The sequence below is a fragment of the Heyndrickxia ginsengihumi genome, from assembly GCF_011008565.1.
Lineage (GTDB): Bacteria > Bacillota > Bacilli > Bacillales > Bacillaceae_C > Weizmannia > Weizmannia ginsengihumi.
Window position 1 is genome coordinate 1 of record NZ_JAAIWK010000028.1, and the last position, 48,413, is coordinate 48,413.

42 protein-coding genes and 2 pseudogenes are annotated in these 48,413 nt (G+C 35.7%); 9 read left to right on the forward strand and 35 right to left on the reverse strand.

The genetic code is table 11. The features are described from left to right. Positions 1-469 precede the first annotated feature (469 nt). Complete coding sequence (locus G4D61_RS14685; RefSeq protein WP_035349415.1) at positions 470-568, forward strand: YjcZ family sporulation protein; 99 nt, start codon at positions 470-472, stop codon at positions 566-568. A gap of 567 nt (positions 569-1,135) precedes the next feature. Here the strand turns inward: G4D61_RS14685 and G4D61_RS14690 are convergent. After that, positions 1,136-1,993, reverse strand: a complete 858-nt coding sequence (locus tag G4D61_RS14690) for a LysR family transcriptional regulator (protein WP_163174215.1) — start codon at positions 1,991-1,993, stop codon at positions 1,136-1,138. A gap of 117 nt (positions 1,994-2,110) precedes the next feature. Here G4D61_RS14690 and G4D61_RS14695 point away from each other — a divergent pair, with 117 nt between their 5' ends. After that, on the forward strand, positions 2,111-3,538 hold the full coding sequence (locus G4D61_RS14695; RefSeq protein WP_163174217.1) for an NAD-dependent succinate-semialdehyde dehydrogenase: 1,428 nt from the start codon (positions 2,111-2,113) through the stop codon (positions 3,536-3,538). A gap of 31 nt (positions 3,539-3,569) precedes the next feature. Further along, positions 3,570-4,103 carry an FUSC family protein gene (locus G4D61_RS14700; protein ID WP_163174219.1) on the forward strand — a complete coding sequence of 178 codons (534 nt, stop codon included), beginning with the start codon at positions 3,570-3,572 and terminating at the stop codon, positions 4,101-4,103. Between the two features lie 554 nt (positions 4,104-4,657). Here the strand turns inward: G4D61_RS14700 and G4D61_RS18530 are convergent. The 5 genes and pseudogenes from G4D61_RS18530 to G4D61_RS14725 form a co-directional block, all read right to left on the reverse strand. Further along, positions 4,658-5,068 (reverse strand): annotated as a pseudogene (locus tag G4D61_RS18530) (transposase); the annotation flags it as partial. Positions 5,069-5,507: 439 nt separating this feature from the next. Beyond that, positions 5,508-6,182 (reverse strand): TetR/AcrR family transcriptional regulator, encoded by a 675-nt coding sequence (locus G4D61_RS14710; protein WP_371316547.1) that lies wholly within the window; start codon positions 6,180-6,182, stop codon positions 5,508-5,510. Positions 6,183-6,262: 80 nt separating this feature from the next. Continuing rightward, positions 6,263-6,985 carry an MBL fold metallo-hydrolase gene (locus G4D61_RS14715; RefSeq protein ID WP_163174223.1) on the reverse strand — a complete coding sequence of 241 codons (723 nt, stop codon included), beginning with the start codon at positions 6,983-6,985 and terminating at the stop codon, positions 6,263-6,265. Between the two features lie 100 nt (positions 6,986-7,085). Continuing rightward, on the reverse strand, positions 7,086-8,240 hold the full coding sequence (locus G4D61_RS14720; protein WP_163174225.1) for an FAD-dependent oxidoreductase: 1,155 nt from the start codon (positions 8,238-8,240) through the stop codon (positions 7,086-7,088). Positions 8,241-8,678: 438 nt separating this feature from the next. After that, positions 8,679-8,819: pseudogene (locus tag G4D61_RS14725) on the reverse strand (UV damage repair protein UvrX); the annotation flags it as partial. A 458-nt stretch (positions 8,820-9,277) separates the two neighbouring features. On the opposite strand from G4D61_RS14725, the gene G4D61_RS18665 reads away from it, so the two are divergent. Together G4D61_RS18665 and G4D61_RS14730 are read left to right on the forward strand one after the other, a co-directional pair. Continuing rightward, a complete protein-coding gene (locus tag G4D61_RS18665) occupies positions 9,278-9,511 on the forward strand; it encodes a hypothetical protein (protein WP_496196987.1) in 234 nt (77 codons plus the stop codon). Beyond that, the gene (locus G4D61_RS14730; protein ID WP_163174227.1) at positions 9,474-9,776 is read left to right on the forward strand and encodes a site-specific integrase; all 303 of its coding nucleotides are present in this window, start codon (positions 9,474-9,476) and stop codon (positions 9,774-9,776) included. Before G4D61_RS18665 ends, G4D61_RS14730 begins: the two co-directional genes overlap by 38 nt. On the opposite strand, the gene G4D61_RS18535 is transcribed toward G4D61_RS14730, so the two are convergent. Then, a complete protein-coding gene (locus G4D61_RS18535; protein ID WP_367613782.1) occupies positions 9,741-9,905 on the reverse strand; it encodes a tyrosine-type recombinase/integrase in 165 nt (54 codons plus the stop codon). The genes G4D61_RS14730 and G4D61_RS18535 overlap by 36 nt on opposite strands. 851 nt (positions 9,906-10,756) lie before the next feature. On the opposite strand from G4D61_RS18535, the gene G4D61_RS14735 reads away from it, so the two are divergent. Continuing rightward, positions 10,757-10,957: a cold-shock protein gene (locus tag G4D61_RS14735; protein ID WP_025727819.1), complete on the forward strand. Its 201-nt coding sequence runs from the start codon at positions 10,757-10,759 to the stop codon at positions 10,955-10,957. 773 nt (positions 10,958-11,730) lie between these two features. Then, positions 11,731-12,369: a PAQR family membrane homeostasis protein TrhA gene (gene trhA, locus G4D61_RS14740; RefSeq protein WP_163174229.1), complete on the forward strand. Its 639-nt coding sequence runs from the start codon at positions 11,731-11,733 to the stop codon at positions 12,367-12,369. 534 nt (positions 12,370-12,903) lie between these two features. On the opposite strand, the gene G4D61_RS14745 is transcribed toward trhA, so the two are convergent. Next, on the reverse strand, positions 12,904-13,062 hold the full coding sequence (locus G4D61_RS14745) for a hypothetical protein (RefSeq protein WP_155918417.1): 159 nt from the start codon (positions 13,060-13,062) through the stop codon (positions 12,904-12,906). 301 nt (positions 13,063-13,363) lie between these two features. Here G4D61_RS14745 and G4D61_RS14750 point away from each other — a divergent pair, with 301 nt between their 5' ends. Both G4D61_RS14750 and G4D61_RS14755 read left to right on the forward strand, forming a co-directional pair. Further along, positions 13,364-13,636 (forward strand): hypothetical protein, encoded by a 273-nt coding sequence (locus G4D61_RS14750; protein WP_163174231.1) that lies wholly within the window; start codon positions 13,364-13,366, stop codon positions 13,634-13,636. Beyond that, the gene (locus tag G4D61_RS14755) at positions 13,620-13,850 is read left to right on the forward strand and encodes a tyrosine-type recombinase/integrase (RefSeq protein ID WP_163174233.1); all 231 of its coding nucleotides are present in this window, start codon (positions 13,620-13,622) and stop codon (positions 13,848-13,850) included. The genes G4D61_RS14750 and G4D61_RS14755 overlap by 17 nt, the downstream gene beginning before the upstream one ends. A gap of 75 nt (positions 13,851-13,925) precedes the next feature. On the opposite strand, the gene mutL is transcribed toward G4D61_RS14755, so the two are convergent. The 27 genes from mutL to G4D61_RS14890 form a co-directional block, all read right to left on the reverse strand. Next, positions 13,926-15,830 (reverse strand): DNA mismatch repair endonuclease MutL, encoded by a 1,905-nt coding sequence (mutL, locus tag G4D61_RS14760; RefSeq protein WP_163174235.1) that lies wholly within the window; start codon positions 15,828-15,830, stop codon positions 13,926-13,928. Between the two features lie 13 nt (positions 15,831-15,843). Next, positions 15,844-18,462: a DNA mismatch repair protein MutS gene (gene mutS / locus G4D61_RS14765; protein ID WP_025727823.1), complete on the reverse strand. Its 2,619-nt coding sequence runs from the start codon at positions 18,460-18,462 to the stop codon at positions 15,844-15,846. A 269-nt stretch (positions 18,463-18,731) separates the two neighbouring features. Beyond that, positions 18,732-19,283, reverse strand: coding sequence for an outer spore coat protein CotE (locus G4D61_RS14770; RefSeq protein ID WP_163174237.1), 552 nt, complete (start codon positions 19,281-19,283; stop codon positions 18,732-18,734). Between the two features lie 237 nt (positions 19,284-19,520). After that, positions 19,521-19,910 (reverse strand): YlbF/YmcA family competence regulator, encoded by a 390-nt coding sequence (locus tag G4D61_RS14775; protein WP_025727825.1) that lies wholly within the window; start codon positions 19,908-19,910, stop codon positions 19,521-19,523. Then, complete coding sequence (gene miaB / locus G4D61_RS14780; protein WP_025727826.1) at positions 19,910-21,457, reverse strand: tRNA (N6-isopentenyl adenosine(37)-C2)-methylthiotransferase MiaB; 1,548 nt, start codon at positions 21,455-21,457, stop codon at positions 19,910-19,912. Before miaB ends, G4D61_RS14775 begins: the two co-directional genes overlap by 1 nt. A gap of 238 nt (positions 21,458-21,695) precedes the next feature. Then, positions 21,696-22,919 (reverse strand): peptidase U32 family protein, encoded by a 1,224-nt coding sequence (locus G4D61_RS14785; protein WP_025727827.1) that lies wholly within the window; start codon positions 22,917-22,919, stop codon positions 21,696-21,698. Positions 22,920-22,931: 12 nt separating this feature from the next. Beyond that, positions 22,932-23,840, reverse strand: coding sequence for a peptidase U32 family protein (locus G4D61_RS14790; protein WP_025727828.1), 909 nt, complete (start codon positions 23,838-23,840; stop codon positions 22,932-22,934). 391 nt (positions 23,841-24,231) lie between these two features. Further along, positions 24,232-24,492 (reverse strand): stage V sporulation protein SpoVS, encoded by a 261-nt coding sequence (gene spoVS, locus G4D61_RS14795; RefSeq protein WP_025727829.1) that lies wholly within the window; start codon positions 24,490-24,492, stop codon positions 24,232-24,234. A 272-nt stretch (positions 24,493-24,764) separates the two neighbouring features. Beyond that, entirely contained in the window at positions 24,765-25,565 is an 801-nt protein-coding gene (locus G4D61_RS14800) for a TIGR00282 family metallophosphoesterase (RefSeq protein ID WP_025727830.1), read from the reverse strand. A gap of 152 nt (positions 25,566-25,717) precedes the next feature. Continuing rightward, on the reverse strand, positions 25,718-27,280 hold the full coding sequence (rny, locus tag G4D61_RS14805; RefSeq protein ID WP_025727831.1) for a ribonuclease Y: 1,563 nt from the start codon (positions 27,278-27,280) through the stop codon (positions 25,718-25,720). Positions 27,281-28,028: 748 nt separating this feature from the next. Further along, the gene (gene recA, locus G4D61_RS14810) at positions 28,029-29,075 is read right to left on the reverse strand and encodes a recombinase RecA (RefSeq protein ID WP_025727832.1); all 1,047 of its coding nucleotides are present in this window, start codon (positions 29,073-29,075) and stop codon (positions 28,029-28,031) included. Between the two features lie 239 nt (positions 29,076-29,314). After that, positions 29,315-30,547, reverse strand: coding sequence for a competence/damage-inducible protein A (locus tag G4D61_RS14815; protein ID WP_025727833.1), 1,233 nt, complete (start codon positions 30,545-30,547; stop codon positions 29,315-29,317). An 85-nt stretch (positions 30,548-30,632) separates the two neighbouring features. Continuing rightward, entirely contained in the window at positions 30,633-31,211 is a 579-nt protein-coding gene (gene pgsA, locus G4D61_RS14820) for a CDP-diacylglycerol--glycerol-3-phosphate 3-phosphatidyltransferase (protein ID WP_025727834.1), read from the reverse strand. Positions 31,212-31,297: 86 nt separating this feature from the next. Next, positions 31,298-32,260, reverse strand: a complete 963-nt coding sequence (locus G4D61_RS14825; protein WP_163174239.1) for a helix-turn-helix domain-containing protein — start codon at positions 32,258-32,260, stop codon at positions 31,298-31,300. A 21-nt stretch (positions 32,261-32,281) separates the two neighbouring features. Beyond that, positions 32,282-33,082 carry a DUF3388 domain-containing protein gene (locus tag G4D61_RS14830; protein ID WP_025727836.1) on the reverse strand — a complete coding sequence of 267 codons (801 nt, stop codon included), beginning with the start codon at positions 33,080-33,082 and terminating at the stop codon, positions 32,282-32,284. 378 nt (positions 33,083-33,460) lie between these two features. Then, positions 33,461-33,718 (reverse strand): DUF3243 domain-containing protein, encoded by a 258-nt coding sequence (locus G4D61_RS14835; protein ID WP_025727837.1) that lies wholly within the window; start codon positions 33,716-33,718, stop codon positions 33,461-33,463. Positions 33,719-33,806: 88 nt separating this feature from the next. After that, positions 33,807-34,529 (reverse strand): elongation factor P 5-aminopentanone reductase, encoded by a 723-nt coding sequence (gene ymfI / locus G4D61_RS14840; protein WP_025727838.1) that lies wholly within the window; start codon positions 34,527-34,529, stop codon positions 33,807-33,809. A gap of 45 nt (positions 34,530-34,574) precedes the next feature. Beyond that, a complete protein-coding gene (yfmH, locus tag G4D61_RS14845; protein ID WP_025727839.1) occupies positions 34,575-35,864 on the reverse strand; it encodes an EF-P 5-aminopentanol modification-associated protein YfmH in 1,290 nt (429 codons plus the stop codon). A gap of 3 nt (positions 35,865-35,867) precedes the next feature. Continuing rightward, positions 35,868-37,139, reverse strand: coding sequence for an EF-P 5-aminopentanol modification-associated protein YfmF (yfmF, locus tag G4D61_RS14850; protein WP_035352983.1), 1,272 nt, complete (start codon positions 37,137-37,139; stop codon positions 35,868-35,870). A 330-nt stretch (positions 37,140-37,469) separates the two neighbouring features. Continuing rightward, entirely contained in the window at positions 37,470-38,429 is a 960-nt protein-coding gene (locus G4D61_RS14855; protein ID WP_025727841.1) for an ABC transporter permease, read from the reverse strand. Continuing rightward, positions 38,430-39,473 carry an ABC transporter permease gene (locus G4D61_RS14860; protein ID WP_025727842.1) on the reverse strand — a complete coding sequence of 348 codons (1,044 nt, stop codon included), beginning with the start codon at positions 39,471-39,473 and terminating at the stop codon, positions 38,430-38,432. It lies immediately after the preceding gene. Beyond that, positions 39,466-40,998: an ABC transporter ATP-binding protein gene (locus G4D61_RS14865; protein WP_025727843.1), complete on the reverse strand. Its 1,533-nt coding sequence runs from the start codon at positions 40,996-40,998 to the stop codon at positions 39,466-39,468. Before G4D61_RS14865 ends, G4D61_RS14860 begins: the two co-directional genes overlap by 8 nt. Before the next feature lie 205 nt (positions 40,999-41,203). Then, positions 41,204-42,271 carry a BMP family lipoprotein gene (locus tag G4D61_RS14870; protein WP_025727844.1) on the reverse strand — a complete coding sequence of 356 codons (1,068 nt, stop codon included), beginning with the start codon at positions 42,269-42,271 and terminating at the stop codon, positions 41,204-41,206. A gap of 406 nt (positions 42,272-42,677) precedes the next feature. Continuing rightward, entirely contained in the window at positions 42,678-45,032 is a 2,355-nt protein-coding gene (locus G4D61_RS14875; RefSeq protein WP_163174241.1) for an FtsK/SpoIIIE family DNA translocase, read from the reverse strand. Positions 45,033-45,159: 127 nt separating this feature from the next. Continuing rightward, positions 45,160-45,375: a YlzJ-like family protein gene (locus G4D61_RS14880; RefSeq protein ID WP_025727846.1), complete on the reverse strand. Its 216-nt coding sequence runs from the start codon at positions 45,373-45,375 to the stop codon at positions 45,160-45,162. Beyond that, positions 45,372-46,106, reverse strand: a complete 735-nt coding sequence (locus G4D61_RS14885) for a ClpP family protease (protein WP_025727847.1) — start codon at positions 46,104-46,106, stop codon at positions 45,372-45,374. The genes G4D61_RS14880 and G4D61_RS14885 overlap by 4 nt, the downstream gene beginning before the upstream one ends. A gap of 157 nt (positions 46,107-46,263) precedes the next feature. Continuing rightward, complete coding sequence (locus G4D61_RS14890; RefSeq protein WP_025727848.1) at positions 46,264-47,934, reverse strand: ribonuclease J; 1,671 nt, start codon at positions 47,932-47,934, stop codon at positions 46,264-46,266. Positions 47,935-48,413 lie beyond the last annotated feature (479 nt).

A 48,413-nucleotide genomic window follows, 5' to 3' on the forward strand; every position in this document is an offset into this window, starting at 1 on the left:
AGTTCGACGTTGACGTGGCATAATAGCACGCTCCCTTAGGTTAGTATGTTAAGTGTACTAGCCCTTATAGTATCTGTCCAACTTAGTGTAGCCGATTCAATATTGTCCTGCCTTGCTGTTCATCTCCTTTTCACATCTTTCAATACATTAGCTGCCCATTTGCCTATCATTACACTTTCTTATAGTTCAAATGTTAAATATTAACTACTACTTTAACAGTATATGGACAAAAATAACTCACTGAACCAATTTAAATCTCTTAAACTTAGAAGATGAAACGTTCTAGGAGTGGAAAGCTCTGGTATGGTTAATCAAAATAATCTTAAATGTCCTCGTAACAGACGAAGACTCCCCCTTCTTTGGCCATAGATTAGTTGTTGCACCATTTTCTGAATCTATGTTAATAGCCATTGCAAAAATTCATTTTTAACATAAAATACACTGACCTCACTTAAAGGTGGTGTAATATATGAGTGGATATGGATCAGGATCAGGTTTTGCTTTACTAGTTGTTTTATTTATACTACTAATCATTATTGGCGCTTCATTTGTTGGTGGTGCTTACTAGGCAGTAACCCGCCGCTCTAAAAAAGGATAGAACTGCTTATAGTTCTATCCCTCTTAAAAGTTGATTCTCTTTTTCCTCCGTAAATCTTTGAGTTCCCCCACTCGATCCATCCCCCATATCTCTGATCATTCAAAATCAATCTGAGTTTATAACTATTAACATGACTGCTGATGTATATCTTCATATATCAAAAAAATACGAAGAGGAAAACATCAACAAGCTCCAAGCCTACCTAAATAATTAGGTGGGTAAAATGATATTCGTGTCCCATCTTCGCAACATCATACGCTTAATCTTACAATTATTTTTTCATCACCCAATAAACAGAACATATATTCTCGTTTTTTTATAATTAAATAGTATTTTTGTGGTCATTTATGTGGTCAATCATTTTTTGGTGGTCAAAAATTCATAAATAAGAAATATAGAATAGAAATCCGAATAAGCATTTCATGAATATTAACATTTATGTTCGGTGCATAGTTTCATAATGGCAAGTATGTTTCTAATTAGCATAAGGAAAAAATGGTATTTTTAATAGCTCCTATTGTCAGAGCATTGTTGTTTCTACTGTAAAATAAGCGAATCAATCAATTTGCCTATCTCCGGATTGGGAGCGATCAATGAGATACGGCGTTTCGTTTTAAAATCGGCAATGGGGAGAACCTTTATAATCGAATGATCAATTTGATTCGTAAAAATTTCAGGTAGTATTGAAATGCCTAAATTCGCCGAAATAAACCCAATAATACTTTGACCAAAATCAATTTCAGAGGAGATTAGTAATTCCTTATTCTCCAACTGATAGGCTTGTTCCACTAACATTCGAACATCACAAGCAGGTGGGAGAACAACAAGTGGCTCATCCTCAAAATCTTGAAAATAAATGCAGTTTTCATGTTCCCTGGCAATAGGATGAAGATAATTAACAAATAGATAAAATTTTTCATTAAAAAGCGGTTTAGTCCAGTAAGAGTGCTTTATTAATCTATCATCGAGAAGTGCTGCATCAATCTCACCATTCTCAAGAAGTTGAAAAATATCATCAAACCGATAGGAGATTTTGACATTAACCTCTTTGCGATTCTCCTTCGCTTTTGCAATCTTATATGGGAGATAAAAACTGGCAATACTCGGCCACGTCCCGATTGTTAGATCAGAGGTTTCTTTTATAGAGAGAATCTTTTTCTGAATAGAATTGATTTCTCGTAAAACGGGCTCGATTTCCTTAAACAGGATTTCCCCCGCCTTTGTCAGCTGTACCCCTGTAGCAGATCGGATAAACAATTCGACACCTAAATCCTCTTCTAATTTTTTCATTTGTTTGCTGAGTGCTGGCTGTGTCATATGTAGCTGTTCACTAGCCTTTGTTAGGCTTTTTGTAGTAGCTGTTATAAGGAATGATTCAAGCCATTCTGTTTTCATTATAATCCCCCATAACTTTTGGTTATACCCCTTAGTATATAGAGGAAGTACTCCTTATGCAATAATCGTGATAAGTTAGATATAGATTTTCACATACTTACTAAGGAGGAAAATTCTATGTTTCCAAATAAACTTTATATTAACGGAGAATGGCTTGATACACAAGAAATGATCCAGGTCATAAACCCAGCTACAAAAAATGTAATTGGTAGCACTCCAAATGGCGGAGAAATTGAAGCCAAATTGTCAGTAGATGCTGCTTATACTGCTTTAAAAGAATGGTCAAAAAAAACAGCTGATGAACGGAGCAGACTTTTACTGGCATGGCATCGGTTGATTGAAGAACACCGAGATGAACTGGCAGAAATCATGACAATGGAACAGGGCAAACCTTTTGCAGAAGCAAAAGGAGAAATAGATTATGCAAACAACTATATTGCTTGGTTTGCAGAAGAAGGAAAACGAATTTACGGCGAAACGATACCAGCTTCCTCCCCTACCAAACGCATCATCGTGAAAAGACAGCCTGTCGGTGTGGTGGCAGCGATTACCCCATGGAACTTTCCGGCTGCGATGATTACGAGAAAAGTCGCACCGGCCCTTGCTGCCGGCTGTACAATCGTTTTAAAACCATCTGAAGAGACACCCTTTACTGCATTAAAACTTGCTGAGTTCTCTCAGCAAGCAGGTATTCCAAAAGGTGTGATTAATGTTGTAACAGGAGCTCCTGAACCTATTGCAACTGTATGGCTAAGGGATGACCGAGTTCGGAAGCTGACCTTTACCGGATCCACACGTGTAGGGAAAATTTTAATGCGCGGTGCCGCAGATACGGTAAAAAAGTTATCGCTTGAACTGGGCGGACACGCACCACTGATTGTTACTGCTAATGCAAACATAGACAAAGCTGTGGAAGGTGCTATCTCTTCTAAATTTCGAAATGCCGGACAGACATGTGTTTGTACCAACCGAATTTACGTTGACGAATCGATTGCGGATGAATTCTCAAATAGACTTGCTGAAAGAGTCGCAAATTTAAAGGTAGGGAATGGATTTGAAGAAAATGTTTCCATTGGTCCACTTATTAATGATCGGGCAGTTCAGAAAGTGATGGAGCATATTGAGGACGCTGTAAAAAAAGGCGCAAACCTACTGGCAGGAGGCAATCCATTGGAAAAAGAATCTGGATATTTTATAGAGCCAACGGTTTTAACAAACGTTACAGATGACATGACTTGTATGTATGAAGAAACCTTTGGACCACTTGCCCCAGTATCATCCTTTAAAACAATTGAAGAAGCAATCGAGCGCGCCAATAATACTCCGTACGGCCTGGCTGCATATGTTTTCACAGAGAATATAAATGAGGCAGTTGACATTTCGGAAGCATTGGATTATGGAATCATCGGCTTAAATGATGGTTCTCCCTCCGCTGTTCAAGCACCATTTGGCGGTTTTAAAGAAAGTGGATTGGGACGAGAAGGCGGCCACTTCGGGATTGAGGACTATTTAGAGGTGAAATATATCTCACTTAGATTAAATTAATCAACTTATTTCATAAATTGGAGTTTTATATATGTATACCAGAGGGCTGAAACATCTAAGAGGAATAATAAATCGTTCTGGTATTACTTTACAAACCTTTAAAATATCACTTGCAGCAGGGGTATCGTGGGGACTGGCAGCTTTATTTACCCCTCACTTTTATCCCTACATTGCACCTTTAACGGCTGTTTTAATTGTCAATACCACCTTTGCAAAGTCAGTTACAAAAGCATTGAACCGGCTGTATGGTATTATCGGGGGCGTAGGGTCATGTCTTTTTATCACACATTGGATACAGCCATCAGCAATCGCTGTATTTTTTAGTATTTTTATAGGAATGACGATTGCGACTATTTTTAAGCTTCACCAGGATTCAATATCACAAATAGGGGTTACAGTTGTTATGGTTTTAGCGTTTATGCATTCAGGGGGCTATGAGTGGGGACGTATTTTAGAAACCATTATTGGAGCCTTTGTCGCCATTTTGATTACGGTCCTCCCTTTTTCAAAACTAAATTCTCTATTGAAGCAACACTCTGATTTGAAGAATAATAAGCACATATAAATGAACGTTTTTCTGCCGACAGCAAGTCAGATTAATTTAAGTTCATTATTGAGTAAAAAGTATCTTAATGCATTTCAATGGCATTTTGAAAAGTGTCTTTTTATTCTCACAGAACGCTTTTATTAAATAAATTCTTCAGGTTGCCGGAAAGGCAGCCTATTTATTATCTTTTGTTTTCATTCAAAAAATATAGGTATTCAACGGGAGAAAATATAATAAATTCTCACCGTAGATCCATTATAATTGCACGGAATGGAAAAATAAAAGTATAAAATTTAAAACGTTTCTTATCATTATCAATCATAATAAGATGTAAGGTGCTAGAAAAAATCCGTTACATTAATAACAATATTATTGCAGAAGCTAAGAAGGAAAGCATGTTTTTCTTTTAAATAACTTATAGGAGCGTAATATAAAATGAAAAACTACATCTTTATAATAAGACTAATTCATCGAAACTTAATTCCATTTATAACACTTACAATACATCTAATATTTTAAGCTATTATTACTAAACAATACATTGGAATGTCAACACTAAACTGGACAAAAAATTAAAGGGCTTGCTTTCTACATTCCACAGGTGTCACATACCCAAGTGTTCCATGAATTCGAATGTTGTTCAACCAATGAACATAGTCATCAAGTTCAAGGGAAGAAAAATGAGCCCCGTTAGCGAATTCTGTTTTAAATACCTTAAACATTGCTTCAGCAAAGGTATTGTCATAAGGACAACCCTTCATGCTCAAGGATCTCTGAATCCCAAATGTTTCGAGTGCCTCTGAAATTAGTTTATTATCAAACTCTTTTCCGCGGTCGGTATGAAACATTTTGACATGGTTTCAATTCGCTTGAATACTTGTGATTGCCTGATATACATGGTCTGCGGTCTTATTTGCACCAGCACCATGGCCAATGATTTCACGATTAAAAAGATCGACAAATAAGCATACAATTTGAAATTTCACATGAGTTACTTTTATTTATTATATGCGATTTTTCGACAATAACCACTACCTTGCTAGTAAATTAATACAGTATCGTTGGATCATTTATCCTGAATATTCTTCTATTTCATTAATGATTTTGCTTCTAAAGCATCACATAGATTGAATATCTAATTTACATGTAGAGTGACAATAAAGTCGTTTAAAACTATTTGCTATTCCGTTATCTGGCCCTTAAATCCAAAATGGGTGTAATCCTTCAGGAAAGCGCCCGATTGTGGAAGATCGTTATTAAAGCAAAGCATTCGTCAGTCTAAGTGAAAAGCATCACAATATCCCATGGTATAAAAAAGCGATACCGGTGTACGGCATCACTTTCGAAAATTAAAGAATTTAATACATGTATGATAATCTCTATTGTCTTATGCCTGTATTAAATTGAAGAATAATGATATTATTAGCTATTTTGCATAGTTAGTAATCCTTGTAAGATAACTTCTATCCCCCAAGAGAAACGTTCATCGCCTTCACCAGAGAATAATTCTGATTTCAGCATACCAATCATAGGGTATTTTGAAACGTCAACTTTGTTATATAGTGCAACCATATCATCTAAATCATTATCTTTTTTACTTCTACGTGTTCTTTCAAAAGATAAAGATGAGACGTAAAGTAGTAAAATATCTATTCCCCAAGCAGCACCTCGTTTGCTAATCCCACCTGTTTGCAGGTATTTAAGCAAACATTCATTGATATCCATTGAGTTCATACCATTAGGTGGTGTTGTTAAAGCAAGCTCTGCTAATCCAGGTGTCTCAACTAACACTTTAAAGTACGATTTAAGTATGTTAATAATCGCATCTTTCCAATATACCGTATCATTCTCTACTAACTTTACTTCACGAAGACCATAGTCTAACACGTATGCACTGAGTTTTTGATAATTCTTTACATACACATATAACGATGCAGGTCCTGTATCTAAAGCTTTCGCAATTTTTCGCATACTCATTCCTGATATACCATTTTCACTTAACAATTTATATGCTGTTTTTATAATAATGTCTAGACTTAGTGGTGGTTTTGCTGGTCGTGTCCGTCGATTATTTACATTTTCAAAATTATTCATAATTCACCTTATATCATCGATTTTTTTTCTATATTTTATCATATTTAATAAACCAATTAGGCAAATTATTATATTTCCAACGATTATTTTACCGGACCATTTGCTACAATTTGTGCAATTTCTTCATTTAATGTTTCGGATTCGTACACACCACCGTGATAACAAACTACACGTTTAATATCGAAAGCTGCAAATTTTGTTAACGATTGATATGCTTTGTCCAAATCAGGTGTTTGCATCGGGTTTGGACCTTGTAATTTAGGACCACGAATTATCATGGCATCTGCAGCAATTAATGTTTTTGCTGCAGGATGGTATAAGCTAATATGACCTTCTGTGTGCCCAGGAGTATGAATAACAATTAGCCCACCAGCAATATCTAGTTCTTCTCCATCTGCTAATGTACCTTTTATAAATGGTACTGATGGTGCAGTGTAACCTTCCTCAAATTGATCAGCTAATGGTCCTGGCAAATCTTTAATAAGAGGCTGCTTACCTTCAATATATGGACGATCTAACTCGTGTGAAAATACTTCAATGTTTGGATTGATTTCAAGAAGTCTTGCCAGACTGCCAACATGATCGATATCTTGGTGTGACAAAATAATTTTTGTCAATTGGCCGATAGATAATCCACGTTTTTCTAATTCTGTAGCAATCATACTTTCACTACCTGGCATACCTGTATCTACAAGTACAACATCACTTTCACTTGTAATTAAGGTAGGATTAATTGGCCATAGCCCACCAGGAAAAGCCGGTACTTCGATATTTAAAGTTATTGGTTCAATGATAGTTTTAGTCATATTGATTCCTAAGAGTCGATATTACATTTTGACTCTTAAACTCACCTCCATATTTTTGTTTTATTAATTAAAATTAGTTGCCTATCAAAGGAACTGAAGCTTATTCTACATGATGTGATTTCATCAGGTCACTTAATGTTTTTGCTGCATTATTTTCAAAGAATAAGTCCATGTTTTCTTTTGTTTCTGCGGCTATTTCACCTGCATATTCGAACATTTTTAACTCATAGTTATAGACAGCTTCATCCGTATCATCATGATTGATAATGGATAGTGCAAGTTCAGATGCATCTAACATCGCAAGGTTTACACCAGCACCTGCAAAAGGTGACATTAAGTGTGCTGCATCTCCTAAAAGTGTGATACCCTTTTTATGTTCCCACTTATGTCCAACAGGCAGCATATAAATATGACGCGGGAATATCGGTCCATTTGCATAATGAATATATTTTTTTAGCTCTGGGCTCCAATCTTCGAATAATTTAAGAAGCTCTGGTTTTGCTTCTTCTAGATTATCATAATTAATTCCGTTATTGTGTAACCATTCATATGGTGCTTTAAAACTTAAATAGATACGAATTTTCCCGTCACCATTCATTTGAGCGATCATACCTTTTTGATCATCTAGAGCAAATACACTTCCTAAACCATTCAGTTCTACAATATCAGGAAATTGTTTTTTTGCATCCAAAATATTGATTTCCACCATACTAACACCTGAATATTCTGCTGTTTCATCACTAACAAGTGGACGAAGCTTAGAGAATGCACCATCAGCACCAACTGCTAAATCCACTACCTCAGTAACACCATTTTCAAAATGAAGTGCATGTTGACCATTTTCTAATGGAGTGGCATAAAGAAGTTTATGTCCCCACTGTATAGATTCAGGATTTACAGATTCTAATAACATTTGACGCAACATTGTGCGATCAATTTCAGGCCGATCTCCAGAGTGCTCTTCATCTACATTGGGACCCTCTTCAAACAAAACAGTAGCTGTTTTATCCATTATTTTTGCTGCTTCACCTTCATAACGGCAAACTTTTTTAAATTGTTCAAGCAAACCTGCTACTTTAAGTGCTTTCTGTCCCATATCTTCTGATAAATCAAGTGTGCCCCCTTGTTCTCTTTGTGTTGCAGATATTTCTCCTTCGAAAATCACTGGATTAAATCCAGCTTGTTGTAAAATACGAGCCAATGTTAATCCGCCTGGGCCAGCACCAATAATGGCAATACGTTTATTTTTATTCATAGTGTAATTCCTCCTAATAATAATTCTTAGCGCTCACGAACACCGTTCGTTTGTAGTTAAAAAAAATAAAACGTTTAAAAATAAAAATATAATTTTATTTTATTAACCTAGTAATTTTCCTCAACTTTATACTGTGCATCATTTTACCATCGCTTACACTTTCTTTAACAATTTATAATATCTAATACAAATATGTTATACCATAACGAACACTGTTCGTAAAGAGCGTTGTTAATTTTTTATATTATATTTGGTACTTTAAAAGCCGATCATCTTCAAGCTACTTATGTTGACAATGTAATAACACCTTTTGTTCCATCAACTCAAATGCAGTGAGCATTCCGGTACTCTAGCCATATGGAGGACTATGCGCTTACCTGTGCAAACTGACTGTTAAAAATATCTGCATATACACCTTCTTTTTTCAGTAATTCCTTGCACAACGCTTCCTTTTGGTTGAAGATTGCCTACAACTGTTAAATAACATTCCATTGGATCAAGTCCACGCATTATGGCTGCACAACTTGCGTAAAAACTCTTCATATCAATACATAAAATACTGTGATATGGATTAATCATTACTATGCACCTCGTCTATGCTGTTTCAAAGGCACAATCGATAAAATGTTCTTTCATTTGAAAGTCTTGAACTGGTTTCTTGTGTAGCAATAAGCCTTTAACAACTCACTACTTACATTTAATACTTTTATCACACGCTGTGAAATGTCTCCTTTTGCAGACATATAAATCATTTATAATTGCTCACCAAATTCAGCAGCTCTCTTAACAAACCTTTCATCGATTGAACCTCCTCAACAAGAACATTCGTTCCTGTTATAATGAAAACAAATTTTGTATAAAGGTGATCAACTTACAAGTTTTGACAAGTGAGGAAGATGAAATAATTGCTGATTACATCCTTTTACCATTGGCCCGAAAAATATCTGGAAGATAATTGATGAGAGCAAAGTAAAATTTAAAGAGCCATACATAAGATCAATAAGGCACTTAGGGAATTGTCTCAAGACTTTAATAAGGTGAAACGTGAAATTAGAGAGCAGAAAATGAAATTCGTAAATCAAGCAGATTTAAATTATAAGGTGTTTGTTCGTGGATGGGAGCTTAATAAGACTTATCACCATAATGTTGCTGCTGATTGGGTTAAGAAACGGATCGAGATATATTTTAGTTTGGAGCTGAAAAATACATTATTGCGATTCAAGTGCTATCACGATGATTGTACAAAAAAGGATAGAGACATGGTCCATTGAAGAATCCAATAAATTCCTAAATAGGATGCGACAACAAAAAGACCATATATTTATTCTTTATTTCTTGGCAATTTATACTGGAATGAGACGTGGCGAATTACTAGGATTAAAATGGGGAGACATTGATTTCGATAATAAAAGAATTTACGTCAAGCATTCTCTATATTATGTATCTGGACAAGGTCTAGTTTTGCAATCTTCAAAAACAGCGAGTGGTAAGAGAAATATTTCAATAACAGATGATAGTTGCGTGAGTATGGCGTAAATCATGAAATCTAATTCTTTTTACCCCTGCAAGTTTGATATAGTATAAGAACTGCTTATGAACAGTATTTGGATTGAGTGGTTCACCGCCATAAGGAGAAACAACAAAATGATCTTTCGTAAGTTTCAATCCTACTTTTAAAAGCTGTTCTTGTTTCTTTAATTTATAGACTTGCAGTTCATTAATATCATTATGTTAGAACTAGGTGAAAACTCAAAAATAGTTTTGGAAAGACTCGGACATTCTAATGATTCCATCACATTAGATAAACATGGTCATGTTACCCTTAATATGCAAGATTCGTCTGCTGAACATTTTGCAGAAGCTTTCCGAAATATCAGCTCAAAACAATAAATGTGGGGGAAAATAAAATTTTTAATCCCCTCTTACATCACGCGTTTAAGACTAATTCATTGAAATTCAATTCCATTTATAACACTTTACAATTATTTTTTTATCGCCTTATAATCAGCACTTACATTCGTATGCTTTTATAATTAAATGGGATCATGATTGATTGTGGATTAAGGATATGAAAAATAAAATAGAGAAGCGCCAAAAGCGTGTCTCTTTCTTTTGGTGGATGAAATATATTCACGATTTTTATACCAATCTAAATAGGAGAAACAACTATTTAGTTAACACCCTCGATCAAATTATAAAATAATTGAATATGCTTTATCTAGTTATATCCTCTCACAAAAAAACATATTTTGGTACTTATTTATACTCCTTTATTGTATGAAAATATAACAGCTTCCCTTTTGGTGTCCAAATCTAATTTCACGTTGACCAGAATTGAATTAATTTTAAAAATTTTAAAAAATACTTGTTGCAAACATTTTAATTCTCTGTTACTCTAAAAGAGAATTATTTTTGTTCGGTGTAAAAGAGAGTTTAGTATATAAATCTTCGTCTTGATGATCACCTTGGACAAGGATAGTAACACATTGTGTGGTTACACACTAGGAGGCAATAAAATGGAACAAGGTTCAGTTAAATGGTTTAATGCAGATAAGGGTTTTGGCTTTATCGAACGTAACGGTGGAGACGATGTATTCGTTCACTTCACTGCTATCCAAGGTGAGGGTTTCAAATCTCTAGACGAAGGTCAAAAAGTAACTTTTGACGTTGAACAAGGTGCTCGCGGACCGCAAGCCGCAAATGTTCAAAAAGCTTAACCTAAATAGAATTATTCAAACAGGCTCATAGCCTGTTTTTTTATGTCTTAAAAAAATAAAAAACCTACTCAAACTAACGAGTAGGTTTCTTGAAACAGGTAATATAAAATGGTTTTAGACTTAAAGGTTGTGCTTTAGTATAACATAGAGATAAAAAAAATGCTGATCCTTCTTCATAACTTCAAGAATAAATTATAAAAAGAGCCGTAATTATAACTGCTATTTTAAAGGTTTATAAGTATGTTGATGAATTCGTAAAAATCAAATGATTCGACTGTTGGATCTCTACATTAGGCTGTACTGCCAAGCATTTTAGAATCATGGTTATATATTAATGGACGCTGAATAATGCTTTCCACATTAAGCTAAAGTATTTTAAAAATTTATGAAGACACTGAAACATCTTATTTATATAATTCAGTAATTTGTTATTCCTTCTTGTTTTTGTTACACTAAATAAGAATATTCTTGTTTACGATATTATAATCGTGGAAAACACGTTGCAAACGTTTGAAAATTTGAAGCGAAACTTCAACATAATGGAAATGTCCCCAACTTTTAGAACCTTATGAATTCTTCTGAACCCAATCTTACTCATTTAATAATCTCACATAAGACACTTAATAAGTAATCTGACTCTCACTGTCACGGTCAAGGAACCGTAAAGACAAAAGAGAGGAAGGGCTTTTGTTGTATTAGATAATATAAAATTTTTAAGTTGTTTTTATAAACCTCACCTATTTATCATAAACGTGAAAGGAATTGGTGACTATATGGCAGATACTTATTCATACTCTCGGAGAGAAGAAATTGTAAATTCAATAACGCATGGAATAGGTGCCCTATTAAGCGGTTTAGCCCTTGTTCTACTAGTTTTTTCCGCTACAATGAATGGAAACATATGGAGTTTAATAAGTTATACCCTTTTTGGTGGAACGATGTTCTTTCTCTACATTTCATCTACCCTTGTACATGGATTACACAGAGGGAAAGTAAAGGACTTCTTTGAAATTTTAGATCATTCAGCCATTTACTTCTTTATTGCTGGCTCGTATACACCTTATTTACTTTTAATTGTAAAGGGGTCGGAAGGATGGGTGGTCTTTGGAACAGTTTGGAGTTTGGCGATTTTAGGCACAATTTTCAAATGCTTTTTTGTTAAAAAGTATCTTTTCACCTCTACCATACTATATATTATCATGGGGTGGTCAATAGTAATTATTTGGGATCCTATTATCACGAATCTAAATCCTATTGGTATTTATCTTTTAGTAGCTGGGGGATTAATTTATACTATTGGTTCGATTTTTTATTTATGGAGAGGTTTTAAATATCATCATGCAATTTGGCATATTTTTGTTATAGCGGGTTCAGCTTGCCACTTCTTTGGAATTATTTTATATGTTAAATAGGTGTCTCAATCTTTTTTATAAAAAAATCTTTCCTTTTAATATAATTTTAAAGTGATGTAATGAAGAGATATTTGCCTGTTAAGAGTAGCTGAATTATAGAAAAAATTGAAAAAATGAGTAAGTAACAAAGGCCTCTCCAATTGGTAGGGGTTTTGTTTTTGAAAATTAATATTCAAGCATTAACAAATTGTTTACAACATTGCAAACAGTATTAATTCATATAAAAATAAGCCCTTCAAATCAACCGAGCTTCAATCCATTATTTCCACATCTATAATATCTAACATGACTTACGATGAAAAGACCGAATCTTTCTTGATTGGATTCTATTACATTCAATATATCCTAATTTCCCTAGTTTAAAACGATTAAAATAAAAAGGACGATTTCTCCCTTTTTTTAATCGTTTCTCATTATTTGAGCAAACTTTTGACTTTCTTTACAATCTTGTAAACTGCAAATACTATTAAACCAAGGACAGCCAATACTATTAATGAATTTGTTATACTAAATATCCCCAATTTTCATTCTCCCTTACCACGCATACAAATTGTAGGTACCGCTTGATGTTGTAATTTCAGTATATGCGTTCATATGACAATACACAACCGCAATTGCACCATATTTAACTGTTTTATCCATACTCCATTTAATCTTTGTTGCTTTGCTGCTAGTTGCAGAACCACTGTACACTATGCCTACATATGTTCTACCTTTTCCTAATAATCCATAGGCAGTATTAGCAACTCCAAGTTTTATTTTTTTGACTTTAGAATTTCCAGAGGTAATTTTAGCAGTTAGGTCCCCTCTATACCAATGGTTAACAACATTTATATTTCCAGAAACTTTCCCCGTTAATTTAACCGAAGTTCCATATTTTGATTTTGACTTATTAACGCTATAAGTACCGTGATCTAGCTTGATGTTTACTGAAATTCCTTTAGGTAGTGTTGTTGATTGAACAGACTCTGTTGGTAATTCAAGATCAGCGGGAGTGCCGTATGCCCTTATAAATTCAGTATCTTCTGGAGAAAATGGTTGTCCAACCTCAAAAGGAAAAGTATATCCATCACCAAAACACGAAGCGATAAAAGAATCAAAAAACCAAAAACCCCTTCCAGTAAACGAAAAAATTGGAATTGATGATACGTTAGTTGCAGATTTAAAAAAATATAAGCTTTGGCAAAACGAAAATAAAATGAGATATGGCGAGGGATATTATAACTCTAAATATCTTATTGTAAGACCAGATGGGCAAGAAACTTAGTGAATATAGCGTAAATAAAATAGTTGATTCAATTATTGCAAAAACAAACCTGCACCACCTTACCACACATGGTCTTAGACATACTCATGCGATCATGTTATTGGAAAGTGGTGCAGATATTAAATTTGTTAGCACCCGTTTAGGTCATGCAACTATTAATATGACTGCTGATGTATATCTTCATATAACAAAAATCCGAAGAGGAAAACATTAATAAACTCCAAGCCTACCTAAATAATTAGATGGGCAAATGGTGGGCAAATCAGCATGGAGAGGTCCTGAAACCTTGCTACATCACGCGTTTGAACATTTTTTCCATTTCATACACCGAGTAATGTATGATGATCGGTCTGCCATGTGGGCATGTGAATGGGTCTGATGACATTCTTAATGCGTCAAGTAGTGCCTGGATTTCATCATTTCGCAGATGGCGGTTTGCTTTAATGGAGCCTTTACAGCTCATCATAATTGCTGCATCTTCTCGGAGCTTTTTAATATCGACTTTTTTCATTGATAATAGCTGTTCAATCATTTCTTCAATGACTTCTTTTTCCTCACCTTTTGGAAACCATGTTGGGTGGGAGCGAATAATAAAGCTATTATGGCCGAATGTTTCAAGAAAAACGCCTACTTCTTTTAAGGCATCAAGATTTTCTTGGATTTTAATTGCTTCATCTGTAGAATATTCGAGTGTCAAAGGCACAAGCATGTCTTGAAGCTCTTTTTTTACTTCTCCAACTTTTTCACGGAAAAATTCATATTTCACTCGCTCTTGTGCAGCATGCTGATCAATAATATAAAGTCCTTTTTCATTTTGGGCAAAAATATAGGTGCCGTGCATTTGTCCGATTGGATACATTGGCGGTACTCTTGATACTTGTGGCTCCGTTTCTTTTTGCGCTTCCACTTGTGTACTCATTGGTTCTTCAAATTCGTCTTGCTCTTCATAGACTACGCCTGGAAAAATAGGATCCTCTTCAATGTATTCTTTCGCAATCGGTTCAACATGACCTTTATCCATCTCATCATGTTGCTGTGTTTGAATAGCGAAGTAATTATCGTGTCCACTGCTTTGTTGAAAGATTGGCGCTTCTTTTTGAGCCGGCTTCATTATTGGTGTTTTTTCCGGTACATGATCTAATGGTAGCTCTACCTGCTCAATTTTCCGCTTTTCTTTTTTTACAGCTTCAACGCCAGATGGAATTAACTCCTGCTTTTTAAAGGCAGATTTTATTGCATCAGCAATAAGCAGGCATAATTCCTTCTCTTTACTTAGACGTACTTCTAATTTAGCTGGATGGACATTGACATCTACTAAAATAGGATCCATTTTAACAGACAGCATCACAATTGGATAACGGCCGATCGGGAGAAGAGTATGATATCCTTCCTGAATTGCTTTCACGAGCGGGTAATTTTTAATAAAGCGACCATTTATCATGGTAGAAATATAGTTTCGCGAAGCCCTTGTAATTTCAGGTAATGCAATATAGCCGTTTACTTCAAAATCAAGTGAAGAAATATTTAGCGGGATCATTTTTTTAGCGATATTGACACCGTAAATAGCGGCAAGCACTTGCCGAATATCACCATTACCATTCGTTTGCAACAACATACGGTCTTGATGGCGTAATCGAATTGCCACTTCTGGATGTGCTAATGCAAGACGATTGACAACATCGGTAATATTTCCGAGCTCCGTGTGAAGGGTCTTCATATATTTTAAGCGGGCCGGCGTATTAAAAAATAAATTTGTAACCGTAATATCCGTCCCTTTACGGCTTGATGTTTTCTCATGTTTTAATAATTTACCGCCTTCAATAACGACTCTAGTCCCTGCTCCCTCCCCTGTTGCAGTTGCCATATCGATTTTGGCAACTGCTGCAATACTTGGGAGTGCTTCTCCGCGAAATCCTAGGGAACGAATACGAAATAGATCATTCTCATTTTTAATTTTACTCGTGGCATGACGTTGAAAAGCTAAAAGGACATCTTCCTCATCGATCCCGACTCCATTATCAATAATCCGAATTTTCCCGAGTCCCGCTTCTTCAACATCGATCTCAATAACTGTACTTTTCGCATCAATTGCATTCTCTACAAGTTCTTTGACTACGGATGCTGGTCTTTCTACTACTTCACCTGCTGCAATTTTATTTGAAAGCCACTCGTCTAATTGAATAATCTTTCCCACGATCGTTCACCACCTATTTCTTTAATTGTTTCTGAATATCATAGAGTGCATTCAATGCTTGCAATGGATTCATCTCAAGCAAATCTAATGCTTTAATTTTCTCAACAACCTTTTGTTCTTTAGCGGACAAGGTTTTAACTTTCTTCTCTGGTTCTTCAGCAAAAAAGCTTAACTGTGCAGGAGCTTCCTCAGCCTCTTTTACAGCTTCTTTCACAGTTACAACTTGTTTATCATTTGCCTGTGCCTGTCCGTCCTGTTGATGTTCAAGGTCATGTAAGATCGTATTGGCCCGATCGATAAGATCTTGAGGCAAGCCAGCTAATTGGGCAACGTGGATACCATAGCTTTTATCAGCGGGACCCTCTTTTATTTTGTGTAAAAAGACGACTTTGCCATTTTGCTCCATTGCACTTACATGAATATTTGTTAGCTTATGGAGTGCCTCTTCCAATGCTGTGAGTTCATGATAATGTGTTGAAAATAATGTTTTCGCACCAATCCGTTCATGAATATATTCAATCATTGCTTGGGCTAATGCCATTCCATCGTAAGTCGAAGTACCGCGGCCAATTTCATCAAATAAGATTAAACTGTTTCTTGTTGCATTCGTGATCGCATTTTTCGCTTCAAGCATTTCAACCATAAAGGTACTTTGTCCGGAAATTAGGTCATCCGCTGCCCCTATTCTTGTAAAAATTTGATCAAAAATCGGTAAAATTGCCTCTTTAGCAGGAACGTAGCAACCCATTTGCGCAAGGATCGCTGTTAATGCAACTTGGCGCATAAAAGTACTTTTCCCGGACATGTTCGGACCAGTTATTAGTAAAATTTCATTTTCATCGTCCATGAAACAATCATTTGGCACATAGCTTTGTGAATCCAGCACTTTTTCAACAACAGGGTGGCGGCCATCGCGGATAACCAATTTTCCATCTGTCTGAAAGATTGGCTTCGTATAATGTCTCATTTCACTTATCGTTGCAAAACATTGAAGAACATCCAGCGTGCTTACTGCTTTCGCCAGACTTTGCAGGCGTGGAATATATTCTTTCACCTGTTCGCGAATGCCTACAAATAATTCATACTCTAAATCAATACTTTTTTCTTGTGCTTGCAAAATCAGCGCTTCTTTTTCTTTTAGTTCAGGCGTTATGAATCTTTCTGCATTCGTTAACGTTTGTTTCCGCTCATATCTGCCCTCTTCAAGTAAATGCAGATTTGCCTTTGTTACCTCGATATAGTAGCCAAACACACGATTATAACCTATTTTTAACGATTTGATTCCAGTCCGTTGACGCTCTTCTTGCTCTAGACTTGCGATCCACTGTTTGCCATTTCGGCTTGCATCTCGATAGCGGTCTAACTCTTCATGATAATGATCCTGAATGATGCCTCCTTCTTTGACTGAAATCGGCGGGTTCTCAATAATAGCCCGTTCCAATAAATCGGTTAATTCCTCACACGGATCTAAATGTTGTAATAAAGAATTAGCAATTGGGGCATCTAACTGGCTAATAATGGAACGAATAATCGGGATTTGCTGCAGAGAATGTTTTAGCTGTACTAAGTCGCGAGCATTCACATTTCCGAATGCAACACGCCCAGCTAAGCGCTCTAAATCGTAAACTTCCTTCAAACGTTCACGTAAATCTTGTCTTTCAAAATAATGCTCGAGAAACATCTCAACCATTGTTAACCGTTCTGTAATTTTCTTTTGATTTAAAAGCGGGCGGTCGATCCATTGCTTTAACAGTCTACCTCCCATTGCGGTCATCGTCTCATCCAAAAGCCACAGCAATGAGCCTTTTTTCCCTTGAGCGCGAATCGTTTCGGTTAACTCCAAATTACGCTTTGAAAAATAATCCATTTTCAAATAATGATGAACTTCATATGCAGCAACATCCTGCAAATGATCTAAGCTACGTTTTTGGGTACGATATAAATAGTTTAAAAGACGCGACACTGTCTTTTGTAGTTTCGTTGATTCAAGCTGCTTAAATAAATGTGAAAAAGTAGCTTTTTCTTCCTCATCATTTTCAAATGATATCGTGATTTGCGCACTTTCTCTTAGCCTTTTGCAATACTGCTCAGGAAACTGTGATGCTACAACGACTTCTTTTGCTCCAATCACCGTCATTTCATTAAATACATCTGTGAAGGAACCTTCTATTAATGTTGTGCGATTTTCTCCTGTAGATAAATCAGCATATGCTAGTCCGTATTCTTCATCTGAAAAAGCCGTAATTGCAGCAATATAGTTGTTTTCCTTGTCAGCAAGATTTTTTCCTTCCATCATGGTTCCTGGAGTAATTAGCTGGATTACTTCACGTTTTACTACTCCTTTTGCCTGTTTCGGATCTTCTACTTGTTCGCAAATTGCAACTTTATAGCCTTTCCCAATCAACTGTTCAATATAATTCGACGCGGAATGGTATGGAACTCCACACATCGGAATTCTCTCTTCTCCGCCACCATCTCTACTTGTTAACGTAATTTCCAATTCTTGCGATGCTTTAATTGCATCTTCAAAAAACATTTCATAGAAATCGCCTAATCGAAAAAATAAAAAGGCATCCTGATAATCTGCCTTTACTTGTAAATATTGTTGAATCATCGGCGTATATTGACTCATTTCGACAAAACCCTTTCCGTACTATTAACCTTGATTCTCATATTATATCATAATTTGCCCTTTTTCTTCATCGTTTCTATGAATGATATACAACATCGGCGCTAGAAAGTGCAATGGAAAAGCAAGTTATTTTTTCATTGTTCGACAAAAGGGCGACCGTAAAACCAAAACATCATCACCTATTCTAAGGAGCGTGAAAAAAGAAAAACTAGGAGGAAGTCTCCTAGCTTATTACACTTGGCTAAGTTATAAGCATCTAGGTGCTAGATTTACTCCTCTTCTGAACTAACTAGAAAGTCTGGGTTTAATTCTTCAAATTCATCATCAAGTTCTTCATCAAACTCTTCTTCCCACTCATCGTCACAATCGCAGCCATCTGGCTGAATCGCAACACATACTTTCGTTTCTCCAATAACCTCAACTAAAAACTCTCTTTCTACATTTACAATTACCTTATTGCCATTTGGCGAGATAATTGCTTCGATGCAATTAGGTTGCTGTAATACCTTGGCGATAACTTCTTTGTCGTCAAGGCAATCTGGATCACGATAGTTTAATTTTATGATGTCTTTATACTCTACCTTTTCCGTGACAACTGATGTACGTGTATTATCATTATGTGAGTACCAGATGTTTACATCAAAAGTGCCATGGATTTCAACTTTTTTATCTATTTTTTTGGCTTCATACTTATGGTTGATGATCCAGCAACCTAAAATGCTCGATGGATGGTGTGGTGGGCAAACCGTATGATTGGACTGTGTAAATTTTCGTCCTTTCGCTACGACCGCCTTCGTAATGATTTCTCTATATTCTGCCATGCGAGCGAACCCTCCTCAATTATTTTCAATTCATCCTATGCGCCTATCTAGACTAGTGTGCTAATCTTTTTAATTCATATATGTGAAAATAGAAGCTTAGCCACTGCATTAAAGCCCATTGGGTTAATTCATTATATGTTTGTTTATGTAATTGGTTCGTGGCAAGGATGATGTCTTTTCTCCTAAAAAAAGAAAAGACTGCTGAGTTTTAAACTCAACAGCCCTTCATACGCAGCATCATTTATTTGATCGTGATATATTCTCTACATCATTCGTTAATTCTTCTGTTACTTTATTTGAAATCGTATTTGCCACGATTTGCAACAAATCGTTCACGTCTACTTGGGATTGCTTAAATTCTTGAACGACTGGGATTTCATCAAGTTCTGCCTGCAATTGATCTATTTTCTCTTCTACTACTTTTAAAGCTTCTATTTTTCCATAGTGCTGATAGTTTACTGCTTGTTTTTGCAGTCTTTTTATACGATCAATTAGCTCCCGTACTTTTTTGTTTTCATTGATTTGTATTTCTGCTCTTCTATAAAAATCAACTTCATCTGTTTCCGCAATCTTTTTCGCTAGCTCAGTTGCTTTTTCAATAATGTCGTCCTTTGAAAATGAAGACATTAAGCGTTCACCTCAGCGCCATCTACTACGCCAACAAGTTCGCCGTCTAGCGACCATGTTTTCGCTTCAATAATTTTCACTTGAACAAGTTTTCCAATCACGGATTTAGGTGCCTTAAAGTTCACTAATTTATTTTTTCTTGTATAGCCCGCTAAAATCTCAGGGTTATTTTTACTTTCGCCTTCAACTAGCACCTCAACGATTTGACCTTTATATTTGCTCATCGCTTCTCTAGAGAATTTATTAACCATATCATTCAAACGTTGTAGACGGGCTTTTTTCACTTCAAGTGATACATTATCTTTCATTTTTGCAGCTGGTGTGCCTTCACGTGGTGAATAGATGAATGTATAAGCAGTTTCAAACCCTACTTCTTCATATAGAGATAATGTTTCTTCGAATTGTTCATCTGTTTCATTTGGAAAACCGACAATAATATCAGTTGATAATGCAACATCTGGGATCGCTGCTTTAATTTTACGCACCAATTCCAAATATTGTTCCCGTGTATATTTTCGTCCCATTATTTTCAAAATATCGCTTGAACCAGATTGAACTGGAAGGTGGATATGTTCAACTAAATTGCCTTTTTTCGCTAATACTTCAATTAAATGATCATCAAAGTCTCTAGGATGGCTTGTTGTGAAACGAATACGCGGAATATCGATTTTACGAAGATCATCCATTAAGTCTCCAAGACCATATTGGATATCATCAAAATCTTTTCCGTAAGCATTAACGTTTTGACCTAATAGTGTGATTTCTTGATATCCTTTTGCTGCAAGCTCACGAACTTCCTGAATGATATCTTCTGGACGACGTGATCGTTCTTTACCGCGAGTGTATGGCACGATACAATACGTACAGAATTTATCACAGCCGTACATAATGTTTACCCAGCCTTTAATATTCCCTTTACGGACTCTAGGTAAATTCTCGATCACATCACCTTCTTTAGACCACACCTCAACGACCATCGCTTTGGACATATAAGCTTCTTTTAAAATGTTTGGCAGGCGGTGAATATTATGAGTACCGAATATCATATCAACATGTGGATGCTTTTCCAAAATTTTATTAACAACAGATTCTTCTTGTGACATACAGCCACATACGCCAATGAGTAAATCAGGCTTTTCCATTTTTAATGGTTTTAAATGACCAATTTCCCCGAATACTTTATTTTCAGCATTTTCGCGAATGGCACAAGTATTAAGTAAAATAACATCGGCATCTTCAACCGTATCGGTTGCTTCGTAGCCGAGCTGTGTAAAAATCCCTGCCATTACTTCTGTATCATGTTCATTCATTTGACAACCATATGTGCGAATATAAAACTTATGCCCTTCGCCCATACCTTCTAGTTCTTCCGGAATATTAAAGTCTTTATGATACTTAACTTCAGCTCTTCCACGTTTTCTTGCTTCTTTTAAATTCGGTGGAATATAAACAGATTGAAAATATTTACTGTAGTCCTTTTCGGATTTTTTGTCCGCTGACTCTGCAGTTTTTACTTGTTGTGATTCTAATCGTTGTTTTTCGTTCATACGAATCCCCTTTCTATTAAAGCAACACAATTATTGCCTGAATACAGCAATCAAATGATAAGCTACATAAACCAAAGAATTTTGGTTCTATGTAGCCTTTATTCAACGATTGGCACTCTGTAAAAGCAATCATACATATTTCAACATAATAAATTATTCGTTTTTACTCACATATTTACGTTAATAGTATAAATGGTTTCAGTTGCGAAAACAACAGTAGTGACTGATTGAATGACGATCATTTCTGTTTTCTCATAAAATAAAACGGTTGAACAGGTTCGTCTACTTTCATTTTAACCGTCATCATCGCATTAGGGGCATGATCAATATTATTTCCTTCTTCATCCCATAGTTGCTCAATGGTTTGTTTAAAATGTGTAAATGCTGGACCGTAAAACTCAACTTCCTCGCCAACACGAAAATGATTGCGCTGCTGTAAAGTTGCAATCTTTGTTTCTGGATTATAATCAAGCACTTGAGCAGCAAAGCTATATTTTGGAATCTTGCGCGGACGGCCAAAAAGCTGCTGATCTTCATCAGGCTTATCAAAATAAAATCCTGTTGCGAGTTCGCGTTGTGCAATTTTCCATATTTCTTCTTCCCATTCCGCTTTAAATGTAAAATGTTCAGGATCTGCACAATAAGTATCAACGATGTCACGATATACGTTCGTCACGGTCGAAACATAGTGGATTGATTTCATCCTTCCTTCAATTTTAAAACTATTGACTCCTGCTTCAATTAATTCAGGAATATGATAAATCATTGACAAGTCAACAGCACTCATTGAAAATGCTTCACGATCCTTCGTTAACACATTGATATCCATTCCATCTTGTTCAAATAGATCATATTTCCAGCGACAAGACTGTGCACATCCTCCTCTATTCGCATCCCGATTTACCATATGATTTGAAAGCACACAACGTCCGGAATAAGAAATGCACATTGCTCCATGAATAAATGCCTCGATTTCAATATCCGTCTGTTTTCGGATTTCGCGGATCTCTTGTAAACTAACTTCTCGAGCTAGGACAATTCTTTCCAGTCCTTCATATTTCCAAAACTCTAATGTTTTATAATTCGTTGCAGAAGCTTGTGTCGATAAATGTATCGGCAATCCTGGTGCTTCCTCTTGACAAATGGAGATGAGAGCAGGATCAGAAACGATTACGGCATCGACACCAATCTCTTTCAATGTTTGAAAGAATGTTCCAGCTCCCTCTTCATTTCCTTCATGTGCCACCATATTTGCAGCAACATATACTTTCGCATGGTGCTGATGTGCGAATTCAACGCCTTCTTTCATTTCTGTAAAATTAAAATTTCCGGCCCTGGATCTTAGTCCATATGCTTGTCCACCAATATAAACAGCGTCTGCCCCATAAAGAATAGCCACTTTTAACTTTTCTAAATTCCCAGCTGGCGCTAAAATTTCCGGTTTATTAGTTATTGTTTTCACGTTTCTTTCCTCCTACTGCACTTCATCTGGCTGCTTTAAGAAAAATCCAGTCCCAATTGCTCGCTCTTTCGGCTGCAGTCTTTCTAATTGTGCGACATATTCTTCCATTGCAGCATTTCCTGAAAGTAACTCCCGTTTTGCCTGCACAAATAATTGCACGATAGATGTAAATGTATCTTCTGGCAAAAATAAACCGTCCATTTTCCAGTTAATGATACGAGCTTGATATAATTGAGGAAAATAGGGCAGTAATGAGATATCTTCCGCCGAAAAAATATGCGTGCCATTTTCATCTTCATAAATTGAATATTGATGTTCCGCGTCATTTTGTTCGCTGATGTTCGTTCCTCTTACGGTAGAACTTTTGTCATGTACATCCGCAAATTGATAGTAATTTGTCAATAATGATCGTTTTGAATGATGAATGCATGTCGGTCCATAAACTTGAACTTCAATTGGTTTTAATAATTTTTCTTGAATTGTTTTTAATTCGATAAACGTCAATTCTCTCGCGACAACCGCACCGATTGCTCCCTTCTTCAGCCAAAATTGAATTTGACTCGCAGAAGTAACCAATGTGTGGGCATCATAAATATATGGAATTTCCAAGTTTAATTCTTTTAACAGCATAATCACACCAGGATCTCCGACGGTAATCGCGTCAATCCCTGCAGTATGTAAATCGTGTAAATACTTTGGCAGCTCTTCAATATGCTCATTATGCATAATTCCATTTACCGCCACATGAACTTTCTTTCCAAAGTGATGAGCAAGTTTCACTACTTCCTCGATTTCTTCTATAGACATTGATGTCGGCAAACGCAACCCAAAACGATTATCACCTATGTAAAGAGTATCGACGCCTACTTTAAGCAATGCCTCTGCTTGCTTAGTAGATGCCGCAGTAGCAATGATATTTATCATCTAATTCCCCTCCATCCAGCTGCGTTAAAATAAAACAGCAGCATAATTAAAATTACAACAATATTCATTTAATGATTTTCTTATATAAAATAGAGACTCTCAGCATCGCCCACGGAAAGCGAGCATCTTGGAGCGGCAATTCGCTTCTTTTTAATAAAAAACAACAATATTTACAAAAATAACCTATGTAAATTAGCCCATTCATCATATAATGTATCACTTAAAAAGCACTTATTTCTGTGATGATTTTTACAATTTTCGTAATTATGAAGAACTGTAATGACGAAGTCACATAATTGCCACATTTTTTTGAAATGGCCATTCACTACTTTTAATGCAAAAAAATACTGCTTACATATGTAAACAGTATTTTTTAAAACAATCTATATTAGCGCGGTTCTACGATGAGTTTAATTGCAGTGCGTTCTTCTCCTTCAATCTGAATGTCTGTGAAAGCTGGAATACAGATTAGGTCAACACCACTTGGAGCCACAAAGCCACGCGCTATCGCAACTGCTTTTACTGCCTGATTAATGGCCCCAGCGCCAATTGCTTGAATTTCCGCTTCCCCTCTCTCACGAAGAACACCGGCAAGTGCACCAGCTACAGAATTAGGATTAGATTTTGCTGAAACTTTTAATATTTCCATTTCTTTTCCTCCTTGTTTTTTCCATTGACCGTATGTCCATTCAGAGGGACCATATGATATTCATTTTTAATAGTAGCGAAGCATACTCTCCTCTTCCTTTAATCATTGGCCCTTTAAAATAGAATTGAAATGCCGCTTTATGAAAGGATTTACTGCCTTTAGCTGCGGTATAAATCATTCCACTGCTACTATATTCTGAAAAAAAGAAATGTATTCCAGCTATTTAAAAATTCACGATGACTTTTGTACAAAGAGGACATAAAAAAACCCGTTTATTCGGAAATAAACGGGTGATCATCATTAATTAATATATTTTGAATGCTTGTTGCTTTGCCAGTTTTATTGTGAATATCAATGATACAAGCACTTAAAATTTTTCTTCCTGATTTTGGAACTTCAAACCGTACTGGTAATGAAGTGAGAAACTTTTTAATAACAGCATCTTTCTCCATCCCTAAAATGGCATCATATGGTCCTGTCATCCCTACATCTGTCATATAAGCCGTACCATTTGGCAATATCCGACAATCCGCTGTCTGTACATGTGTATGTGTACCAACAAGCGCAGATATTTTCCCATCCAAATACCATCCCATTGCTTGTTTTTCACTCGTTGTTTCAGCATGGAAGTCTACAAAAATGATATTTGTTTTTGACTTTGCTTTCTTTACTAATTCTTCAGCTTTTTTAAATGGATCATCGATTGCATTCATAAATGTTCGACCTTGTAGATTTATGATAGCAATCTCAAGACCCTCGATTTTCAAAAAGATAAGCCCTTTACCTGGTGTACCATCCGGAAAGTTTGCAGGCCTAATCATGTATTTAGCATCATCTATAAAATCAAAAATCTCTTTATTATCCCAAGTGTGGTTTCCTAACGTAATTGCATTTGCCCCAGCATCTAAAAATTCTCGATAGATTTTTTGAGTGATCCCTCTTCCAGCAGCAGCATTTTCACCATTAACGATGGTTAATTGTGGTCTATATTTCAACTTTAGCTTCGGTAAATATTCTTTAACCATCTCACGTCCAGGAGATCCAACAACATCTCCTACAAATAAAATTTTCATGAAAATCCCTTTCTAATTAAATATTGATAGTTTTATTATAACATTAGCCATTCGCTTAATTCTAATGCTATCTAAGATTTTATAGACATTTTAACGAAAATTCTTTTTAATCGATATAAAGTCAAAAAAATAAGTGGTGATTGAATCACCACTTATTTTGCATATTCAACAGCCCTTGTTTCACGAATGACTGTGACTTTAATATGACCAGGATAATCTAACTCACTTTCGATTCTTTTGCGAATATCCCGTGCTAACCGATGTGCTTCCAGATCATTAATTTGATCAGGCTTAACCATTATACGTACTTCCCTACCAGCTTGAATAGCAAATGATTTTTCAACACCTTCATATGATTCGGCAATATCTTCTAATTTTTCAAGTCTGCGAATATAATGTTCAAGTGTTTCACTACGTGCACCAGGTCTTGCAGCTGATAATGCATCGGCTGCCGCAACTAAGACGGCAATAATAGATGTAGGCTCAGTATCACCATGATGTGAAGCAATACTGTTAATCACTACAGGGTGCTCTTTATATTTTTTTGCTAAATCGATTCCAATTTCAACGTGACTGCCCTCAACCTCGTGATCAACAGCTTTGCCAATATCGTGCAATAAACCAGCGCGACGAGCAAGTATCTCATCTTCACCGAGTTCTGCAGCTAACAAGCCGGAGAGAAAAGCAACTTCGATTGAATGTTTTAGAACGTTTTGTCCATAACTTGTACGGAATTTAAGCCGTCCTAGAATCTTAATTAAATCAGGATGGAGACCGTGAACACCAACTTCAAATGTTGTTTGTTCACCAACTTCACGAATATATTCATCCACTTCTCTTCTTGCTTTATCAACCATTTCTTCAATACGAGCTGGATGAATACGTCCGTCTTGAACTAGTTTTTCTAATGCAATTCTGGCTGTTTCGCGTCGTACTGGGTCAAATCCAGAAAGTATGACAGCTTCAGGAGTGTCGTCAATAATAAGGTCAATACCCGTTAAAGTTTCTAACGTGCGAATATTTCGACCTTCACGGCCAATAATTCTCCCTTTCATTTCATCATTTGGCAAGTTAACGACTGAAACTGTTGTTTCAGCAACATGCTCTGCAGCACATCTTTGAATTGCCAATGATAGAATGTTTTTTGCTTTCTTATCGGCTTCTTCTTTTGCACGATTTTCACTTTCCTTCACCATTATTGCCAACTCATGTGATAATTCATTTTCAAGTTTTTCAATGATGATTGCCTTAGCTTGATCGCGATTTAATCCAGAAATTCTTTCTAGTTCAAATTCTTGTTTCTTAACCATCTCCTCCAATTTGCTTTCCATCTCTTCAATATGTTGTTGTCTTTGATTTAGAGATTCCTCTTTCTTGTCAAGCACTGCATCACGCTTGTCCAGACTTTCGTCCTTACGATCAAGGTTCTCTTCTTTTTGCAATAAGCGATTTTCTTGTTTTTGCAATTCATTTCTTCGTTCACGAAGTTCCCGTTCCATATCAGTACGAAGTTTATGATTTTCATCCTTAGCTTCTAACAGCGCTTCTTTCTTTAATCTATCTGCCTCGCGTTTAGCGTCATCAATAATTTGATCAGATACATTTTTGGCTGCTGTTACTTTCGCTTCAAAGATTGACCTACGGATGAAATAGCCAACAACTACACCGACGATAAGGACAAGCAAAAGGGAGATGATCCAAATAATAGGCTCCATCATTTTCACCTCCTCTTGCTATGAACTTGTTTCATGTTACTACATGTCGGTTGTGACATTGTTACAATTGTTTCAATATACAGCACTAGGCCAATAAAGTGAAACTTCCCTTTTTCAGGGTCTGTACTTTTCCCAGCTAATAGGGATTTCAAACCATCTCGCATAATCTCCAAAAAGTAGCAATCTTCCTTAGCAATAAACTTATAACAAATTAAAAATAGACCGTTTATTACGAAGTCCAGCTACCGACATGGAAAACTTATCCACTCGGAATAATGGAAAAGCCCTTACATGCGGAAAACATTTCATCTTTAGAAAATAAAATATACATATTAATTTTAAAGGTGCGAATATTTATTGTCAAGGGGAGTGCAGTTGTTGAGCTGTTTATTCCCAAAACAAAAGTACAAGCATGTTGTTGAGCTTTGACAAAAATCGTGATGAGACTGGGACAAAAGAGTATATGAACTACAGAAATCCCAAATATTGCGCTCCAATCCCGCTCTGGAAATATCCTTCGCTTTCCGCGGACAGTTGCAAACCTCCCGCAGCGCTCTACGTATATTTCCGGAGCTGATTTGTGCACTGTTCGTCTTTAGCTAACCACTTTTGAAATTTGTCCCCGCTTCACTTATATTATGGGCATTCATCAAAGCTTAAAGATATTTATTAAGCTTTGAAGATAAATAAGTTCATTGACAAAAAAAGTACCTTTATGCTAAAAAACATAAGGTACCTAATCTACTAATTATTCAAGATCAAAGCTTTCTTGTTCTTCTTCCGCTTCATTTCCCGCTGCTGTTTGATCTCCTGTCAAACCATAGTGTTCTCGAATTTTAACACTAATTTCATTGCGAAGATCTGGATTTTCTTTCAAAAATAACTTAGCATTTTCACGGCCCTGGCCTAATCTTTCCTCATTATATGAATACCATGAACCACTTTTTTGAACGATATCTAAATCGCTTGCCATGTCGATAATTTCGCCTTCTTTTGAAATCCCTTCGCCATACATAATATCTACTTCAGCTGTTCTGAATGGTGGAGCAACTTTATTTTTAACAACTTTAATTTTTGTTTTATTACCAACAATATCGTTACCTTGTTTAAGTTGTTCAGCTCGACGGACTTCAAGACGAACAGAAGAATAGAATTTCAATGCTCTACCACCTGGTGTTGTTTCAGGATTTCCAAACATGACTCCTACTTTTTCACGAATTTGGTTGATAAAAATAGCAATCGTATTTGATTTATTTATGACACCTGATAGTTTACGAAGTGCCTGCGACATCAAACGTGCCTGCAAACCAACGTGTGAATCTCCCATCTCACCTTCAATTTCAGCTTTTGGCACAAGTGCAGCAACAGAGTCAATAACGATAATATCAACAGCACCACTTCTTACAAGTGCCTCTGCAATTTCAAGCGCTTGTTCCCCAGTATCTGGCTGAGACAATAAAAGTTCATCAATATTTACGCCAAGTTTTTGGGAATATACTGGATCAAGAGCATGCTCAGCATCAATGAAAGCCGCTTGCCCACCCATTGCTTGTACTTCAGCGATGGCATGCAACGCAACCGTTGTTTTACCTGAACTTTCAGGACCATATATTTCAATAACACGTCCGCGTGGATATCCACCAACGCCTAACGCAATATCAAGTGCAAGCGAGCCACTTGATATCGTTGAAACGACTCGATCACTTTGTTCTCCCAATTTCATAATGGAACCTTTTCCGAACTGCTTCTCTATTTGTTTAAGAGCCATATCTAAGGCTTGTTGACGATCATTCACTAAGTTTCCTCCTTTAGTCATCACGTACTCTACTAAGTAATGAACCTATATAATACTATAACTGTTTTTATATCATTTGCCAAGCAAAAAAACGAACGTTTATTCGATTATTTTCTTCTAACTTTTTATGAAAAAAATCCTTCTTTCTTAAGAGAAAAAAGGATTTTTAAACATATTAACAAGTAAAAATTGTTTTTTGGTTACTAGTCACTATAGCAAAATCCATTCAGGAAATTTTTCTATAGCTGTTTTAACAAGTAATAGCATCCATAGTTAACTGCCCGACGACGATTTCCATTTCTAGAACTTGCTAATTCTAACAAATAAGATTTTGTTGGCTTTCCTTTTATTGCAATTCCAATCCACACAGTTCCAGGCGGCTTCCCTTCAAGTGAATCTGGTCCTGCTACACCTGTGAAACTGATACCGATATCTGCACTTAACAATTCGCGAATATTTTCAGCCAGCTCTTTAGCACATTCTTTACTAACAGCGCCGTATTGTTCAAGTGTTTCTTTTTTTACTTGAACCAATTTTTCCTTCGCTTCATTTGAATAACAAACAATGCCACCCTTTAACATTTGACTGACACCTTGAATAGCAGCCATGTCAGATTGAAACATTCCTGCCGTTAAACTTTCTGCGCAAGCAATAGACTGTTTATTCTCTGCTAATTTTCCAACTAATGCTTCCATTAGAGATGTCTCATCATATCCATAAAAATAATCACCAACAATGTCAAGAATTTCTTTTTCTTTTTGATCAAGGAGTGTACGAGCTTCTTCAACAGATGGATGTTTCGCTGTAAGACGTAGCGTTACTTCGCCTTCTTTTGCGAGCGGTGCGACCGTTGGATTTGTCTGCCCATCAATAATATGCTGAATATCTGTTTCTAGCTTTGATTCCCCAATTCCAAAGAAGCGTAGCACACGCGATTCAATTTTTTCCACCGTATCTAATTCATCGAGAATAGCCTGTTTGCCATAATTAAGAAACATAGGCTCCATTTCATATGGAGGCCCTGGCATCAACATGTAGAAATGGTTTCCGCTTCTCAAAAACATTCCAGGGGCCATACCATGATCATTCGGTAATACTTTTGCCCCTTCCAATACTAGAGCTTGCTTTTTATTATTTTCTGTCATATGACGTTTGGTGCGAATAAAGTATTGTTCAATTGATTCCATTGCTTCATCATCTTGAACTAACTGCTTACCAATATGATTGGCAATTGTTTCTTTTGTTAAATCATCTTTTGTAGGCCCTAATCCACCAGTAAAAATGATCAAATCTGCACGTGTTTCAGCCACTTCTATACTTTGTTTCAAACGATTTGGATTGTCTCCAACAACTGTTTGATAAAAAACATTTACACCAATTTCTGCTAAATGTTCTGATAAAAATTTGGCATTTGTGTTAAGAATTTGACCCAGTAGTAATTCAGAACCTACTGCAATAATTTCAGCATTCATACTTTATTCCTCCTCGTTATGTATTATCGACAAATATTGCATTTAAAAAAACAGTGAAAGATTACACTTTCACTGAAATAACGACTTATTTCGAATTAGCAAATACTTTACGATTCAAATAAAAATAATCAATACCAGACCAAACTGTGAACACTAAAGATATCCATAGCATGATTTGATCCAGCGGAAAATGTAGTCCGGCAAATGGGAAATTATGCAATAATAACAAAATAATTGCAACCATCTGTGTCCAAGTTTTGATTTTGCCGAGCATATTTGCTGCAACAACTTCACCTTCATTTGCTAAAATTAATCTTAAGCCTGTAACAGCAAATTCACGGCTAATGATGATAATAACAATCCATGCAGATGCTAAATGCAAACCGACTAATAGAATAAAAGCCGTAGAGACAAGTAATTTATCTGCAAGTGGATCTAAAAACTTTCCAAAATTGGTAACGAGATTTAATTTTCTAGCAAAATGTCCATCTATCCAATCTGTTAAAGAAGCCACTAAAAAAATAATTGTTCCAACTAAATGTGTCACCGGAATATTCGCACCTAGGACGTGGATAGTTCCCCAATGAAAAGGAACAGACATAATAATTAAAAAAATCGGTATTAAACATACTCTTGACACTGTAATTTTATTAGGTAAATTCACAGAACTTTCCTCCAACTTACAATAATTTTCAAAAAAATGAATATCAGTGGAGAAAAAACAAACCTCCACTGATTTCATGCCTCATACTATTTTGAAGGCTTGAATTGAATCGTCACATTTTGGCGCACTTCAGATGATGGTGAAATAGTATAGGATAGTTTTTTATTATTGACGTACATTTTCGTATTCACAGTATTGCCGATGACAAACACTGCTTCATTTTGTGTTGTCAAATCAAATGTTTTACTGTCACCATCTTTCAATAAACCTTGGAATTGCGATGAACCATCACTATTTTTCACTTGAATCCAGGTTTGTCCGCCTTTGGCGATAAGCTTTACTTTAAATTGATCAGTATTTGTTAGCTTGTAAGTAGAATTATAACCGCTTGTTGAAACTACTTTCAAACTTTGCTTTGTATTATCAGTTTTATTCGTATCTTTTTGTTTTTTCTTAGTAGCTGTTGATGTTTGACTATTTTTTTCCTTTTTTGCCTTGTTTTTATCTTGAACAGCATTATTTGACTTCACTTTAGGAGATTCCTGAATATTAACATTATCTGATTGTTGGCTATTTAATTTGTCAGTATTATGTTTGCCTGCTAATGTTGCAATCGCAAACCAAATTAAAAACAATACTAAAACAATTATAGCAACGATGATGACTTTTGGTAAAATATTCATCACTTTTGTAGTATTAGGCGCAACCGATTTATGTACCGATCGCTGAGTGGATCTAGGAGCAGCAGATCTATGATGATACGGTTGTGCTCGTGAAATTTGCTTCATTTGTTCAGGAATTTCTTCTACAGCAGCATTAGGGACTTCTGTTTTATACTCTTCTAAAAGTTCATTAGCATCGATTCCAACAGCCTCAGCATATTGTTTGATAAATGCGCGAACATAAAATGCGCCAGGCATAGAATCATAATTTCCTTCTTCAATCCCTTTTAAGTACCGCTTTTGGATTTTAGTGATATTTTGCAAATCCTCTAAGCTTATCCCTTTTGCCTTTCTCGCTTCTTTTAAGCGATTTCCTAATTCTGTCATAGTTATAACACACCTGCCAATTTAATAATCGAATCCTCCAAATGCTCCAAAACCACCTTCGTCAAACATGCGGTTTTTTTTGAGCAGATCGTATGTAATTTCTTGTGTAGGATCTTCACGTAATTCTATAATGTAATCAAAATCATCCAATGAGTATTCCGAATTCTGTACAAAAATATCGGGATGTTCAACTACTTTTACAGCCGGTATACGCATAATTTCGCGAACAAGCTGCCAATGTCTTTCATTTGCTCTCTCCGTTGAAACTACTCCATCTAAGATAAAAATATTATTTTCACTATATTCATCGTCAATTAATTGACTGCGAACGGTTTGTTTAATCATTGTAGACGAAACAAAGATCCATTTTTTATTCGCACATACACTAGCCGCCACAATCGATTCAGTTTTTCCAACACGCGGCATTCCACGAATTCCGATTAGCTTGTGCCCAACTTGTTTAAAATGCTCGGCCATAAAATCAACAAGAATTCCTAAGTCGTCGCGAACAAATCGAAATGTCTTTTTATCATCATGATCACGCTGAATATATCGGCCGTGACGAACAGCTAGTTTATCACGTAAATTAGATTCTCTAATTTTCGTTACTTGTATTGTTTCCATTGTACGCAAAATGGATTCCAAACGGCCGATTTGTTCTTCATTTTTTACTAAAAGAAGTAACCCGCGTTTTCTATTATCAACCCCATTAATGCTAATAATATTAATGGCTAACATTCCCAATAATGATGATATATCTCCTAAAAGGCCTGGACGGTTAATTTTAATTTCATATTCTAAATACCATTCTTTCCTGTCCATCATAGTCCTCCAATAAAAGGAATACTTAATTAGGCTATTTAAAAAAAGGTTCGTTAATTTCAGCTTCAGGGATTCACTTACCCGTAGGAGTTTTGCACCTTCCACTTTCTAGTCAACTTCTTTATTAACCGTTTAAATGAAAAATGACCTATTTAAACAACAATCTTTTAGAAAAGAGCCCTAAAATTAACATCTAGAATATATGATAAATGATTTTATTATAATATGAAAGGGAAACCTTGGAACAAAGGCATAAAAAATAAAAAGTTCACTCTTGCACTTTAATCATATTCCATAAGTGATTCTATTTTTTAAAAAAAGGACTCCTAAATCTATATAAAAAAGGTACATCACGTTCGTGATATACCTTTCTTTACATTACTTTGTTCCATTATTTTGAACAAGTTTTACCATAACACTTGCAATTGCTTTTTGCTCTTCTTCAGAAGCAACTGACCATAAATCAGATAAAACACGTTGTTGCTCATTTTTTGGATCAACGTGATCAGCTAGGTAATCCCCAACTTCCGATGCTAAACTTGTAATTGAATCTTGAGACATACCTTGATCTTTAGCCTGATGTAAACGGTCACCTAGAAAGTTTTTCCATTGATCCCAGTTTTCTAAAACACTCATGATTGGAACCTCCTTTAAAATCGTACGATCTTATTTTGCTTCACGACCTAGGAGGTTATACATATGTAAAATAGTAGTTTTTGGTATTTTATGTGTACCAAGCACCATTAATAGAAATGGTCTGTCCTGTTATGTAGCTGGCTCTTTCTGATAAAAGATATGCAATTGTTCCTGCTACTTCTTTTGGAGAAGCGATGCGTCCAATTGGAATCTCATCTTTTAGATCAGCAATTTCCTCCGCAGTAAATAATTGCAGCATATTTGTATCAACTGCCCCTGGAGCAACTGCATTGATTAATACTCCGCTACGGGCCATTTCCTTACTTAATGCTTTAACAAATGAAATTTGTGCACCTTTCATTGCAGAATAAACAACCTCACACGCAGCCCCAGTTTGTCCCCAAATTGAGCTAACGACAACAATATAGGATACTTTATTTTGTGTAAGCTTAGGCAATAATAACTTCGACAACATCATTGGCGCTTTTACATGAATTTGATACATTTCATCCATCGTTTGTTCCTCAGTATCGAGCAATAAGCCATAATGTGATGTTCCGCTTGTATAACAAATCGCATCTAAATGAAAAATATTATTCACTAATTCTGATATTCCTTGCTTTGTCATCAAATTAGCTTGAATTGGAATAATTTCAATTGGGTATTGAGATAATTCCTTTATTAATTGAATAATCCCATCTTTATTTCTGTAATAATGGACATATAAATTCCAGCCTTCCGCTGCTAACACTTTGGCTGTTTCTTTGCCAATGCCTCCACTTGCACCCGTAATGAGAGCAAATTTTTTCATTTTAATTCCCCTCCACTAACAAAAAAACTCGAGAAGACTCGAGTTTTATTTCGGTAATACTTGAAAAGTCGTAAATCGTTCTTCCTCAAAAAATTGTTGTGCCGCCTTTTTAACATCTTCAAATTGGATTTTTTCAATTGTCGGAACAACATCAAAAAGATTCATTTCGTTAAAAGAATATCTTGTAAATTGATTGGCAATAAATTCAGGTGAATTTAATTGCCTTAAAAACGCCCCAATTTTTTTCTTTTTCACACGCTCTAAAGAGGCTGCATCTAAATAGTTTCCATTTTCTTTAGCCGCAAACATAATGTCGTGTAAACGTTCAGCTAATTGATCAGGATGCTCTGTATCTCCCCCAATCATTGCGAAGCCAAATCCATTTTCTTGCGTATAATCATATGAAAAAGTAGGATCAATCAGTCCTTCGTTATACATTTCGGCATATGGTTCAGAACTACGGCCAAACAATAGATCAAGTAATATATTAATCGTCAGTTCACTTTTTAACATATCATTTCCGCTTTGATTAACATTTAAACCTTTCACCCCGACGAGACATTTTGGAAGCTGTACATTCATTTGCAGACTATGCTTCTTTTTCGCTACAGTTGCTGGCTCTGAAGGGAATTTCCGTTTAATTTCCGGCTGATTTTGATAATCTTTACGATTTTGATTATCCCGAATCAATTGCAGCATCTTTTCTGGATCGACAGGTCCAACTATAAATAAAAGCATATTACTTGGATGATAAAAAGTATTATAGCATTCATATAAAAGTTGATCTGTAATAGGGGCAATTGATTCAATCGTTCCTGCAATATCAATTTTTACTGGATGGTTATGATACATGTTTTCAATCAAGCCATAGTATAAACGCCAATCAGGATTATCATTATACATTGTAATTTCTTGACCAATAATCCCCTTCTCCTTCTCAACCGTTTTCTCAGTGAAATATGGGCTTTGCACCATATCAATTAAAGTTTCTAAATTCTTTTCAACATGATCCGTACTTGAAAATAAATAGGCCGTACGATTAAAGCTTGTAAATGCGTTAGCGGATGCACCTTGTTTACTAAATTGTTGGAATACATCGCCGTCTTCTTTTTCAAACATTTTATGTTCTAAAAAGTGGGCAATACCATCTGGTACGTGCAAATAATCATTTTTTTCTAACGGGACAAATTCATTGTCAATGGAACCATATTTCGTCGTAAACGTTACGAATGTTTTATTGAAGCCTTCTTTTGGCAAGATGTATACTTGCAAACCATTAGCAAGTTTTTCGTAATACAATGTCTCATTTAATTGGTCAAAAGTTTTCTTTTCCATCCATTATCCCTCCAATCCAGATAAAAAGTAAACAGTATCTTTTTCAATTTTGGAAGCGATGTTCACAACATCATTTTTCGTAACACGATCAATTTGATTGATCCAATCTTCTACTTGAATTTGCTCATTTGCTATTACATTGTGATATAAGATTTCAACTAACCCTCGTGAAGTATCAGCTGTTTCTAATAATTGGTTTCGAATAACCGCTTTCGTTTGGTCTATTTCTTGATCGGAAAATTCACCATTCTTCATTGCTTCAAATTGTTTGTCAATAATGTTTACTGCTTGATCAAAGTTTTGTGATTCAATTCCGCTCATCACCATCATTAATCCTTTATGACTTTCAAGCTGACTTGCCACATAATAAGCCAAGCTAGCTTTTTCACGAACATTAATAAATAGTTTCGAGTGTGAGAAGCCACCAAATATGCCATTAAATAACTGTAAAGCAAAATAATCTGGATGACCAAATTGAATATTTGTCCGATAGCCGATATTTAATTTTCCTTGTTTAACATCTTGTTGCTCTTTTATCTCTTTCACTTGGTCTACTTGATGTTCGATCGTTCCCTCAGCTTTTTGCGGAGTACGTGTTGTAAATGTAAGTTCTTTACAAGCAGAGATAAGTTGGTTCTCATCAACATCACCAGTTATAAAGAGATCTAATTCATCTTCTTTTAAAGCATGTTGAAAATATTCATAAAGGGATTTTTCAGTAATTTCATCAACTTTTTCTACCATTCCATTAGCCTGTAATGCATACGGCTCTGCTTTGCACATTTCCTCAACAAGCCGCATGCTCGCATAGCGCATTTTATCATCGTAAATAGATTGTATCCTTTGTTTCAACACTCTTTTTTCTTTCTCTACAGTAGCTGAATCAAATTGATCTTGATCTACATTTGGATTCAATAATACTTCTGTTAAGAAATCTATGCCTTTTTGCAATAATGGAGTAGAATCTTGCAAAAATTTTTCATTTGCGATTTCAACTGTAAAAGAAATAACGTGGTATTCTCCTTTTTTCGCTAAATCCACATAAAAGCTTGCACCATATAAGTCATCTAAATAAGTTCTCAATTTTGTTGTCGTATCATATTGTTTCGTGCTACTTTGCAAAACATGCGGCAGAAGTGCCCGAAAGGTTACAGTCTCTTCTGATAAAGGAGCTTTCATTTTAAATACAATTGTATTCGTTTTAAACTTATTCGTTTTAATGGTATGTAACTTATAACCATCCATTTGTTTGACGGTTTCTTTGGCAACTGTCATTATAATCCTCCTTATTTAAAGCCATCGTCATTCATTTTTTACAATTAATGTGTACAGATAATTTAACTATACATTTTTAGAACTAGTCTCTACAAGTATTAACCTTTCTATTCTTTCAAGTTCTTGTTTAGAAGGCTTTGTCAACTTACACGCTTTTTCATAAAAGAGGAATTGATTTTCGCTCCAGGTTGCTCTGCTTTCCCCTTAGAAGTCTCGCTCCAATCATCATTTTTATAAACAGTTTACTTATCTTATAAAAAAAGAGCGTTAAAAAAAAGGCCCGGTACTATGTCCGAACCTTTTCTTACTTATTATATGAAAGTTGAATGCTTATCTTTCCCCTTTTATATATGGAATTCCAGAAGCTTTTGGTGCATCCGCGCGTCCAATGAAACCTGCAAGAGCTAAAATAGTTAAAACGTAAGGAGCAATTAACAGGAATACACTTGGAATATCTTTTAAATACGGAATACTATTTCCAATAATACTTAAGCTCTGGGCAAATCCGAAGAACAGAGCTGCTCCCATTGCTCCTAAAGGATTCCATTTTCCAAAAATCATAGCAGCTAAAGCCATATAACCTTGTCCAGAAATTGTTGACTGACTAAAATTTAAAGTAATCGATTGCGCATAAATCGCTCCACCAATTCCACCGAAAATTCCAGAAAGAAAAACAGCCATATAGCGCATTTTTATTACATTGATTCCCATTGTATCTGCTGCCATCGGATGTTCACCAACAGCGCGAAGGCGTAAACCAAATGGAGTTTTAAAAAGAATATACCATACAATAAAAGCAACAATTAACGCTAAATAAGATGGATATGTGATACCCTTAAATAATAACGGACCGATAATTGGAATATGACTTAATCCTGGAATATTGACTTGTCTAAAATATTCTGTAATTGTATCAGTCTGACCTTTTCCATATATTTTTTTTATTAGAAACATGGCTAAGCCGAGAGCAAGGAAGTTGATCGCGATACCACTCACAGTTTGATCTGCCCGAAATGATATAGTTGCTAGTGCATGAATTAAGGCGAAAATACCTGATACAAGCATAGCAACAACTAAAGCAATCCACGGTGTCCAAGCGCCTAAAGTCTTAGAAAAAGTTAAATTAAAAACAATAGATGTAAAAGCACCTATAATCATTAAACCTTCTAACCCAATATTTACAACACCAGATCGTTCTGAAAATACACCACCTAAAGCAGTGAAAATAAGTGGTGCCGCTGATAATAAAGATGCTGATATAATAATTTCTAATGCCGTCATAAAATCCACTTACTTCACCTCCTTTTTAAAACGTTGAATACCCCATTTAATGATATAACTTGAAGCAACAAAGAAAATAATTAATGAAATGACAATATCAACTAGCTCGTTTGGTACACCGGTTTCAACAGGCATGTTTAAAGCGCCTATTTTAAGCGCCCCAAAAAGGACTGCTGCAATCACAACGCCTAATGCAGTATTTCCACCTAATAATGCAACAGCAATTCCATCAAAACCTATTCCAGAGAAGGAAGATTGTAAGTAGGCATATCCAAAATTCCCCAACCCCTCCATTGCCCCGCCAAGACCTGCAAAAGCTCCAGAAATAACCATCGATAGAATAATGTTTCGATTTACATTCATACCTGCATATTCAGAAGCATTCTGATTATACCCAACAGCTTTCAACTCAAAACCAAGAGTTGTTTTATCAATGATAAACCACATGACAATAGCTGCAATAATAGCAAGATAGATCCCATTATGCATTGTAGAATAATCTGTGATTTTTTGGAAAAACGGCGATGCTAATGAAGCCGATTTGTGAATATGTGGTGTCGTATCTTGCTGTTTTGACAATACATTTCGAATTAAATAGTTTGATATATACAATGCTATGTAATTCATCATAATCGTCACAATTACTTCATGAACCCGCAGTCTCGCTTTTAGGAATCCAGGAACGAATCCCCATACTGCTCCCGCGATAGCTGCTACGATAATCGCCAAAGGTAAATGAATAATCTTAGGCAAATCAAAAGCAAGTCCAACCCAAACAGCTGCAATCCATCCTACAATTAATTGACCTTCCGCTCCAATATTAAAGAGTCCGGTACGAAAGGCAAAAGCAATCGCCAATCCAGTAAAAATATATGGAGTCGCGAGTCGAATCGTTTCACCAATATAAAATGTTTGCCCAAATGCTCCATTCCATAGTGCTAAATACCCTGCAATTGGATTATAGCCGCTGATCAACATAATAATTGCACCAGCAATAAGTCCTAATAAAACCGAAATCACAGGAATCAGAATATTCATCATTCGATTAGACATTAATTTGTTCACCTACTTTTTTCTTGGATCCAGCCATTAGAAGTCCCAATTCTTGCTCTGTCGTTTGGCTTGCATCAACAATATCAATAATTTGTCCTTCATAAATGACTGCAATTCGATCACTGACATTTAAAATTTCATCTAGCTCAAACGATACGAGCAAAACTGCTTTACCGCGATCTCTTTGTTCTATTAAGCGTTTATGAATAAATTCTATGGCTCCAACATCTAGCCCCCGTGTCGGCTGCGCAGCAATTAAAAGATCGGGGTTTCTGTCAATTTCTCTTCCAATAATTGCTTTCTGCTGATTCCCACCAGATAAAGATCTTGCTTTCGTATATTCACTAGGTGTTCTAACGTCAAAAATAGAAATGATTTCTTTTGCCTTTTTATAAATCGATTTGTAATTTAAAACTCCATGTTTAGAGATTGGTTTTTTATAATACGTTTGTAGTACAATATTTTCTCCAATTGAGTAATCGAGGACTAGACCATGCTTATGACGATCTTCAGGAATATGTCCAATTCCAGATTCAGTAACTTTTCGCGGCTTTAAGTTTTGAATTTCTTTTCCATTTAGTCTGATTGAACCATTTTCCGTTTTTCTTAGACCTGTAATTGCTTCGATTAACTCTGATTGTCCATTACCATCTACACCAGCAATCCCAACGATTTCACCGGAACGGACATTTAAATTTAAATGTTTAATTGCTTGCACACCTCGAGAACTATTAACTGCTAAATCCTTGATCTCTAGCACAGGATCTTTAGGATTAGCAGGTCCCTTTTCAGTTGTAAATACCACTTCTCTTCCAACCATTAAATTAGCCAATTCATGTGTATTTGTATCTTTTACATTTAACGTACCGATTCCTTCTCCTTTACGTATTACCGTTACACGATCACACACTTCCATAATTTCTTTTAACTTATGAGTGATTAAGATGATCGATTTTCCTTCCTTAATCAACGTTTTCATAATTTGAATCAGTTCTCTAATCTCTTGTGGTGTTAAAACTGCAGTTGGTTCATCAAAGATAATAATATCTGCACCACGGTACAATGTCTTTAAAATTTCAACTCTTTGTTGCATTCCAATTGAAATATCTGAGATTTTTGATCTTGGATCAACGGCAAGTCCATATTTTTCCGAGATTTCTTTTACGGTTTCTTCCGCAGCTTTAATATTAATTGCTACACCTTTCTTCGGTTCTTCACCTAGAATAATATTTTCCGTAACTGTAAATTTATCAATTAACATAAAATGTTGATGGACCATTCCAATTCCCAAATCGTTCGCAATGTTAGGATTTGTAATGTTCACTGGCTTACCTTTTACACGAATTTCTCCTTGCTCGGGCTGATAGAGTCCAAATAGTACATTCATTAACGTTGATTTGCCAGCACCATTTTCGCCAAGTAAGGCATGGATTTCTCCCTTTTTTAATTGCAGGGTGACATTGTCGTTCGCAACAATTCCAGGAAATTCTTTGCGGATATTTAACATCTCGATTACATAATCCACCCTTTATTCACTCCTTAAATGTTCATAGTAAATTTGTGTGAAATAAAATGATAGTGGGACATCTCTTTTTCTTAAACAGTTTTAAATACGAGGACTTATAGCCTAGTGTGCAGTGCCTTTTTATGGACTTTATTAAGAATTGATTAGCCACAATTTTTAATACGGGACCAGTTATAACAACCAGTCCCGTATTACAATAAATCATTTATTTTGTTGGCTTAACGGGGATTTTCACATCGCCGTTAATGATTTTTTGTTTCCATTCATCTACTGCTTTTTTAACTTTTGGAGTTAGATTATCCTGTGTAGGTGCAATTCCAACACCATTTTCTTTCAAACCATATTCTATCGTTTTGCCGCCAGGGAATTTTCCATCTTTTGCTTTCTTAGATAAATCAAGTACCGCTTTATCAACACGTTTAACCATCGATGTTAATGTAACGTTATATTTTTTACCTTTTACTGTTACATTACCTTCATCTGCTTGGTCACGGTCTACACCAATTACCCAAACATCTTTACTTGGATCATCTTGCTTAATATTTTTCGCTTCTGTAAATACCCCTTTACCACTGCCGCCAGCAGCAGCATAAATAACATCGGTTCCAGACTTATACATCGCTGATGCAATGGATTGACCTTTACTTGCATCATCAAATGACCCTACATATTGAATTTGCACTTTTGCTTTTGGATTTACCGCCTTAACCCCGGCTTGAAAACCACCAGCAAATTTGTTAATTAAATCACTATCTGTTCCACCGATAAAGCCAATTTTATTTGATTTTGTTGTTAAACCTGCAACGACACCAACTAGAAATGAACCTTCTTGTTCTTTAAATGTAATACTTGCGACATTTTTCTTTCCAGTAATGACATCATCAACAATGGCAAAGTTTGTAGATTTACGTTGATCCGCAATTTGCTTAATGGCTGGTTCTAAATTGTAACCAATACCATATACTAAATCGAATCCGTTTCGAACTGCGGTATTTAAATTTGTTGTATAATCTGCATCCGAATGTGATTGAAGATAATCAAATCCATTTTTTCCTTTTTTCAAGTTCTCTTCTTTACCGAATTGTTGTAAACCTTCCCAAGCCGATTGGTTGAAGGAACGGTCATCGATCCCACCCACATCTGTTACAAGCGCTACACTAAAATTATCCTTTTTATTAGTGCTCGAACTATTACCACCTGATCCACAAGCAGACAGAAGTGTACCAGCTACTAAAACAGCTGCTAATGCTAAGCCAAATTTACGTTTCTTCATTTAAGTACCCCCTTGTTTTTTTAGTAAGAGAAAAACTTTGCTAATTTTATATTTATCTAAAAATTCAGTTATGCTCTTACTTTCGAAATTAATATATCATTTTTTAAATAGCAAATAAATATATTTTTTATTTTTTGTCGAAAAAAAAAGTAATTCTTCCTTTTAAATGTCAAAAAAGAATACATTTCGGTAACGTTAAGTACAATTTGATATTTACTTTCACACGATTTGTTATGCTACTCGATCATTTTGAAAAATATGTGAATTGAGAAAGCACGAAATGAATCAAGGAAAAAAAAAGACCCTCAAAATATTTGTATAAACACTCCTTCTATCCAATAAAGACTAGAATCTACATCTTATCGTGCTCATACAATATTTTGAGAAAGCCTTATTTATTTTATACTTATGAACTTTGTTCCTCTGATTGCTTTGGAATTAAGACGGTCCTAGGTTTGCTTCCTTCATATGGACCAACAACGCCTCTTACTTCCATTGCATCTATAAGCCTTGCTGCCCTCGTATAGCCAATTCTGAACCGTCTTTGCAGCATTGAAACAGAGGCTGTTTGCATCTCTGCAATTAACGCGACAGCATCATCATATAATTCGTCATCAACTTCTTCTGTTGTCTCAGGAATTTCATCTGGAATCATTTCTTGCTGATATTGAGCTTTTTGTTGGGAAATGACAAAGTTTACGACTTCCTCAACTTCTTCATCTGAAAGGAAAGCCCCTTGAACACGGACTGGTTTTGATGCTCCAACTGGAAGAAAGAGCATATCACCTCGCCCAAGAAGTTTTTCAGCTCCCCCCATATCCAAAATCGTTCTCGAGTCTGTCGAAGATGAAACAGCAAAAGCAATTCGCGATGGAATATTTGCTTTAATAACACCAGTGATGACATCAACAGATGGACGCTGTGTAGCAATAATTAAATGAATACCAGCAGCCCGCGCCATTTGTGAAAGTCTTGTAATAGAATCTTCAACATCGCTAGAAGCAACCATCATTAAATCGGCCAATTCATCAATAATGACGACAATATATGGTAACAGTGGCTGTTTCTCCCCTGTTTCAATATTCATCTTTTTCACATACTCATTATATCCTTCAATATTCCTTGTGCCAGTATGTGAAAATAGCTCGTAACGACGTTCCATTTCATTGATCACTTTTTTCAAAGCTTGAGATGCTCTTTTTGGATTTGTAACAACAGGTGCCAATAAATGTGGCACTCCGTTATATACATTTAATTCAACCATTTTTGGATCAATCATCATCAATTTTACTTCATGCGGTTTTGCACGCATAAGAATACTTGTAATAATTCCATTTATACAAACACTTTTTCCGCTACCAGTCGCACCAGCCACGAGTAAATGCGGCATTTTATTCAATTCTGCAGAAACAGCTTGTCCTGTAATATCTCTACCTAAGCCAATCTGTAGCTTCGAAGCTGATTCATGTTCCTTGCCTTCTAATACTTCTCTTAAAGAAACGACGGCAACTTCAGAATTTGGCACTTCAATACCAATTGCCGATTTTCCAGGAATAGGCGCTTCCATCCGGATATCTTTAGCAGCTAAAGCAAGGGCAATATCATCACTTAAACTGACAATTTTACTTACTTTTACGCCTGTATCAGGATGAACTTCATATTTTGTAACTGCTGGTCCTAAATGAACTTGTGTTACTCGGGCTTTTACTCCAAAGCTTTGGAAAGTCCTTTCTAATTTAGCCGCATTTTTATGAATAACTTTATATTCATTGCTTTGATCTGTTGAACGCGGTCTTTTTAACAGCGTAATCGGCGGTAGTTGGTAGTCCTCATTCTCATATTCAGTAAATAATATTGGCGGAGCTTCTTCCTCCTCCTCTTGTTCCACTGTATCAGTTATTGTTTGATCGTTACTCGACTGCTCAGGCTGTTCTTCTGCAGCAGGCGTATACTGTTCAGTAAAACTAGATATAATAGGAGCAACCACTTCCTCCTGTGTATCCTCATGCTGTTCTTCTGATATTGGAACTTGTTTTTCTTTAGCAGCACGTTTCGATTTTCTTAATTGTTTTTTTTCCCTTTTTTCTGCTCGCCAATCAGACAAATCGCCTTTTGACTTTGACCACTGGTCCTCAAAAAATTGTTTGCATTTTATACTCATTTTTTCTAGAAAAGGACTGATAGACTTTCCAGTAAGAAGCATGAGGGAAATAATGATTAAAACAACACAAAGTATTTTTGTACCTAAGGCATCGAAAAGAAAATGCGAAGCAGCATATAAAACGGCGCCAATAATTCCCCCGCCTAGATCATAGGAAAATACATTTACTTTAACTGAATGCCCAAGTACTACTTCCCACCATAATTGTTCTTCTTGATGCCAAACTCGCAGTGTATTAAAAATGACACTGTTGCCGACCAATTTATGCTGATTAGATAAAACTGCGATCATATTTACATGGAAAAATAGTAAAATACTAATAAGCAATAGATAATATCCTATTAAACGAGGTTTGAAAAATTGCGGCCAACTTCGTTTAATCATTAAATAACCAGCTAAGCCAATAAGACTCCAAATAGCAACCCAATATAGTTGTCCAAAGAAAAAGCGAAAAAATAAAATGAGCGTTGTTCCAGTTTTTCCAATATCGGCAAGCGCAAATATACTTAAAACAATAAATACGATACCTATAAGTTCAAACTTCATATTCAATTTAATTTGTTGTGTACTCTTTTTTCTTCTACGCTTTCTTTTTGCCATATGATCACCTTCAATATATAAAAACACAATTGGAATTTCGCTCTATGTAAGAAAGCAGCCAAATCTGGCTGCTTTTACTTTTTACTATACTATTATAGCATACCAATATCCAATTGAGGAATTTCTTTCAAACAATGGAATGATTCAATAGTGTTCCTGGCATCAATTCAGCTTGTAGATAGTCATTCGGATTGCTACTTAAAATGCGTATAATTCGATACCCTTGCTCCACCTGTTCAGCCAGTATTGGAACGCCATTATAAGCGATCATTTCTTGCTTCGTAAATTCTAGTGAATCTGTTGGGAAAATCATTTCTTTTGGCATCATCGTATGCAAAATCATTGAATGAGTCCCCCCTTGTTTTGTTCTTCTCTTTTAACTTCGATTAATTCATTTAACCTTTTCATCGCTTTACCGATCCCGCCAACTTCATCTATTAAGCCATATTGTACCGCTTCAGCACCAACAATATTTGTACCGATATCGCGGGTTAAATTACCTTTTGCAAACATAAGATCTTTAAAAGTTTCTTCTTCAACATTAGAATGTTGTGTCACAAATTTAATAACCCTTTCTTGCATCTTGTCTAGGTATTCAAAAGATTGCGGCACACCAATCACTAATCCTGTTAGTCGAATTGGATGGATTGTCATCGTTGCTGTTTCTGCAATAAAGGAATGTGTACAAGAGACAGCAATTGGAACACCGATAGAATGTCCACCGCCTAGCACAATTGAAACGGTCGGCTTTGATAATGATGCAAGCATTTCAGAAATAGCTAGCCCTGCTTCAACATCTCCACCTACTGTATTTAATATAACAAGCAATCCTTCTATATTTGGATTCTGTTCGATTGCAACTAATTGCGGAATCAAATGCTCATATTTTGTTGTCTTATTTTGCGGCGGCAATTGCATATGTCCTTCAATTTGTCCAACGATCGTTAAACAATGAATTGGAGAATCCTGGGCAAGCTGAGGAACGTTCGTTTGACCTAATTGTTGGATCTTTTCAATAAGCGGTGATGTTTGATCTTTCTGTTCATCTTTGTTTGGCAATGGCTGCTCTTCCATAATGAGCCCCCCTTTACATAATTACATAAAACATATACAGATCATTGATTGTCTCACATACTGACAACATGTCACTTTACATTTTAGTATCTACTTCTACCGGAATTTAATACTTACAGATATATAAAAAACGCCGATATTAAATCGGCGTTACCTTTCACACTTCCATAATGATTGGCAAAATCATCGGACGTCTCTTTGTTTTTTCAAATAAATATGAGCTTAATTGATCACGAATATCTTGTTTAATACTTGTCCAATCGAATGAATCTTGAGACATATTATGCTCAACAATATCTTTCACAAGACTGACAGAGTTGCTAATAAGTTTTTCTGACTCCCGAACATACACAAATCCACGGCTAATGACTTCTGGTCCCGCTGCGATTGTTTTCCGCAGTCTATCTAATGTAACGACTACAATGAGAATACCATCCTGCGATAATAGACGACGATCTCGTAAAACAATATTTCCAACATCACCGACACCACTTCCATCCACTAAAATATTTCCTGATGGAACACGTCCGCTAATCGTCAGTTTTTCTTGCTTATATTCAATAACCTCGCCATTACTAGAAATAATGATAGACTCTTTTGGGATACCAACTTGCTGTGCTAACTTTGCATGGGTATATAAACTTCTATACTCACCTTGAACAGGGATAAAATATCTTGGTTTCATTAAACCTAACATTAATTTTAAATCTTCTTGGCAACCATGACCTGTCACGTGAATATTTCGTTTGCTTGAAAAAACTGTAGCACCCGCACGATAAAGCATATCAACCGTTTTTGCTACAAATAGTTCTAATCCCGGAGATGGCGAAACAGCAAGGAACACTGTATCCCCTTTTTTTACGTTTACATATTTATGGGAATTTTTAGCCATTTTTTGTAAAACTAAAAACGGCTCACCTTGACTACCTGTTGTCAAAATAACTAATTCATGATCATCATATTTTGAAATATCATGTATCGGGATAATGAGATTATCGGCTTCCGCAGTTAAATATCCTAATTTTATTGCAATTTTGTATATTCTCTCCAAATATTTACCTACAATCGCTACTTTTCGATTTGTTTCACATGCAGAGTTTAAAATTTGTTGAATACGAATTAAGTTTAATGCAAAACTAGCTATAATAATCCTGCCTTTTGCTTCAAAGAAGGCATGTGATATTTCTTCTGCCACAATAGACTCTCTGATCGTCAAACCAGGATGCTCAGCTTCTGTACTGTCAGACAAAAGGAAAAGAACACCTTCATCACCAATATTGGCCATTTTTCCGATTTCTGAGCGATATGGCCCTTTTAATTCTTGATCAAATTTAAAGTCCCCAGTATAAACGATATTTCCTTCTGAAGTATGAATGCAAATTCCAACCGAATCAGGGATACTGTGAGTTGTTCTAAAAAAGCGAATATCTACAGAATCAAAATGCAAAACAGTATCTGCATGAATGGTAACAAATTGAATAGATTTTTTTAATTTTACTTCTTTTAATTTTTCTTTTACAAGCGCAATCGTTAATTTTGTTGCATACACAGGAACATTTAACTTCATTAGCATATATGGAAGTGCGCCAATAGCATCTTCATGGCCATGAGTTAAAAATATTCCTCGGATTTTATGCTTGTTTTCTTCTAAATATTTAAAATCAGGAATAACAATATCAATACCTAACATTTCATCCTCAGGAAACATGAGCCCTGCATCAAGGACAAAAATGTCATCATCCACTTCAACTACATATAAATTTTTTCCTACCTCCCCAACTCCTCCTAAAGGAATGACTTTGATAGTTTCGTTTTTTTCCTTTTTCAAATTACGATTCCTCCCATGTTGAAAAAAATGGCAGAGTAGAACAATCGTTATTATGCAATTATTTAAAACTTAAATAAGCTTTCTATTTAACAAACCGTTCACTCTTCTTTATTGCTATATAAAAACTCATTGATCATGATGTTGAAGATACGTTAAAAAAGTAATAACTGTTTAAGTTCTATTTGTTACACCGGTCCCAAATCATGATTTAAGAGTATTTAAATCAAAAATTCCGTTCCTTTCGCTTATGTATAGCTTAACCGAAATAGGGTTAATTGGTCAATTAGTGATATCATAATTTATGACTGTTTTCCAAAAGAAGATTGATTTTCGCTTCAGGATGCTCGCTTTCCGCAGGCGGATGCTGAGCCTCCTCGGCGTTGCACGGAGGCCACTGAAAATCTTACGTTTTTATATAAATTGATTTAGCAAAGGCAGAAAAAAGGCAGTTTGTTGTTCTAGTTCAGACAACAAACTGC

Bases quoted from the DNA above. Each gene is read 5' to 3' on its own strand.
- G4D61_RS14685 (WP_035349415.1), top strand. From the start codon at position 470: ATGAGTGGATATGGATCAGGATCAGGTTTTGCTTTACTAGTTGTTTTA.
- G4D61_RS14690 (WP_163174215.1), bottom strand. From the start codon at position 1,993: ATGAAAACAGAATGGCTTGAATCATTCCTTATAACAGCTACTACAAAA.
- G4D61_RS14695 (WP_163174217.1), top strand. From the start codon at position 2,111: ATGTTTCCAAATAAACTTTATATTAACGGAGAATGGCTTGATACACAA.
- G4D61_RS14700 (WP_163174219.1), top strand. From the start codon at position 3,570: ATGTATACCAGAGGGCTGAAACATCTAAGAGGAATAATAAATCGTTCT.
- G4D61_RS14715 (WP_163174223.1), bottom strand. From the start codon at position 6,985: ATGACTAAAACTATCATTGAACCAATAACTTTAAATATCGAAGTACCG.
- G4D61_RS14720 (WP_163174225.1), bottom strand. From the start codon at position 8,240: ATGAATAAAAATAAACGTATTGCCATTATTGGTGCTGGCCCAGGCGGA.
- G4D61_RS14730 (WP_163174227.1), top strand. From the start codon at position 9,474: ATGATTGTACAAAAAAGGATAGAGACATGGTCCATTGAAGAATCCAAT.
- G4D61_RS14735 (WP_025727819.1), top strand. From the start codon at position 10,757: ATGGAACAAGGTTCAGTTAAATGGTTTAATGCAGATAAGGGTTTTGGC.
- trhA (WP_163174229.1), top strand. From the start codon at position 11,731: ATGGCAGATACTTATTCATACTCTCGGAGAGAAGAAATTGTAAATTCA.
- G4D61_RS14755 (WP_163174233.1), top strand. From the start codon at position 13,620: ATGGGCAAGAAACTTAGTGAATATAGCGTAAATAAAATAGTTGATTCA.
- mutS (WP_025727823.1), bottom strand. From the start codon at position 18,462: ATGAGTCAATATACGCCGATGATTCAACAATATTTACAAGTAAAGGCA.
- G4D61_RS14770 (WP_163174237.1), bottom strand. From the start codon at position 19,283: ATGGCAGAATATAGAGAAATCATTACGAAGGCGGTCGTAGCGAAAGGA.
- G4D61_RS14775 (WP_025727825.1), bottom strand. From the start codon at position 19,910: ATGTCTTCATTTTCAAAGGACGACATTATTGAAAAAGCAACTGAGCTA.
- miaB (WP_025727826.1), bottom strand. From the start codon at position 21,457: ATGAACGAAAAACAACGATTAGAATCACAACAAGTAAAAACTGCAGAG.
- spoVS (WP_025727829.1), bottom strand. From the start codon at position 24,492: ATGGAAATATTAAAAGTTTCAGCAAAATCTAATCCTAATTCTGTAGCT.
- G4D61_RS14800 (WP_025727830.1), bottom strand. From the start codon at position 25,565: ATGAAAATTTTATTTGTAGGAGATGTTGTTGGATCTCCTGGACGTGAG.
- rny (WP_025727831.1), bottom strand. From the start codon at position 27,280: ATGGAGCCTATTATTTGGATCATCTCCCTTTTGCTTGTCCTTATCGTC.
- G4D61_RS14815 (WP_025727833.1), bottom strand. From the start codon at position 30,547: ATGAATGCTGAAATTATTGCAGTAGGTTCTGAATTACTACTGGGTCAA.
- G4D61_RS14825 (WP_163174239.1), bottom strand. From the start codon at position 32,260: ATGACAGAATTAGGAAATCGCTTAAAAGAAGCGAGAAAGGCAAAAGGG.
- G4D61_RS14830 (WP_025727836.1), bottom strand. From the start codon at position 33,082: ATGGACAGGAAAGAATGGTATTTAGAATATGAAATTAAAATTAACCGT.
- G4D61_RS14835 (WP_025727837.1), bottom strand. From the start codon at position 33,718: ATGAGTGTTTTAGAAAACTGGGATCAATGGAAAAACTTTCTAGGTGAC.
- ymfI (WP_025727838.1), bottom strand. From the start codon at position 34,529: ATGAAAAAATTTGCTCTCATTACGGGTGCAAGTGGAGGCATTGGCAAA.
- yfmH (WP_025727839.1), bottom strand. From the start codon at position 35,864: ATGGAAAAGAAAACTTTTGACCAATTAAATGAGACATTGTATTACGAA.
- yfmF (WP_035352983.1), bottom strand. From the start codon at position 37,139: ATGACAGTTGCCAAAGAAACCGTCAAACAAATGGATGGTTATAAGTTA.
- G4D61_RS14860 (WP_025727842.1), bottom strand. From the start codon at position 39,473: ATGTCTAATCGAATGATGAATATTCTGATTCCTGTGATTTCGGTTTTA.
- G4D61_RS14870 (WP_025727844.1), bottom strand. From the start codon at position 42,271: ATGAAGAAACGTAAATTTGGCTTAGCATTAGCAGCTGTTTTAGTAGCT.
- G4D61_RS14875 (WP_163174241.1), bottom strand. From the start codon at position 45,032: ATGGCAAAAAGAAAGCGTAGAAGAAAAAAGAGTACACAACAAATTAAA.
- G4D61_RS14880 (WP_025727846.1), bottom strand. From the start codon at position 45,375: ATGATTTTGCATACGATGATGCCAAAAGAAATGATTTTCCCAACAGAT.
- G4D61_RS14885 (WP_025727847.1), bottom strand. From the start codon at position 46,106: ATGGAAGAGCAGCCATTGCCAAACAAAGATGAACAGAAAGATCAAACA.